The sequence below is a fragment of the Pseudomonas sp. SIMBA_067 genome (assembly GCF_046534675.1).
Taxonomy (GTDB): Bacteria; Pseudomonadota; Gammaproteobacteria; order Pseudomonadales; family Pseudomonadaceae; genus Aquipseudomonas; species Aquipseudomonas putida.
The window spans coordinates 57,672-113,355 of record NZ_JAWRYH010000013.1 but is presented as its reverse complement, the minus strand read 5'-3'; the positions used below and the strand labels follow the sequence as shown (position 1 = coordinate 113,355).

Sequence of the window (55,684 nt, the reverse complement as noted above, 5' to 3'; positions counted from 1 at the left end):
CATCGGCATCCTGCTCGGCCACTACTACCCGGAAACGGGCGTCGCCCTCAAACCCTTGGGTGACGGCTTCGTCAAACTGATCAAGATGGTCATTGCCCCGATCATCTTCTGCACCGTGGTCAGCGGCATCGCCGGCATGCAGAGCATGAAGTCGGTCGGCAAGACTGGCGGCTACGCGCTGCTGTACTTTGAAATCGTCTCCACCATCGCCCTGATCATCGGCCTCGTCGTCGTCAACGTGGTCAAGCCGGGCGCTGGCATGCACATCGACGTCAGCACCCTGAACGCCAGCAGCGTGGCCGCCTACGCCGCCGCCGGCGCACAGCAGACCACCGTCGGCTTCCTGCTCAATGTCATCCCTAACACGGTAGTGGGTGCCTTCGCCAACGGCGACATCCTGCAGGTGCTGATGTTCTCGGTGCTGTTCGGCTTTGCCCTGCACCGCCTGGGCAGCTACGGCAAGCCGTTGCTGGACATGATCGACCGCTTCGCCCATGTCATGTTCAACATCATCAACATGATCATGAAACTGGCCCCGATCGGTGCTTTCGGCGCCATGGCCTTCACCATCGGCCAGTACGGCGTGGGTTCGCTGGTGCAACTGGGCTACCTGATGGCGTGCTTCTACATCACCTGCCTGCTGTTCGTGCTGGTGGTGCTGGGCGGTATCTGCCGCGCCCACGGCTTCAGCGTGCTCAAGCTGATCCGCTATATCCGTGAAGAGCTGCTGATCGTGCTGGGCACTTCCTCCTCGGAATCGGCCCTGCCACGCATGCTGGCCAAGATGGAGCGCCTGGGCGCGAAGAAGTCGGTCGTCGGCCTGGTCATTCCGACCGGTTACTCGTTCAACCTGGACGGCACCTCGATCTACCTGACCATGGCTGCGGTGTTCATCGCCCAGGCCACCGACACCACCATGGACATCACCCACCAGATCACCCTGCTGCTGGTGCTGCTGGTGGCTTCCAAAGGTGCTGCCGGCGTCACCGGTTCGGGCTTCATCGTGCTGGCCGCCACCCTGTCGGCTGTTGGCCACCTGCCGGTAGCTGGCCTGGCGCTGATCCTCGGCATCGACCGCTTCATGTCTGAAGCCCGCGCACTGACCAACCTGGTGGGCAATGCCGTTGCCACCGTGGTCGTGGCCAAGTGGGTCAAGGAAATGGACAACGACAAGCTGGCCTCCGAGCTGGCCTCCGGTGGTGCACCGCTGGTCGATACCCGTCCAACTGATGACCTGGGCGTGGCCGAAGGCCCAGCGCGCTGATCGCGCGGCTGTAGTACGAAAAAGGCGACCTTCGGGTCGCCTTTTTCATGTGCGCTGTTCGCGTCGGTGCGCGGTCAGGCCAGCACCACCTCCAACACCCGGATCACCTCCGGCTGAGGGTAATGCCACCTCACCTGCACATCCCAGAACTTCACTCCGTACACACGCTCGGCCGGTGGTACCTGGTAGGCCGGGCGCGGGTCTTGCGCCAGGCATTGTTCTATCAGTTCTACCAGCGGTTCAGCCAGGCGCAGTGCATGCTCGCGGGCTTGGGGCAGGGCGTTTTCGCCCCACTGCACGGCAATCGCGGCGGGCGCTGCGTTGGCCATCTGGTTGCTGGCGTCTGTAATGCAGTCGGCGTATGGCACATACGGCTTGATGTCCAGTACCGGCGTGCCATCGAGCAGGTCGATCCCGGACAGCAACAGGCGCCCAGGCTCTACACCCTCCAGGCGCACGACCGACTGGCCGATGCCGTTTGGCCGGTGGGTGGCACGAGTGGCGAACACCCCCATGCTCTTGTTGCCGCCCAGACGCGGTGGCCGCACTTTCAGGCGCGGCTTGTCCTCGAGGGCCTGGTGAAACAGGAACAGTAGCCAGACATGGCTGACCTGCTCCAGGCCTTCGACCGCATCACCTTGGTCGAACGGCGGCAGTAGTTCGAGCACGCCCCGCGCCGCAGGCGCCAGTTGGGGCTGGCGCGGGATGGCGAATTTCTCCTTGAAGCAGGAGCGGACGATGCCGACGGGTGCAACCGTATGCTGCATGGCCACTCAGCCGCGCACGCGCTGGGTCAGGCCTTTGAGGAAGTTGCGCAGCAACTGGTCGCCGCACGGGCGGTAGTTTTCGTGGCCGGCCTTGCGGAACAGCGCGCTCAGTTCAGGCTTGCTGACCGGGAAGTTGACCGACTTGAGGATCACGTGCAGGTCGTCTTCCTTGAGCTCGAAGGCCACACGCAGCTTCTTGAGGATAAGGTTGTTGGTCACTGGCAGCTCAACCGGCAGTGGCGGGCGGCTATCGTCCTTGCCGCGGCGGTGGATTACCAGGCCATCGAGGAAGTGCGCCATCACCCGATCAGGGCAACGGACGAAGCCTTCCTCTTCTTCTTTCTTCAGGTAGGTGGCCAATACCAGGGGGGTCACCTCGAGGCCGGAAAGCCCGATGATCTCGGCCATCTTGGCGTCGTTCACCTTGAGCATGTAGCGCAGGCTGCGCAGGACGTCGTTGTGGTTCATTGCTGCAGAATCCTGTTCAGGTGCCACGCTTGTGCGTGGCGTATTGCTTAGAAACGTTCGGTAGTCGCCACGTAGCGCCATTGGCCGAGGGGCAGCTTGCCCATCGACACACCACCCAGGCGAATGCGTCGCATGCTTACCAGTTCCAGGCGCAGGTAGGCGCACAGCTCGGCGATCTGCCCGGGTTGGGGGTTTTTCAGCACCATGCGCAGGTGGGTCTCGTTCTGCCAACTGGCCTTGGCCTTGGGCAGCTCGCGGTCATTGCGCGTGGCACCGCGCGCCAGGCGTTCCAGCGCCTGAGGTGTGGTCTCGCCGCGCACTTCGACAATGAACTCCTGCTCCAGGCGACGCAGGTCGGCCTCGATCTTGCGGCTTACCCGCCAGTCCTGGGTGAATACCTGCAGGCCGCTGGCGCCGCGCTCGAGCGGTGCCACGCAGGCCTGGCGGTTAAAGTGCCCATGCAGGGCGCGCACGCCTTCGCGGTGCGCCTCGCTGAGGGTGGCCATGTTCATGCTGGCGCGGGCGCTTTCGCTGTCCACGCCGGCCGCCTGGTTGAGCAGCAGGGTTACCGGCTCCAGCGCTTCGACGCGGGCACCCGGGAGCAGCTCGACGCGCTGGTCCTCTACCTTGAACTGCGGCTGCTCGACCACCACGCCGTCGACCGTGACCCAGCCACCTTCGATATAGAGCTCGGCATCGCGGCGGGAGCAGCCAAGTTGCTCGATAAGGCGTTTGGACAGGCGGACGGGTTCGGACATGACGGCAATTCGCAAAGGCAGGGAAAGGCCAGCATTGTACCTGCCTGAGCGGCAGAGGGGCTGGGAATCTGTGTCATTTACGCCATTTTGCCAAGGCGCATGTGCAGAAGAGGGTAGGGCTGGCCCAGGCCGTCGGTTTCCGATCGGCCGATTACCTCGAAGCCTTCGTGCAGGTAAAAGCCCAAGGCCTGAGAGTTCTGCTCGTTGACGTCCAGGCGCTCGGCGTTCAGCTCGTCGATCGCATAGTGCAGCAGGCGCTTGCCCACCCCTTTGCCGCGGTACTCAGGGGCAACAAACAGCATGTCCACGCGCCCGTTGGCGACCCCGGCAAAGCCACAGATGCGCTGCCGGTCCTTGCAGCAGATCAGCATCACTGCGTCGAGGTAGCGGCGCAGCACCTGTTCGCGCAGTAAAACAATGTAGCCCTCTGGCAGGAAATCGTGAGTGGCACGTACCGAGTCCTCCCACACCTGCACAAGCTCGCCATAGTCGCGCAAGTGCGGGGTTTGTAGCGTCAGTAGCGATGGCATGCCGGTGGTCCTCCATGGCGATCAGGAAAACATAGCAGGCCAACCACCGGTCGGCTTGTTCGCGTTGCGCGACCCGTAAAAAAGCCCCTGCTCCGGTCATTCCAAGCGGGAATGCCAAGGCAGGGGCTTTTCAGGTTTCAGCCGTTTTAGATGGGCTCTGCCCACATGTCGTATTCGTCGGCATCCACTACACGGCAACGCACTTTGTCGCCTGGCTTGAAGCCATGGTCGCCATCGATGAACACGCTGCCGTCGATTTCCGGGGCATCGAAGAAGCTGCGGCCAACCGAACCCTGTTCCTCGACTTCGTCGATCAGCACTTCGATTTCCTTGCCGATGCGCAGTTGCAGGCGGGCGGTGCTGATGGCCTGCTGGTGGGCCATGAAGCGGTCCCAGCGCGCTTGCTTGATGTCGTCCGGCACTTCTTCCAGGCCCAGGTCGTTGGCCGGGGCGCCTTCTACAGGCGAGTACTGGAAGCAGCCCACACGGTCGAGCTGGGCTTCGGTCAGCCAGTCCAGCAGGTACTGGAAGTCTTCCTCGGTCTCGCCTGGGAAGCCGACAATGAAGGTGGAGCGGATCACCAGCTCAGGGCACTGTTCGCGCCAGTTCTTGATGCGCGCCAGGGTGCGGTCTTCGAAGGCAGGGCGCTTCATCGACTTGAGAACCTTCGGGCTGGCGTGCTGGAACGGGATGTCCAGGTACGGCAGGATCTTGCCGGCGGCCATCAGCGGGATCACGTCGTCGACGTTCGGGTACGGGTACACATAGTGCAGGCGTACCCAGGCACCCAAGCTGCTCAGGGCCTCGCACAGTTCGAGCATGCGGGTCTTGACCGGGCGGCCGTTCCAGAAGTCGGTCTTGTACTTGACGTCGACGCCGTAGGCGCTGGTGTCCTGGGAAATCACCAGGATCTCCTTGACCCCGGCCTTGACCAGGCGCTCGGCCTCGCTCAGTACTTCACCCACCGGGCGGCTGACCAGCTTGCCGCGCATCGACGGGATGATGCAGAAGCTGCAGCTGTGGTTGCAGCCTTCGGAAATCTTCAGGTACGCATAGTGGCGCGGGGTCAGCTTGATTCCCTGGGGCGGCACCAGGTCGATCAGTGGGTTGTGGTCCTGGCGTGGCGGTACCACTTCGTGTACGGCGTTGACCACCTGCTCGTACTGCTGTGGGCCGGTGACCGACAGCACGCTGGGGTGCACGTCACGGATGCTGCCTTCCTCGACACCCATGCAGCCGGTGACGATGACCTTGCCGTTTTCCTTGATCGCTTCGCCGATCACTTCCAGCGACTCGGCCTTGGCGCTGTCGATGAAGCCGCAGGTGTTGACCACCACCACGTCGGCGTCCTCGTAGGTGGGCACGACTTCATAACCTTCCATGCGCAGCTGGGTGAGGATGCGCTCGGAATCGACCAGGGCTTTTGGGCAACCCAGGCTTACGAAACCTACCTTGGGGGTGGCGGGCGTGGTGGACATGACTAACCTCGGTATTGAATGCAGGTCGCCCGGCCGGAATCGCGGGCGATCTTGACGGGCGCTTTTTGGCGCCTCTGATCAAAAAGTGCGCAATTCTAGCGAGCGCAAGGTCGCTTGACCAGCAGAAATACGACGAACGCTGCGCTATGCTTCGCGCCGTTGCGTGAAGGTGCCTTCGGGGGCCTGGCGCGCGAGTGAATACTAAAGGCCGAGATGGCCGTCTGCGGGAGTGGTCGATGGTTCAGGCAAGCAGTCACGCCGAGGGCGGGCACGCGGGGAAGCAGGGGGCGGCGCGGTCGCTGGGCCTGCTCGTGGCGGCGGTCGGGGTGGTTTATGGCGATATTGGCACCAGCCCGTTGTATACCCTCAAGGAAGTCTTCACCGGCGGCTACGGGGTGCCGGTCAACCATGATGGCGTGCTGGGGATCCTGTCGCTGATCCTGTGGTCGCTGTTATGGGTGGTGTCGTTCAAGTATGTGATGTTCATCCTGCGCGCCGACAACCAGGGCGAGGGTGGCACCATGGCGCTGACCGCGCTGGCGCGGCGGGCTACGGCCGCCTACCCGCGGTTGCGTACGCTGATGGTGATCTGCGGTTTGATCGGCGCTTCGCTGTTCTATGGCGACAGCATGATCACCCCGGCGGTATCGGTGCTCTCGGCCGTGGAGGGCATGGGCCTGGCGTTTGACGGAATCGACCACTGGGTGGTGCCGATTTCGCTGGTGGTGCTGGTGGCGCTGTTCCTGGTGCAGAAGCACGGCACCGAGAAAATCGGCAAGCTGTTCGGCCCGATCATGGTCACCTGGTTCGTGGTGCTGGGCGCATTGGGCGTGCACGGCATCTCACAGAGCCCGGAAGTGCTCAAGGCCTTCAACCCGGGCTGGGCGGTGAACTTCTTCGTGGTTCACCCAGGCATGGGCGTAGCCATCCTCGGTGCCGTGGTGCTGGCGCTGACCGGTGCCGAGGCGCTGTATGCCGACATGGGGCATTTTGGCCGCAAGCCGATTGCCCGGGCCTGGTTCATCCTGGTGCTGCCCGCGTTGGTACTCAACTATTTCGGCCAGGGTGCACTGCTGCTGCAAAACCCGGAGGCGGCCCGCAACCCCTTCTACCTGCTGGCGCCGAGCTGGGCGCTGTTGCCGTTGGTCGGGTTGGCCACAATGGCCACTGTGATCGCCTCGCAGGCGGTCATTTCCGGGGCCTTTTCCCTGACCCGCCAGGCCATCCAGCTGGGTTACATTCCGCGCATGCAGATCCAGCACACCTCCAGCGACGAGCAGGGGCAGATCTACATTGGCGCCGTGAACTGGACGCTAATGGTGGGCGTGGTGCTGCTGGTGATCGGCTTCGAGTCGTCCGGCGCCCTGGCGGCGGCCTACGGCGTGGCAGTAACCGGCACCATGCTGATGACCACCATTCTGGTGTCGGCGGTGATGCTGCTGTTGTGGAAGTGGCCGCCGGTGCTGGCAGTACCGATCCTGGTGGGCTTCCTGTTTGTGGATGGGCTGTTCTTCGCCGCCAACGTGCCGAAAATCTTCCAGGGCGGTGCCTTCCCGGTGCTGGCTGGCGGTGTGCTGTTCCTGCTGATGAGCACCTGGAAGCGCGGTAAGCAGATCCTGGTGGAGCGCATCGACGAAGGTGCGCTGCCATTGCCGCTGTTCATCAGCAGTATCCGCATTCAACCGCCGCACCGGGTCGAAGGGACGGCGGTGTTCCTCACTGCCCGGTCGGATGCAGTGCCCCACGCCTTGTTGCACAACATGCTGCATAACCAGGTGCTGCACAGCCAGGTGGTGTTGCTGACTGTGGTCAGCGAGGACCGGCCGCGGGTACCGGAGCAGGAGCGCTTCGAGGTGGAGGCTTATGGTGACGGGTTCTTCCGAGTGCTGTTGCACTTTGGCTTCATGGACGAGCCCGACGTGCCGGCGGCATTGAAGCTGTGCCATCTGGACGATCTGGACTTCACCCCGATGCGCACCACTTACTTCCTCAGCCGCGAGACGGTAATCGCTTCGCGGCTGGAGGGGATGTCGCGCTGGCGGGGCAACCTGTTCGCGTTCTTGCTGAAGAATGCCAACGGGAACCTGCGCTTCTTCAACCTGCCGCTGAACCGGGTGATCGAACTGGGGACCCAGGTCGAGATCTGAGTTGGCAAGACTCGACGCGGTCCTACATTGACCGCGTCAATCTTCCAACGGTGAGAGCTCAGTTCTGTTCAGCGACGCTGGACTTGCCTTGGCGTGTCTCGATCTCACCAATCAAGCGCTTGGCCAGCGCCGGGTAGTTCTCATCAAAGTGGTGCCCCCCAGGCAGCTTCAGGCGCTCACCCACCGCGGTCTTTTCGGTGCAACCGCTTTCGTCGGTCTCTTCCACGCCATACACGCACACCACCTTGGCGGCCGGCAGCCTGGCCATTTCCGGACCGGTTGGGGCCTCCTGGCCTTCCTTGCCCAGCCAGCCCTCGACCTCGATCTCGAAGCTGCCGCTGCGGGCAAAGGCCAGCAGCATCACCGCGTCGATGCGTTGCTGGTCCTCCACCGGCAGGCGGTTGTAGATTGCCGGCAGCACATCGGCACCGAACGAATAGCCGGTCAGTACAAAGCGCTTGGTACCCCACTTCTGCCGGTAATGTTGCATCAGCTCGGACAGGTCGGCCGCACTTTGCTCCGGGGTCTTGTGCTGCCAGTAATAGCGCAGCGTGTCGATACCCACCACCGGGTAGCCCAGCTTGGCCATTTCCCCGGCGACATCGCGGTCCAGGTCACGCCAGCCGCCGTCACCGGAGAGGAACAGGGTGACTGTGTCGGTGGTCTGCCCGGCCGGCACTTCGACCACGGGGATGGCCAGGGCGTTGCCATCCTGGCCTACCAGGGCCTGGGTCAGCTGGGCCTTGAGCACTTGTGGCAAGTGGATGTCGTAGTCACTGATGCTGGTTTCGGCATTGGCCTGGTCGCGCACGAATGCGGCACTGGCGTCATCCGGGTTGTCGTTCCAGGCGACGTTCCAGTGGCCATGGGCAGCCGCTTTGGGCAGCGGTGCCTGGCAGCCGGGTTGCTCGACGGTGAAGTCCACGGAAATTGCCCGGGCCTTGTCATCGTTCTGGCTGGCCAGCCAGCGCCAGGCCTGGGCGGCGCCAGGGCCGATACCAGCGACCAATGTCGGCTTGTCCGACAGCTCGGCCAGGGCCTGGTCCATGACCTGTTGCTGCTTGCTGCAGTCGTTAGGCGGCAAAACCACCTGCACCAGCTGGGCTTCACCGGCCTGGCTCAGGTCGAGCAGCTGCTTGTCCGTCAGCGCCTGATCCTGTGGCACACCGATGGCCACCCGGGCCTTCGGGTGCACGCCTGGGGTCACGCGGGTGATGCTGGCGCCATTGCTGCTCAATTGCTCCAGGCGCGCCTCGGGGGCCGGGCGCGTCCACAGCCAGAATGCCAGCACCCCTCCCAGGGCGGCCAGCAGCAGAGGAACCAGCAGGTACAGCCAAAAGCGTCGGGTCATCAACGTTTCACCAATCCAGTCAGGCCGCCTGCAATCAGGGCGGCAGTATCGGCCAGTGCCACAAGCGGGTCGAGCCCGGCCGGCACGGCCATGTAGCGGGGTTCCCAATCCGGTTGGAATTTGTCCTTGAAGCGTCGAAGCCCCTGGAAGTTGTAAAGCTGTTCGCCACGGCGGAACACCATCGAGCCCAGGCGCTGGGTCAGGGGCGCGCCACGCCGCGGCTGCAGGCCTGAAAGCGGCACCATGCCCAGGCTGAAGCGGGAATACTCATGGCTTTTGTAGTGCAGGATCAGGCCGATCATCATGAACTCCATGGTCAGCTTCGGTGCCTCGGGGTGCGCACGCATCAGGTCGAGGCTGGCCAGCTCGTTGCTGTGGGTCTCCAGCAGGTTGGCGAACGCCACCGGCCGGCCCTGGAAGCGGATCAGTGCGATGCGGAAGTGCTGCAGGTACTCCGGGCTAAAGCGCCCCAACGAGAAGCCTTTTTCGCGCACGTTTTTACCGTCGAGCCAGGCATCGGAAATTTCCTTCAGCTCTGCCAGCGGGGCGTGGCCAGGTTCGTGAATTTCCAGGCTCAGGCCATCGCGGCCACCGCGGTTCCACGTGTAGCGCAGGTCCTTCATCTCTTTGCCCTTGGCTTCGAGGTCGAAGCGGCGCAAGTCCACCCGGGCTTCTTCGCCCAGCTTCAGTGCGGTCAGGCCAATGTCCATATAGAACGGCAGGTTTTCGGCGCGCACCTGGTAGAACACTGGCCGGGCGTGGTGCAGGTCGCACAGGTCACGGAACTGCCAGATCATTTCGGCGCGTTCCTGGGCCGGGCCGATCGGGTCGTACAGGGCCACCAGGCTACGGCCGCGACGGGCGTACATAAGGAAGGCATTGTCGCGTGGGTGAAACAGCAACGCCTTGTCGCCGGTCAGGGCCAGGCCGCCGTCGGGCTGGTCGGAGGCCAGCAGGATACGGTTGGCGCGCTGCAGTTCTTCGTCGTCGGGCAGGTGGATCACCGGCGGCGCGGTGCGCAGCAGCCAGGTCAGCGCCAAGGCAGCCAGCAGCAAGGCGCTGCCCATGGCGGCGCGCAGGCCGCGCGGGGCATCGGCGTCGAGGGTGAACTGCCACCACAGCTGATGGCTGTAGGGCACATCCTGGTAGGCAAACAACAGCAGCCACACCGATGCGCCGACCGCACAGGCACTGGCCACCAGGAACACTGGCGAAAATGGCAGCTCCAGCAGGCGGCTGGGGCGGTAGAACGAGCGACGGAACAAGGCTAGCAGGGCTGCGGTGAAGGTCAGCAGACAAGCCTCTTCCCAGTCAAAGCCCTTGAGCAGCGACAGCAGGGCACCGACCAAGAGCAGCACGGTGGTCAGCAGCCAGGCTGCGGACAGCCGCCGGCGCAGGCCTTGGGCCAGCAACAGGCACAGCACGCCGATCAGGCTCGCGCCAAAGTGCGAAGCATCGATCAGCCGGTGCGGCACCAGGAAGCCCATGTGCTCCAGGCGCGTGTCGATCTCGGGCGTGACGCCGGAAAACAGCAGCACCACCCCAGACAGGAATACCATTATCGACAGGATGGGGGCGGCCATCCCGGAGGCGGCCTTGATGGCCTGCTGTGCGAACAGCAGGCGCCGGGCTTCATTGGCCAGTAGCAGTACGCAGGCCAGCAGCAGGGGCAGCACCACATAGATCAGCCGGTAAAGCAGCAGGGCGGCCGCCAGCGGCGCGGCACCGAGCTGGTCGGCAAAAGCCGCCAGCAGGATGGCTTCGAACACCCCGACGCCGCCCGGTACGTGGCTGAGCACGCCTGCGGCCAGGGCTAGCAGGTACACCAGCACAAACGCGCCAAAGGGTGGTGCTTCAGGCAGCAGCAGATACAGTACGGTGGCGGCCGCTGCCACATCCAGCGCGGTAATCAGCAATTGCAGGGCGGCCAGGCGCGCGCCCGGCAGCCGCAGTGTACGGCGGCCCAGTTGCACCAGCAGGTTATTGGCCAGCGGTTGTTCGGCCAAGCGCCGGCGGTACAAGCCGAACACCAGCAGGGCGGACGCCACCAGCACGGCGGCGGCGATACCTGCCAGCAGGCCAGGCGCCAACCCCAGTGCGGTCGAGGCTGCCGGCAGGTCGCTCAAGGTTGCCAAGGCGGCGAGGGGGGGCAGCGCGCAGCCTAGCGACAGGCTGGCAAACACGGTCATGCGTGCGACTTCGCCAGCGCCCAGCCCCTGGCGTGCATACAGGCGGTAGCGCACCGAGCCACCCGAAAGCATCGACAGGCCGATGGCGTTGCCAATGGCAAAGGCGCTGAAGCCGCCAAGCACCAGGCTGCGTGCCGGCAGTTTCACGCCGGCATAGCGGCTGGCCGACCACTCGTAACCCAGCAGGATCACGAAGCCGATCACGGTCGCCAGCAAGGCGCCCAGCACTGACTGGGCCGGTACGCTGAGCATGGCACCGTGCAAGGCATGGATGTCCAGCTCGCTCAGCAGGTGGCGGCAGGCAATCAACGCCATGGTGAACAGCACCAGGGTCACTGCCAGGCCGATGGGCTGGCGGTAGCGGCTCACGCGTTCGAGCAAGGGCAGACGCTGCACGGCACCGGGTAGCGCCGAGGCCAGTGGCACCGGAGGTTCGGGGTTGTGAGAAGTCATGGGGTGCCTCGGGCCTGCAGCGCGAGGTTGAGGGGAGGTACGGCCAAGTGAAAGTCCCTTAGGAAAACGTACCCAATGTTACTCCGGCCTCAGGCGCTTTCAGCGGCTTGGCAGGGTTAAAGATAGTTCATCCTGGGCACGATGCCTCAAGCCTGCGGGTTGGCTGGAGGGCGGGGAAAATCGATGCGACGAAAAGCAGGGAGGGCAGAAGCAACAAACCCCGCGCTGCTGTTAAACAGGCGGGGTTTGTTCTGACGAATATGGTTGCGGGAGCCGGATTTGAACCGACGACCTTCGGGTTATGAGCCCGACGAGCTACCAGGCTGCTCCATCCCGCGTCAGTGGGGCGGATTCTACAGCGTGTGGTTTGTATGTCAAGCGCTAAGCTTTGATTTGTCGATGTTTTTCCGATGGCACTTTTCAGCCGACAAAGAAAAAGGCCACTGCGTTAACAGTGGCCTTTTCTTGAACTTGGTTGCGGGAGCCGGATTTGAACCGACGACCTTCGGGTTATGAGCCCGACGAGCTACCAGACTGCTCCATCCCGCGTCTGTGGGGCGCATTCTACAGTTTGCTGAGGGTGTGTCAAGCGCTAAGCTTTGATTTATCAAAGGTTTTTCGGTTTTACTTTTTTTAAGGCAAAGAAAAAGGCCACTGTATGAACAGTGGCCTTTTCTTGAATCTGGTTGCGGGAGCCGGATTTGAACCGACGACCTTCGGGTTATGAGCCCGACGAGCTACCAGGCTGCTCCATCCCGCGCCTGTGAGATCGAATTCTACGGATTTACGCCACAGTGTCAAGCAGTTTCATTGAAAAACCCTTTTTTGTTCAAACCCTTAGCGCTCGTCAGCAGCAAGCGGCTCAGGCGTGACGGGGCTTTCAGGCAGATTGTCGGGTGATGCAGCGGGTGAGGTGTTTCAGGTAGGTCGCATGCGATACTATCTGTATGAATTTACAGTGCTGACGGCCATCCATGTCTCTGCGCAAGATCATCCACGTCGACTGCGATTGCTTCTACGCCGCGATCGAGATGCGTGACGACCCCCGCCTGGCCGGGCGGCCCATGGCGGTTGGGGGCTCGCCTGAACACCGTGGGGTAATCGCTACCTGCAACTATGAAGCGCGTGCCTATGGTGTGCGGTCGGCCATGTCGTCACGGCATGCACTAAAGCTGTGCCCCGACCTGTTGATCGTCAAGCCGCGCTTCGAGGCCTACCGTGAGGCCTCGCGGGAAATCCATGCGATCTTCCGCGACTACACCGAGCTGATCGAGCCTTTGTCGCTGGACGAAGCCTACCTGGATGTAAGTGACAGCCAGTGGTATTCGGGTAGTGCCACGCGCATCGCCGAGGATATCCGCCGGCGTGTCGCCCGCACCCTGCATATCACCGTGTCGGCGGGCGTGGCGCCAAACAAGTTCCTGGCCAAGATTGCCAGTGACTGGCGCAAACCCAACGGGCTGTTCGTGATTACCCCGGGCGAGGTGGAGGCCTTTGTCGCCGCTTTGCCGGTGGCCAGGCTGCATGGGGTGGGCAAGGTGACGGCAGATAAACTGACGCGGCTGGGCATCGAAACCTGCCTTGACCTGCGTGAATGGTCGCGCCTGGCACTGGTGCGTGAGTTTGGCAGCTTTGGCGAGCGTTTGTGGGGGCTGGCGCGGGGTGTAGATGAGCGTGCAGTACACAATGACAGCCGCAGGCAGTCGGTCAGCGTGGAAAACACCTACGACACCGACCTGCCGGACCTGGCCAGTTGCCTGGCGCGGTTACCCGAGCTGCTGGAGAGCCTGAACGAGCGCATCGCCCGTATGGACAGCAGTTATCGGCCGGACAAGCCGTTCGTCAAGGTCAAGTTCCATGACTTCAGCCAGACCACCATGGAGCAGGCAGGGGCCGGGCGGGACCTTGATAGTTATCGGCAGCTTCTGGGGCAGGCGTTCGCCCGGGGTGGCAAGCCGGTGCGCTTGCTGGGGGTAGGGGTGAGGTTGCGCGATTTACGCGGAGCGCATGAGCAGTTGGAGCTGTTTACGCCTGAATGAAAAGGGGCCGCATAGCGGCCCCTTCTTTTACTGCACGCCCGGATCTGCCACCAACCGGCCAGTGGCCTTGGTCAGCGATTGCAGAAATTCCTGCTGCAGCTCCGGATCGTTGCGAGTCAGCTCGATCAGGCTTTGTTCCATTTCACTGGCTTCTTCTTCAAGGCCCAGCTCCGACAGACGCTTCACCCGATGTACCCACTGGCCGACATCATCATCTTCGAGGTCGTCGAAGATCAGCTCATGGGCTTCGAGCAGCTTGTTGCGCAAGGTGGCGCTGACCAGCAGGCTGGCATCACCCCGCACCGCGTTGTCCTCGTCGAGTACCTGAAGGTGCAGGGTGCCGACGTGGTTGAGGTTCTGCTCGGAGAACGGGCTGTCGAGCAGGTTCAGGCGCAGCACGCCGTTCCTGTCGGTGGTCAGCTCGTGGGTCATCTTGCCGGCCTTGACCTCGACCAGGCGTTCGCTCCAGGGCACGCTGGTCGATTCCTCGCGCTTGCCTTTCTGCACTTCGCTGATCCCGGCCAGGTTCTGCTGGGCACGCCCGTTGGACGGCACGTTCATGAACGGGTTAAGCCCGTCCACGCCATAGCTCAGCCAGTCATGGGTGATGCTTTCCGGCAGGTTGCCCAAGGCGAAGACGTTGACCACGTTGGCGCCGACGCCCGCTACCACGGCCACTGCACCCAGCGGGATCTCGTAGACCTCCCGCCAGGGCTGGTAAGGCGTGTAGCGGTCATAGCGACGGGTGACTTCGAACTCGGTGACTTCGAAGCGCTTCTGCTCATGCACGCGCACACGTCGTTGCGGCAGCTCCATCACCTTCGGCTCGCCGACATCGATCTGCAGGGTGTGCTCGAGCAATTTGCGCTCGACGCGCTCCTCGTGGTCGCTGCGCTGGGACATCTGGTTGGCGCAGCCGCTGACGAGCAGGGCGCCGCACAGTGCGGCGCCCCCCAGGGTAAAGGTACTTCGCTTGAACATGATCACTCGTGCATTGGTTATCAGCGGCGAACGCGGGCCTGCAGGAAGCTCAGCACTTCATTGAGCGGCAACGCCTGGGCGTCCTGCTCGGTGCGGTGCTTGTACTCCAGGTTGCCTTCGGCCAGGCCGCGATCGCTGACGACGATGCGGTGTGGGATGCCGATCAGCTCCATGTCGGCAAACTTGATGCCTGGGCTGGTCTTCTTGTCGCGGTCGTCCAGCAGCACTTCGAAGCCGGCGGCGGTCAGTTCGGCGTACAGCTTGTCGGTTGCCTCGCGAACCACCTCGGTTTCGTAGCGCAGCGGTACCAGAGCGATCTGGAACGGGGCCAGGGCATCGTTCCAGATGATGCCTTTGTCGTCATAGCTCTGCTCGATGGCAGCGGCGACGACGCGGGACACACCGATACCGTAGCAGCCCATCGACAGAACCACCGGCTTGCCGTTCTCTCCCAGTACCTGGCACTTCAGCGCTTCGCTGTACTTGGTGCCCAGCTGGAAGATGTGGCCCACTTCAATGCCGCGCTTGATCACCAGGGTGCCTTGGCCATCCGGGCTTGGGTCGCCTTCGACCACGTTACGCAGGTCGGCGACCTGTGGAACCGGCAGGTCGCGCTCCCAGTTCACGCCGAAGTAGTGCTTGTCGTCGATGTTGGCGCCGATGCCGAAGTCGCTCATCAGGGCAACCGAACGGTCGATGATGCATTCCAGCGGCAGGTTCAGCGGGCCGAGCGAGCCGGCACCGGCGCCAATGGCGTCGCGCAGTTCGGCTTCGGTGGCCATGACCAGAGGATCGGCAACCTGTTCCAGCTTGGTGGCCTTGATTACGTTCAGCTCGTGGTCGCCGCGAACGATCAGGGCAATCAGCTTGCCTTCTTCAGCGCCGCGCACGATCAGGGTCTTGACGGTCTTCTCGATCGCCAGGCCGTGGTTTTCAACCAGTTGTGCGATGGTCTTGGCATCTGGCGTGTCGACCAGGCGCAGCTCCTCGGTAGGGGCAGGGCGCACGGTTTCACGCGGGATGGCCTCGGCCTTCTCGATGTTGGCGGCGTAGTCGGAGCTGTCGCTGAAGATCACGTCGTCTTCGCCGGATTCGGCCAGCACGTGGAATTCGTGCGAGTAGCTGCCACCGATCGAGCCGGTGTCGGCCTGCACTGGGCGGAAGTCCAGGCCCAGGCGGGTGAATACGTTGCTGTACGCCTGGTGCATGCGGTCGTAGGTTTCCTGCAGGGAAGCCTGGTCGGCATGGAACGAGTAGGCGTCCTTCATGATGAACTCGCGGCCGCGCATCAGGCCGAAGCGCGGGCGGATCTCGTCACGGAACTTGGTCTGGATCTGGTACATGTTGAGCGGCAGCTGTTTATAGCTGGACAGCTCGTTACGGGCCAGGTCGGTGATGACTTCTTCGTGGGTCGGGCCAACGCAGAAGTCGCGCTGGTGGCGGTCCTTCAGGCGCAGCAGCTCAGGGCCGTACTGTTCCCAGCGGCCGGACTCCTGCCACAGCTCGGCAGGCTGGATGCTTGGCATCAGCACTTCCAGGGCGCCGGCGGCGTTCATTTCCTCACGCACCACGGCCTCGACCTTGCGCATTACCCGCAGGCCCATCGGCAGCCAGGTATACAGGCCGGAGGCCAGTTTGCGGATCATGCCGGCACGCAGCATGAGCTGATGGCTGATGACCACTGCGTCGGCAGGGGTTTCTTTCTGGGTGGCGAGCAAATATTGACTGGTGCGCATGGTTAGCCGTGTCGATTGCCTAAGACGTTGAAATAGCCCCGCATTGTACGGGGGCGAAACGAAGGCGTACAGGATGCCCCAGGGCGGGCCGCTTGTCAGCCAAGAAAAAGCCCGGCGAGATCGCCGGGCTTTTTCAAGTGCGGGGCACTGCAAGCCAGGCTTACAGGATGCTCAGCGGGTACTCCACGATCAGGCGCAGTTCGTCGATCGATGGGGAACCGTAGTAGACGCCATCGCCCGAACGGTAGGTGGCCTGACGTACGCGCAAGCTCAGGTCCTTGGCAGGGCCGCTTTGCAGCACGTACTTCACGTCGATGTCGCGTTCCCATTCCTTGCCGTCGTCGGTGGTGCGGGTAGTTGCACCAGTACCGCGCACGTAACGGGTCATGAAGGTCAGGCCTGGTACGCCGAATTCGGCGAAGTTCAGGTCGTAGCGTGCCTGCCAGGACTTCTCGTCTTCGGCGTTGAAGTCGGAACGGGCCACGGAGTTGGCCAGGAAGACCGTACCGCCACCGTCGACGCCGTAGGCGTAGTCGCCGTCGCCGCTGACTTTCTGGTAGGCCAGGGTGAAGGTGTGGGCGCCAATGTTGTAGGCGGCCGAGAGGCTGGCTGCAATGTTGTCGAGTTCGTTGCTGCCGTCGGCCTTGCTGACGAATGCGCCGGTCAGGTTGTTGCCGATGGACTTGGTGTCATAGATGTTGAAGTCGAACACCAGGCCTTGCTTGTCGCTGATCGGCAGCGCCCAGTTGATGTTGCCGTACCATTTGCGGAAATGGTCTTCGATGTGCGAGTAGTAAACGCTGGTGCTGAGGTTGTCATTAATGGCGTAGGTGCCACCAAAGACGTTGGCCTCGGTCATGTTCAGGCTGTCGTGGTAAGTCTGTGCCTGGGCGTTCATGGCAGTGAAGTGACCCGCGTGCAGGGTCAGGCCATCGATCTCGTTGCTGGTGATCAGGCCGCCTTCGGCAACTTCCGGCAGCAGTCGGCTGTCGTCGGTAGCCAGCACTGGCAGGGCGGTGAACTGGTCACCCCATTTGAGCACAGTGTTGGAGATGCGCATTTTCACTGCGCCGCCGCCTTCGGAGTAGTCATCCTGCGAGCGACCGTCGGAACCTGTCGGGAACAGGCCGGTGCCGGCACGGCCCCTGCCGCTGTCCAGTTTGAGGCCCAGCATGCCGATGGCGTCGACACCGAAGCCTACGGTGCCTTGGGTGAAGCCCGATTCGAAGGTGCCGAGGAAACCAAGGCCGGTTTCTTCAACGCGGCTCTGGGTGCCAGGCGCGTTGTTACGGAAGTCACGGCTGAAGTACAGCATGCGGGTCTTGACGTTCAGCTTGCTGTCTTCGATGAAACCTTTGGACTCGTCTTGTGCCGAGGCCATTGCCAACTGCGAGGTCCCTGCCGCAACGGCCAGGGCGATCATGCTCCACTTCATCACGCGCATCGTGATTTGCTCCTTTGGTTTTTAGGAAGAGTACCGCCGCGCCCAAGTGTTTTAGTTATAGGGTGCAGCTCTTTCTTGTTATGTCGGCGAAAATGTATAGCACGCTGACTGTTGTTGGCGATATGGCTATATAGACTCTTTGCGGAACTTTTTTGCCATGTCGCTTTTAGGTATTTCCATGTCGCAAATCACGCCCCGGTTTATGGGCCGTATAACGCCAGCGCTGTTCCTGTCACCGTAACGAATCTGTAACTACGGATTCTGGTTGAGGAAACTCCCTGGTAACCAATGCCGCTGTTGTTATTTGTCGCGTACACCTGCCACTGCAGATGTCGTGCCGACTTGGCGTGAAGGGAATGCAACAAGCGTGCTCAAAATTCGCAACACTTCATGAAATTTTCACAAAATCTGCTACCGAGGGTCGGAAAGTGCCGTAAACACGGGGCGAAGGCTACCTCAGGGCATGATGGAGTCGAGAATCATTAAAATTTGAAAGGCTGTCATGAAAGTCAATGTGTTACCGCAACTTGTTCATCCAGAGTCGTTTGTGGGGTGACAAGTGTGGTGGCGGCGCGCAGACGGCCTCATTTTGGTGCGAAAAGTAGCGCTGTGTTACCGGGAATGTGCAAGGTATCCTTGCAGGCCTGTTTTCCGCTTGAAAGCGGGTTGTTTTTGCCTGAAGGAGATATGCCGTGTTCGTCCTGGATTCGCGTTTGCAGCAGGATTCCCTGGTGCTGGGGGAGTTTGCGTTATGCCAGCTGTTGCTGAGCAAGGATGCCAACTACCCATGGTTCATCCTGGTGCCCAAGCGCGCCGGCATCAGCGAGCTGTTCGAGCTGGAAGCGGCAGAGCAGCAGCAGTTGTGGCAGGAAACCACCCTGCTGGCTGAAGCACTGAAGGCCAGCTACGGCGCCGACAAGATGAACGTGGCCACCCTGGGCAATGTGGTCAGCCAGTTGCACATGCACGTGATCGTGCGCCAGCGTGACGATGCCGCCTGGCCAGCACCGGTGTGGGGCAAGTGCCCGGCCGTGGCCTACCGCGACGACCAGTTGCAAGCCATTCGCCAGCGCGTGCGTGGGCTGCAGCTTGCTGGCTATCAGGAGGCCTGACATGTCGCTGGAATTGCGAATCGTCGAACTGGAAACCCGCCAGGCGTTCCAGGATGACACCCTGCAGGCGTTGAATGATGTGGTGGTCGAGCAGGCGCAGGTGATCGAGCGGCTGAAATTACAGGTGGCCGAATTGATCAAGCGCCATGAAGAGATGGTCGGCCAGTACGGCACCGAGGGGGAAGAGGCGCCGCCGCCTCATTACTGATCACACGAATCCTTGTGGGCGCGGGCCTGCCCGCGGCCACAAGGAGCGCTATCGCAAGACAATCAGCGGCGGGTAACTGCCACCACATCTTCGGCCTGCAGGCCCTTGTCGCGGTGCATCACCGAAAACTCCACGCGCTGGCCTTCGACCAGGATGCGGTGGCCTTCGCCGCGTATGGCACGAAAGTGCACGAAGATGTCATCACCCGAATCGCGGGAGATGAAACCAAAGCCTTTCGAGGTGTTGAACCACTTCACCGTGCCGGTATCACGGTTGCCAGTATCCTGGGCGGCATGCTGGATGCTGCGTGCCTTGCGCGGGCTGCGGGCAAAACCCACCGCCAGGTGCAGGGCCACGGCCAGTACCGCACAGACCAGCGCCGCGAGGTTGCCCATTTCCGGGCGAGCCAGCAGCGTCAGGGTCTGCAGCACCACCGCCACCACCAGCAGGGCGCAGGCAAGGTGCTGCAACTGCTGCCGGGCGCCGCGGTAGTACAGCGGCACGACCGGGGCCAGGACCAGGTTGAGCAGGCCGAGCAGGGCAAGGTAAACCGCGTCGGGTTGTTGCAGGAAGGGTGTTGCATCGGTTTTCAGGCTCGGTATGAGCGATAGCAGCAAGGCTGCCACGCCCGTCACCAGATGGACGATCTTGAACATGGGGTTGGCTCACAGTTGAGAAGGCCGATCACAGGAAGAGCTGGCAGCACGGTGCGCATGAGGTGTAGGGCGCGAACACGTGACAAGCCAGCCTATGCACCCGGCAATAACAGTCCGCACGGGTGGCACGGTGCCTATTTAACAGCAAAGGCGAAGGCTACTCAAACCGCAGGCCTCAGTGGGCGATGTGTTGCGCCATGTCACAGGCGGTGTGGGTCAAGTGTTGCTACAGTGGTCGGCGTCCGCTTGAGTCTCAAGCCTTATGGAAAGGGGAACTTCAATGGCAATCGATATCGGTATCAGTGAAGAAGATCGCAAGTCCATCGTCGATGGGCTGTCCCGCCTGTTGTCGGATACCTACGTGCTGTATCTGAAAACCCATAATTTCCACTGGAACGTCACCGGTCCGTCGTTCCGCACCCTGCACCTGATGTTCGAGGAGCAGTACAACGAACTGGCACTGGCAGTCGATTCGATTGCCGAGCGCATCCGTGCCCTGGGCTTCCCTGCGCCGGGGTCTTATGCATTCTATGCACGGCATTCCTCTATCCAGGAGGAGGAAGGCGTACCCCCGGCGGACGAGATGATCCGCCAGCTGGTCCAGGGCCAGGAGGCCGTGGTGCGTACTGCGCGCAGTATTTTCCCGGTAGTGGACAAGGTCAGTGACGAGCCGACTGCCGACTTGCTGACCCAGCGCATGCAGGTGCACGAGAAAACCGCGTGGATGCTGCGGGTATTGCTCGACGGCAAGTAATCAACAGGCGGCGCGTCCCCGGCAGGTGCAGCACAAGGCTGCGCCTGTCGGTAACTGTGCGGGAAGACTTTGCCGCTGCTCTAAACCTGCTGCCCAGCGCTTCATTGGTCACCTGTTACCGGTGACGAGGAAGTAGGGCGCATGATGCAAGCGAGCAAGCGTGTGGCTGGCCAAGGGAGCTGGCCAGGAAAACAGTGCATTGATCCGTTCAAGGCAGATTTCGATATGTTGCAGACGCAGCCGGTATCACGTTCGGTGCGGCTCAACGGTTTTTCCACCTGCCTGCGTCTGGAGGCCGTCTACTGGGGCATCCTGGAACGCATCGCTGCCGCCAACCGCTGTTCGGTCAGTGCGGTGTTGTCCTACGTGGACCGCGAAGTGCACCTGCGCCAGGGTGGAGTGCGCAACTTCAGTGGGCTGATTCGGGTAATCTGCGTTGCCTGGCTGCAAGACCCGCCAAGTGTGCGCTGATCGCCTGGCGGGCTGCGCAGTGCTTGCTAACCATATATAATCCCGCTTTTTGCTGCCCTGGCAGCGAGCGTTGTGGTTGACGAGAGACACCCATGCCCCTTTATGACTATCAATGTGCATCCTGCGAGCACCGCATGGAAGCACTGCAGAAGATCAGCGCCGCGCCGCTGACCGATTGCCCGGCCTGCCAGGCGCCGGCGCTGAAGAAGCTGCTGTCGGTGCCAGGCTTCCGCCTGAGCGGTAATGGTTGGTACGAAACCGACTTCAAGACCGGGGCGAAAAAGAATCTTGCAGGCGGCGACAAGGCCGACTGAGTTGAATGCTGTGACCGGGTCTTGCAGTATTAGCCCTCCGGGCGGCCAAGGCCTCCACCGAATACACGAATCACGAGAAGCGAAACCACCATCATGATGCGCAGCCATTATTGCGGCCAACTGAACGAGAGCCTGGACGGCCAGGAAGTCACCCTTTGCGGCTGGGTCCATCGTCGCCGCGACCACGGCGGGGTGATCTTCCTCGACATCCGTGACCGCGAAGGCATGGCCCAGGTCGTGTTCGACCCGGATCGCGCCGAAACCTTCGCCGCCGCCGACCGCGTGCGCAGCGAATACGTCGTGCAAGTCACCGGCAAGGTGCGCAAGCGCCCTGACGGCGCGGTGAATGCCAACATGGCCTCCGGTGCCATCGAGATCCTTGGCTACCAGCTGACCGTGCTCAACGAAGCAGAAACCCCGCCGTTCCCGCTGAACGAATACTCCGACGTCGGCGAGGAAACCCGCCTGCGTTATCGCTTCATCGACCTGCGTCGCCCGGAAATGGCCGAGAAGCTGCGTCTGCGTTCGCGCATCACCACCAGCATCCGTCGCTTCCTCGATGAAAACGGCTTCCTCGACGTCGAAACGCCGATCCTGACCCGCGCCACCCCGGAAGGCGCGCGTGACTACCTGGTGCCAAGCCGTACCCACGCCGGTAGCTTCTTCGCCCTGCCGCAGTCGCCCCAGCTGTTCAAGCAGCTGCTGATGGTCGCTGGCTTCGACCGCTACTACCAGATCGCCAAGTGCTTCCGTGACGAAGACCTGCGTGCTGACCGCCAACCGGAATTCACCCAGATCGACATCGAGACCAGCTTCCTCGATGAAAGCGAGATCATGGGCCTGACCGAGAGCATGATCCGCAAGCTGTTCAAGGAAGTGCTGGACCTGGAATTCGGCGAATTCCCGCACATGACCTTCGAAGAAGCCATGCGCCGTTACGGCTCCGACAAGCCAGACCTGCGTAACCCGCTGGAACTGGTCGACGTTGCCGACCAGCTGAAGGATGTCGACTTCAAGGTATTCGCAGGCCCGGCCAATGATCCGAAGTGCCGCGTTACCGCCCTGCGCGTGCCTGGCGCCGCCAGCATGCCGCGCAGCAAGATCGACGAGTACACCAAGTTCGTTGGCATCTACGGTGCCAAGGGCCTGGCGTACATCAAGGTCAACGAGCGCGCCAAGGGCGTCGAAGGCCTGCAGTCGCCGATCGTCAAGAACATCCCTGAAGCCAACCTCAACGTGATCCTCGATCGCGTTGGCGCGGTCGATGGCGACATCGTTTTCTTCGGTGCCGACAAGTTCAAGATCGTCAGCGAGGCCCTGGGCGCACTGCGCATCAAGCTCGGCAACGACTTCAACCTGCACACCTGCGAGTGGGCACCGATGTGGGTCGTCGACTTCCCGATGTTCGAAGAGAACGAAGACGGCAGCTTCACCGCGCTGCACCACCCGTTCACCGCGCCGAAGTGCTCGCCGGAAGAGCTTGAGGCCAACCCGGCCACAGCGCTGTCCCGTGCCTACGACATGGTCCTGAACGGTACTGAACTGGGTGGCGGTTCGATCCGTATCCACCGCAAAGAGATGCAACAGGCTGTGTTCCGCCTGCTGGGCATCGAAGCGGCGGAACAGGAAGAGAAGTTCGGCTTCCTGCTCGACGCCCTGAAGTTCGGTGCGCCGCCGCACGGTGGCCTGGCCTTTGGTCTGGACCGCTTGGTCATGCTGATGACCGGCGCCCAGTCGATCCGTGAAGTGATCGCTTTCCCGAAAACCCAGAGCGCCGCGTGCGTCATGACTCAGGCCCCTGGCCTGGTCGACGCCAAGGCCCTGCGCGAGCTGCACATCCGACTGCGCGAACAGACCAAGGTCGAGTAAGCGGTCCCCGGGCGCATCCACATGGATGCGCCTTTGCGTTTCGGCGCAGGTATTTTCCCGTCCCGCCCCGTACAGGGGCGGGGCTGTTTGTGATTCAAAGTATTCGGAGTCGTTATGGCTGGTCATTCCAAGTGGGCGAACATCAAGCACCGCAAAGAGCGCCAGGATGCCAAGAGAGGCAAGGTCTTCACCAAGTGGATCCGCGAGCTGACGGTCGCTGCCAAGCAGGGCGGCCCTGACCCGGCATCCAACCCGCGCCTGCGTCTGGCGCTGGACAAGGCCTTGGGCGCCAACATGAGCCGCGACATCATCGATCGCGCCGTGGCCCGAGGTGCCGGCACCAACGAAAGCGACAACGTCGAAGAGCTCAGCTACGAAGGTTACGGTCCGGGTGGCGTGGCGATCATGGTCGAGACCATGACCGACAACCGCAACCGCACCGCCGCCGCCGTGCGGCATGCCTTCACCAAGTGTGGCGGCAACCTGGGTACCGACGGCTCGGTGGCCTACCTGTTCGAGCGCAAGGGGCAGATCAGTTTTGCCCCGGGCGTGGATGAAGACGCGCTGATGGAAGCGGCGATGGAAGCCGATGCTGACGACGTGGTAGCCAACGATGACGGCTCGTTCGACGTGTTTACCTCGTTCAACAGCTTCTATGCCGTGCGTAACGCCCTGGAAGAGGCTGGTTTCAAGGCCGATGACGCAGAAATCGTCATGCAGCCGACCACCAGTGCCGAGCTCGACCAGGACGGTGCTGAAAAGGTGCTCAAGCTGATCGACATGCTCGAAGACCTGGATGACGTGCAGAACGTCTACTCCAATGCCCAGATTTCCGACGAGATCATGGAAAATATCGGCTAAGGTCTCCTGACCCTTCGCGTCAAGGCTGCTATTGGGGCCGCTGCGCAGCCCATCGCCGGCAAGCCAGCTCCCACAGGTACAGTGCATTTCTTCAGGCCTGCACTGTACTCGTGGGAGCTGGCTTGCCGGCGATAGGTCGCGCAGCGGCCCTAATGGTCTTGAACCGTGAGCTTTGAACGACAGGCACTATGACTCTGATTCTTGGTATCGACCCCGGTTCGCGCATCACCGGCTACGGCGTAGTACGCCAGACCGCCCGTGGCTGTGAGTACGTGGCGTCGGGCTGTATCCGCACCGGCAGCGGCGAGCTGCACGAGCGGCTGCAGATCGTTTTTCGTGGTGTCAGTGAAATCATCGCCCAGCACGAACCGGTGACCATGGGCATCGAGCGGGTGTTCATGGCGCGCAACGCTGACTCGGCGCTGAAGCTCGGCCAGGCCCGCGGCGCGGCTATCGTCGCTGCCGCCGAAGCCGGCCTGGAAATCGCTGAATACAGCGCCACACAGGTCAAGCAAGCGGTGGCCGGCACTGGTGGGGCCAACAAGGAGCAGGTGATGATGATGGTCATGCACCTGCTGAAACTGACGCAAAAGCCGCAGATCGACGCCTCCGACGCCTTGGCCATCGCGTTGTGCCACGCCCACACCCGTTCCAGCCTGGTGCCCCATGGCCTGGCAACGGCGCGGCGGCGCGGCGGGCGCTTGCGTCTGTAGGCGCTTCATGCGCTGATACACATTTTGTTCGGGTGATGCGTTCACCCGTTGCATTTGCTGATAGGGTTGAGCGGTCTTTGACCGGCTCCCCGAGAGGAAGGATCGGAACGTGATTGGACGTTTGCGCGGCACCCTGGCGGAGAAACAGCCGCCGCACCTGATTATCGACGTCAACGGCGTGGGTTACGAACTGGAAGTTCCCATGACCACGTTGTACCGTCTGCCCAAGGTGGGCGAACCCGTCACCGTGCACACCCATCTGGTCGTGCGCGAAGACGCCCACTTGCTCTATGGGTTTGCCGAAAAGCGCGAGCGCGAGCTATTCCGCGAGCTCATCCGGCTTAACGGCGTGGGCCCGAAGCTGGCACTGGCGCTCATGTCCGGCCTGGAAGTCGATGAGCTGGTGCGCTGCGTGCAAGCCCAGGACACCTCGGCCCTGGTACGCGTGCCCGGTGTCGGCAAGAAAACCGCCGAACGCCTTCTGGTCGAGCTCAAGGACCGCTTCAAGGCCTGGGAAACCTCCCCGGCCATGTTCACCCTGGTGTCCGATGGTCCGCTGCCGGCCGCCAGCGAGTCCAGCGCCGAGGCTGATGCCGTCAGCGCTCTGGTCTCGCTGGGCTACAAGCCGCAGGAAGCCAGCAAGGCGATCGCCGCGATCAAAGACAAGGCCGGCCTGAGCAGTGAAGAGCTGATCCGCCGCAGCCTTAAAGGGATGATTACCAAGTGATCGAAGCCGACCGCCTGATCGCCGCCAGTGGCCGCGACCGCGAAGAGGTCCAGGACCGTGCGATTCGCCCGCTGAGCCTGGACGATTACATCGGCCAGCCGGTGGTGCGCGAGCAGATGGCGCTGTTCATCCAGGCCGCCCGTGGCCGCAGCGAGTCGCTCGACCACACGCTGATCTTCGGCCCGCCGGGGCTGGGCAAGACTACCCTGGCCAACATCATTGCCCATGAAATGGGTGTGTCGGTGAAGAGCACCTCGGGGCCGATCCTGGAGCGCCCGGGCGACCTGGCGGCCATGCTGACCAACCTCGAACCGCACGACGTGCTGTTCATCGACGAGATCCACCGGCTGTCGCCGGTCGTCGAAGAGGTGCTGTACCCGGCCATGGAGGACTTCCAGCTCGACATCATGATCGGCGAAGGCCCGGCGGCCCGTTCGATCAAGCTCGACCTGCCACCGTTTACCCTGGTGGGGGCTACCACCCGTGCCGGCATGCTCACCAACCCGTTGCGTGACCGCTTCGGTATTGTCCAGCGCCTGGAGTTCTACAGCGACAAGGACCTGGCCACCATCGTCAGCCGTTCGGCCAACATCCTTGGCCTGGTCATCGAAGACCAGGGCGCCTACGAGATTGCCCGGCGTGCCCGTGGCACGCCACGTATCGCCAACCGCCTGCTGCGCCGCGTGCGCGACTACGCCGAGGTGCGCGGCAAGGGCCAGATCACCAAAGCCGTGGCCGACATGGCGCTGAACCTGCTGGATGTCGACGAACGTGGCTTCGACCATTCCGACCGCCGCCTGCTGCTGACCATGATCGAGAAGTTCGATGGCGGCCCGGTAGGGGTGGACAACCTGGCTGCGGCCATCAGCGAAGAGCGTCATACCATCGAAGATGTGCTGGAGCCATACCTGATCCAGCAGGGCTACATCATGCGCACGCCGCGCGGTCGCGTGGTCACCCGGCATGCCTACCTGCACTTTGGCCTGAATATTCCCGGGCGTTTGGGGGAGGGTGGTGATTTTTCCGAGCCAGGCGATGAATGACAGATCAAAAGCGACTTTTCGTGGTCCTACCGCTGGCATGCCAAGGGTGCGCTGGCAATAAGACATTAATGAAGAAAAAACAGTTGCCACAGCGGATTGGCAAGCTGAGGAGTAAGCACTAGAGTATGCGCGCGCAAAATCAGCTCGAACCGTTCGCACACCGTTGTCGCGTCTATTACGAAGATACCGATGCGGGCGGCGTGGTGTACTACGTCAACTACCTGAAATTCATGGAGCGCGCGCGCACCGAACATCTGCGGCATCTGGGTTTTTCCCAGTCGCAGCTGGCCGAAGACAACCTGCTGTTCGTGGTCCATTCCAGCGAAGCGCGCTACCACGCGCCGGCGCGGCTGGACGACGCGTTGCGGGTGACCGCGCAAGTACTTGAACTCAATCGCGCCAGCCTGCGCTTTGTACAGCAGGTCTGGCGGGAAAAGGATGAAACGCTGCTCTGCGAAGGGCAGTTCCTGGTGGCCGCCGTGCGCGCCGACACTTTCAAACCCCGAGCCATACCCCCCCAGCTGCGCGACGCCTTGGCGGCGGACGGCTCGGGTAATCAATCGAATGCAGGAGAATAAGCGTGGAAGCTAACGTCGTCGACCATACCTCCATGTGGAGTCTGGTCAGCAATGCCAGCGTAGTGGTACAGCTGGTAATGCTGATCCTGGTGGCCGCCTCGGTCACCTCATGGATCATGATTTTCCAGCGCAGCACCATGCTGCGCGCCGGTCGTCGTGCACTGGATGCCTTCGAGGAACGCTTCTGGTCGGGCATTGACCTGTCCAAGCTGTACCGTCAGGCAGGCAGCAACCCAGACCCGGATTCCGGCGTCGAGCAGGTGTTCCGTGCCGGCTTCAAGGAGTTCTCGCGCCTGCGTCAGCAGCCGGGCGTTGACCCGGACGCCGTCATGGAAGGCGTTGGCCGTGCCATGCGCGTAGCCATTTCGCGCGAGGAAGAAAAACTCGAGCAGAGCCTGCCGTTCCTGGCCACCGTCGGTTCCACCAGCCCGTACATCGGCCTGTTCGGTACCGTATGGGGGATCATGAACTCCTTCCGCGGCCTGGCCAGCGCCCAGCAGGCCACCCTGGCAACCGTTGCCCCGGGTATCGCCGAAGCGCTGATCGCCACCGCCATCGGCCTGTTCGCAGCAATCCCGGCGGTAATCGCCTACAACCGTTTCGCCGCGCGCAGCGAAGTGCTGATCGGTCGTTACTACACCTTCGCCGACGAGTTCCAGGCGATCCTGCACCGCAAAGTGCACACCAGCGAAGAGTAATCAGGTAGAAGCCCATGGCCCGAGTTCGCCACAAACGCAAGCCCGTCGCCGAGATGAACGTGGTGCCCTACATCGACGTGATGCTGGTGCTGCTGGTCATCTTCATGGTGACGGCGCCCATGCTCAACCAGGGCGTGAAAGTCGACCTGCCCAAGGTTTCCAGTGAAGCCTTGCCGCAGGACAACAACGTCCAGATTCTCACCATCTCCATCAAGGCCGACAAGACCTACTACTGGAACCTTGGCAGCGAAGTCGATACCGACAAGCAGATGGACAAGGCCATGACCTTGCCTGACATGACCAATGCAGTGACGAAGATCATTGCTGCCGGCCGTGACCAAGGCAAGCAGACCCAGGTGTTCATTCGTGGCGACAAGGCTGTCGACTATGGCGCGGTCATGGGTGCCATGGGCGGGTTGCAGAAGGCCGGTGTCGGTAACGTTGGCCTGATTACCGAGGCGCCCTGATGCAACAGCGAGAGCCATCCGCCTCGGAAAGCTACTTCTGGCCCAGTGTCTGGGCCATTGGCCTGCATGTGCTGGTGTTTGCCATGCTGTTCGTCAGTTTCGCCATGACGCCTGAGCTGCCGCCTTCCAAGCCGATCGTTCAGGCTACCCTGTACCAGCTCAAGTCCAAGAGCCAGGCGACCACCCAGACCAATCAGAAGATTGCCGGGGAAGCGAAGAAAACCGCTTCGCGCCAGACCGAAGTCGAGCAGCTGGAGCAGAAGAAGGTCGAGCAGGAGGCCGTGAAGGCCGCGGAACAAAAGAAGGCCGACGCCGCTCAAAAGGCCGAGGAGGCTCGCGAAGCCGCCGAGGCGAAAAAAGCCGAGGACGCTGCCAAGGCTGCCGAAGCCGCCAAGGCTAGCGAGGCCAAGAAAGCCGCAGAAGCCAAGAAGGCCGATGAGGCGAAGAAGGCCGCCGAGAAGCAGCAGGCCGACATCGCCAAGAAGAAGGCCGAGGAAGAAGCCAAGAAAAAAGCCGAAGAAGAGGCCAAGAAAGAGGCCGCTGAAGAGGCGAAGAAACAAGCCGCCGAGGACGCCAAGAAAAAGGCAGCCGAAGAGGCCAAGAAAAAAGCAGCCGAGGACGCCAAGAAGAAAGCGGCGGCCGAGGACGCGAAGAAGAAGGCAGCTGAAGAGGCCAAGAAAAAGGCCGCTGCAGACGCCCAGAAGAAAAAGGCACAGGAAGCGGCCCGCAAGGCGGCAGAAGACAAGAAAGCCCAGGCCCTGGCCGAGCTGTTGTCCGACACCACCGAGCGGCAGCAGGCGCTGGCCGACGAGCAGGGTGACCAGGTGGCCGGCGACTTCGACGACCTGATCCGTATGCGCGCGGCCGAGGGCTGGGCGCGTCCGCCTTCCGCGCGCAAGGGCATGACGGTGGTCCTGCAGATCAACATGTTGCCGGACGGTACCATCACCAGTGTCAGCGTGGCCCGTTCCAGTGGTGACGGCCCGTATGACAGTTCGGCGGTGGCTGCGGTGAAGAACATTGGTCGTTTGACCGAGATGCAGGGTATGAAGCCGAGCGATTTCAACCAATATCGTTCGTTCAAGATGACATTTACACCTGAGGATCTAGCGTTGTGATTAAACGTCTGAGAGGACTGCTGGTCATGCTGTGCTGCGTGGCAGGCATGGCCGTGGCAGAGGAAAAGAACATCCTGGTCACCAGCGGCAGCGACCGGGCAACGCCCATCGCGGTAGTGCCGTTCGGTCTGCAAGGTGGTAGCGTGCTGCCCGAGGACATTGCCGACATCATCGGCAACGACCTGCGCAACTCCGGCTACTACTCGCCGATTCCACGGCAGAACATGATCAGCCAGCCATCGCAGGCCAGCGAAGTCATCTTCCGTGACTGGAAAGCGCTGGGTGCCCAATACGTGATGGTCGGCAGCATCGTGCCATCGGGCGGTCGCCTGCAGGTGCAGTACGCACTGTTCAACGTCGCCACCGAGCAGCAAGTGCTGACCGGCAGCGTCGCGGGCAGCACCGACCAGTTGCGTGACATGGCGCACTACATCGCCGACCAGTCGTTCGAGAAGCTCACCGGCATCAAGGGTGCGTTCTCTACCCGCATGCTGTACGTGACGGCCGAGCGTTTCTCCACCAACAACACCCGCTACACCCTGCAGCGTTCGGACTACGACGGTGCGCGTGCGGTCACCCTGCTGCAATCGCGTGAGCCGATCCTGTCGCCTCGCTTTGCGCCAGATGGCAAGCGTATCGCCTATGTGTCGTTCGAGCAGAGACGCCCGCGCATCTTCATTCAGAACATCGATACCGGCCGCCGTGAGCAGGTGACCAACTTCGAAGGCCTGAACGGCGCGCCAGCCTGGTCGCCGGACGGTTCGCGCCTGGCGTTCGTGCTGTCGAAAGACGGCAACCCGGACATCTATGTGATGAACGTGGCGTCGCGCCAGATCAGCCGGGTTACCGCAGGCCCAGGTATCAACACCGAGCCGTTCTGGGGTAAGGATGGCAATACCCTTTACTTCACCTCCGACCGTGGCGGCAAACCGCAGATCTACAAACAGTCGGTCAGCGGTGGTGGTGCCGAGCGCGTAACCTTCGTGGGCAACTACAACGCCAACCCGAAACTGTCCGCTGACGAAAAGACCCTGGTGATGATCCATCGCCAACAGGGCTTTACCAACTTCAAAGTGGCGGCACAGGACTTGCAGCGCGGAAGTGTAAAGATTCTCTCGGAAACAAGTCTTGATGAGTCTCCCACTGTTGCGCCAAACGGCACCATGCTAATCTACGCCACCCGCCAGCAGGGCCGGGGAGTCTTGATGCTCGTGTCGCTTAATGGCCGCGTGAGGCTCCCACTTCCTACCGCTCAAGGCGAAGTCAGAGAACCGTCCTGGTCCCCTTACCTGAACTGATTGCGGCGTAATACGTTTTGCTTAACACACTGGGGTTTCATTAGGAGTTTCACGATGGAAATGCTGAAGTTTGGTAAATTCGCTGCGCTGGCTCTGGCCATGGCCGTAGCTGTAGGTTGCTCCTCGAAGGGCGGTGACAACGCAGGCGAAGGCGCTGCTGTAGATCCGAACGCTGGCTACGGTGCCAACACTGGCGCTGTTGACGGTTCCCTGAGCGAAGAAGCCGCCCTGCGCGCAATCACCACCTTCTACTTCGAATACGACAGCTCGGACCTGAAGCCAGAAGCCATGCGCGCTCTGGACGTTCACGCCAAGGACCTGAAGTCCAACGGCAACCGCGTTGTCCTGGAAGGCAACACCGACGAGCGCGGCACCCGCGAGTACAACATGGCTCTGGGTGAGCGTCGTGCCAAGGCCGTTCAGCGCTACCTGGTTCTGCAGGGCGTTTCCCCTGCTCAGCTGGAACTGGTCTCCTACGGTGAAGAGCGTCCTGTTGCCACTGGCAACGACGAGCAATCCTGGGCTCAGAACCGTCGCGTAGAACTGCGTAAGTAAGTTCTTATGCGTATGTGCCGCCGTGTAGTAACCGTCCTCGCACTCAGCCTGCCGCTCGCGGCCTGGGCTGAGGTCCCTGTAGTAGATGACAACGCAGGCAGCTATCCGCCTGTGGGTTATGGCACGAGCGGCGCCTATGCCGGGTCAGGGGCTTCGGCCCCTGCCTCTGCACAAGGCCAGCTGTTCATGCAGCTGCAACAGATGCAGGACCAGCTTTCCCGCCAGCAAGGCATCATCGAAGAGCTGCAGAACGATGTGTCGCGCATGAAGCAGGAAAACCTGGAGCGATACCAGGACCTGGACCGTCGCATCAACAGTGGCGCTGCACCTGCCGCGACCCCTGACAATTCCTCCGGTGGTGGTGCTTCAAATGCCGCCCCCGATGCAGCAGCCGGTGCTGCTGCGCAACAACCGGCCGCCAGTAGCGAGCCCGGCGATCCAGCGAAAGAGAAGCTCTACTACGATGCTGCTTTCGACCTGATCAAACAGAAAGACTTTGACAAGGCCAGCCAGGCGTTCAATGCCTTCCTGCGCAAGTACCCCAACAGCCAGTACGCCGGCAACGCGCAGTACTGGCTGGGTGAAGTGAACCTGGCCAAAGGCGATCTGCCAGGTGCCAGTCAGGCCTTCGCCCAGGTCAGCCAGAAGTATCCCAAGCACAGCAAAGTGCCGGATTCACTCTACAAACTGGCCGACGTCGAGCGCCGCATGGGCCATACCGACAAGGTCAAGGGCATCCTGCAGCAGGTCATCACCCAGTACCCCGGCACCTCCGCCGCGCAACTGGCCCAGCGTGACCTGCAGAAGCTCTGAGCCCTGTAGCTGTACCGCTCGAAAGAAACCCGCGCCAGTCGCGGGTTTTTTCGTTAGAATCACTGCCCTTTTTTCGTAAACACGCTGCTGCGGATAACGCCATGTCGAGTCCGCGACAGTGCCTGACGGAGGCGGACAGCCTGTTTAGCTGTCACGCCCGTGGCGAGCATGCAAGACACATTACGCATCACAGAAGTCTTTTACTCTTTGCAGGGTGAAACGCGAACGGCTGGCTTGCCCACCGTATTCGTGCGCCTTACCGGCTGCCCCCTGCGCTGCCAGTACTGCGACAGTGCCTATGCCTTCACTGGCGGCACTATTCGTACCCTGGATTCGATCCTTGAGCAGGTTGCCGGCTTCAAGCCCCGCTACGTCTGTGTCACCGGTGGCGAGCCACTGGCTCAGCCCAACGCCTTGCCGTTACTGCAGCGCCTGTGTGATGCCGGTTACGAGGTGTCGCTGGAAACCAGTGGTGCGCTGGATATCGCGGGCACCGACACCCGCGTCAGCCGCGTTGTCGACCTGAAGACCCCGGGTTCCGAAGAGTCGCACCGTAACCGCTACGAGAACATCGAGCAGCTGACCCGCAACGACCAGGTCAAGTTTGTCATCTGTTCCCGTGAGGACTATGACTGGGCGGTTTCCAAGCTGATCCAGTACAACCTGGCTGAGCGTGCCGGTGAGGTGTTGTTCTCGCCGAGCCACCACCAGGTGAGTGCCAGCGACCTGGCCGACTGGATCGTTGCCGACAACCTGCCTGTACGTTTCCAGCTGCAGTTGCACAAGCTGCTGTGGAACGACGAACCCGGACGTTGATTGAGAGTAAAAAGCACATGACTGAGAAACGCGCGGTAATCCTGCTGTCTGGCGGCCTCGACTCGGCCACCGTCGTAGCCATGGCCAAGGCCGAAGGCTACAGCTGCTACACCATGAGCTTCGACTATGGCCAGCGCCACCGGGCCGAGCTGAATGCGGCTGCCCGTGTCGCCCGGGACCTGGGCGTGGTCGAGCACAAGGTCATCGGCCTGAACCTGGACGGTATCGGTGGTTCGGCGTTGACCGACAGCAGCATCGATGTGCCGGAAGCCCCGAGCGAAGGCATCCCGGTCACCTACGTGCCGGCGCGTAATACCGTGTTCCTGTCGCTGGCCCTGGGCTGGGCAGAAGTGCTGGAGGCGCGTGACATCTTCATTGGCGTCAATGCCGTGGATTACTCCGGTTACCCCGATTGCCGCCCCGAGTTCGTCGAAGCCTTCGAGCGCATGGCCAACCTGGCAACCAAGGCCGGTGTAGAAGGGCAGGGCTTCCGTATTCAGGCGCCGCTGCAGAACCTGAGCAAGGCGCAGATCGTGCAGGCCGGCATGGCCCGTGGCGTGGATTACAGCCTGACCGTTTCCTGCTACCAGGCCGACGATGACGGGCGCGCCTGTGGCAAATGCGACAGCTGCCGCCTGCGCGCCGACGGCTTCAAGGCGGCCGGTGTAGCAGACCCGACGCGGTATTTTTGAAGATTTTTTGATGGAGTATTGATTTCTCGTTAGAAATCAGTATTATACGCGCCATCAATCGGGTCGTTAGCTCAGTTGGTAGAGCAGTTGGCTTTTAACCAATTGGTCGTAGGTTCGAATCCTACACGACCCACCATACGCAGTACGTAAAGCCCGCTACCAGAAATGGTCGCGGGCTTTTTCGTTTTCGGGATCCTTGGGGGCGCAAAGCGCCCCCAGCTTACTCAGCCCATTCCGGGTCGCCGGTGAACACCACCGTCAGCCAGCGGTCCGGCCCTTCGCCGCCTACCGCATCACCAATCTCGTTGCGCCACGTATCCCATTCATCGATGGTCTTCGCGGCCATTGTCTTTGGCACGATGAAATACAGCTCGATCTCCCGTGAGCGCCCGACCTTGGCGACATAGGCGCGGTACGACTGCAGCCCGTGGCGGGCGACGAAGGCCTTGGCCACTTTATCGACGTGCAGCTTGAGGTCGCCGGGGGTAACCAGAAAGATTTCAGATAGCGCCTGACGGACCACCGACAGCGGCAGCGGAATGATCACCAGGCACACCAGCGCCAGTACCGCCGGGTCGATGTACGGCGACACCCACTCCAGCGACGTGCCTTGCACCGCGTAACCAAAGCAGAAGGCGATCAACAGCGCGGCAGTGATGCTGGCCGACATCACCCAGCCCTTGACGTCCATGCGCACGAAGTCTGACTTCAGCTTGCGATTGGCGCGGGCTTCGACGACGGCGATGGTGACGCAGGTGATCACGGTCAGTACCGCATAGACCATGGCAATGCCGAACTCCAGGTGGCGGCCGCCTTCCAGCAGGCTGCTGACGGCGTTGATCAGCGCGTAGATGGCCACACCGCTTAGCAGGATGCCATTGAGTGCCAGCACCATCGGTTCCAGGTGCCAGAAGCCCATGGTGAAGCGCTCGCGCAGCTTGCGCGACATTTGCACGCTGGTGGTGTGCGAGGTGATCAGCTTGACCACGACCAGGGACAGGCCGCTCATGCTGGCGTCGACCAGCGAGTACACGCCGTCGAAGACGATGGAGAACGACCCGGAAGCCAGGCCGAAGGCGATACCGATGGTGGCGATGAACAGGGTGACGGCAATCGAGGTGCGTAACAGGCCCTGTTCGCTGGTGATGTCGAAGAAGGTGGATCTGGTTGCGGTTTGCATGACGTGTGCTCAGTAAAAACGATAATGCTGTGGTGTCTGTACGGGCTTCCTCGCGGGCACGCCCGCTCCCACCGGGACTGCGTTGGCCTGGAAGGCGACCACGCACCTGTGGGAGCGGGCGTGCCCGCGAAAGGGCCCTTGCAGGTTAGACGCGGAATTGCTCCATCAGCGCCTGTTGCTGGTTGGCCAGCCGGTTCAGTGCCTGGCTGATGCGCGCCGATTCGTCAGCCTGGCCAGCCAGCGATTCTGTCACATCTCGAATGCCGGCCACGTTGCGGTTCACTTCCTCGGCCACCGCGCTCTGCTCTTCGGCCGCTGAAGCGATCTGCAGGTTCATGTCGCTGATCACGGTCACCGCCTCGCCGATGCGCTGCAGCGCTGGCAGCGCCTGTTCCATGCGTGCCGCGCTGGCCTGGGCCTGACGCTGGCCTTCGTGCATGGCGCCCACGACATCCTGGGTACCTTGTTGCAGGCCTTCGATGACCTGGCGAATTTCCTCCACCGACACCTGCGTGCGCTGGGCCAGGCCGCGCACCTCATCGGCGACCACGGCAAAACCACGCCCGGCTTCGCCAGCGCGCGCAGCTTCGATGGCAGCATTGAGTGCCAGCAGGTTGGTCTGCTCGGCGATGGTGCGAATCACCTCCAGCACCGAGCCGATCTGGCCGCTGCGGCCTTCCAGTGCTCGCGCCTCGTCCATGGCCGTGTTCATGCCGGCAGCCAGGCGATCGATGCCCTCGCGGGTGCTGTCGATCAGTTGCAGGCCTTCGCGGCTGGCCTGGTCGGCGGCACGTGCGGCCTGGGCTGCTTGCGATGCGTTGTGGGCGACATCCAGGGCAGTGGCGCTCATCTCGTTGGCTGCCGTGGCTACTTGTTCGATTTCACGGTGCTGCTGCTGCATGCCATTGCTGGTCTGGCTGGCGATGGCGGCCGACTGGTCGGCGGTGCCGCGGGCCTCCTGCAGCGAGCCTTTGACCTGGGCAATGACCGGCTGCAGCTTGTCGAGGAAGCGGTTGAACCAGTGGGTGAGCCGGCCCAGTTCGTCCTGGCGGGCGTAGTCCAGGCGGCGGGTGAGGTCGCCTTCACCGCTGGCGATGTCTTGCAGGCGTGCGGCCACGGCCAGGATTGGCCGGGTAACGCCGCGTGCGGTCAGCCACACCAGCAGCAAACCTGCGATGGCGGCGCCAAGGCCGATCAGCAGGCTGGTGAGGTTGGCATTCTGGTTGTGCGCATCCAGGCGCTGGTTGAGGGCCACGGCGGGAGCCTGCAGCACGCTTTCTGGCAGCTCCAGCAACACCTGCCAAGGCGCGGCGTCAGGGATGGGGGCGAAGGGGTGGGCTACGCGCAGCAGGCCGTCGGCCACCTTAGTGTCCATGGGTTTGCCGAGCGCGCTGACATCGCGGCTGTTGCCTGCCAGCAGGCCGGCTGCGCTGGCGATGCTGACATGGCCCTGGCCATCAAACAGCTCGCGGCGGCCGTCCAGGCTCAGTTGCTGCAGGTTGGCCAGACCGATGTCCAGGCCGACCACGCCGACCACCTTGCCATGCTCCAGCAGCGGCAGGGCAATGCTGGTCATCAGCACTTGGCGGCCATTGACCTCGTCGAGGTAGGGTTCCAGCATGCAAGTACTGGCGGTGTCTTGCGGGCAGGTCAGCCAGCGGTTCTTCGCCGCGCCGTTGCTGCCGACGCTGGCATCGCCGAGCATCGCTTCCGGCATGGCCTCAAGCTCCAGGGTGCCGGGGCGCGGCTGCGACCAGTACAACGAGAAACGCCCGCTTTCATTGCTGCCCACGGCGTCCTGGCCGAGGTACTGGCTGTCCTGCTGGTCCAGCGCGTTGGGCTGGAACACCAGGTACAGGCCGATCACATCCGGGTTGCCGGCCAGGCTGGCACGGGCCTGGCGTGTCAGCTCGGCGCGCAGGTCACTGCCGCCTCGGGCTTTGAGCACCTGCACCATGCGGGCAAAGCCATTGCCGTACTGGTAGGCGTCCATGAAGTAGCGCTGCACCCGCAGGGCCTGGGTTTCGGCATGGGCCTGCAGGCGCTGGCGCGCGCTGCTGTCGAGCATGGCGGTGTTGGCCTGGTTGACCAGCGCAGCGCTACGCCGAGCCTGGGTCAGTGACGTGGCCACCAGCAGGGCGACGATGGCCAGCAGGCACAGGCCGGCGAGCAGGGTTATCTTCCACTGGATGGAGAGGCGACGCAGCGGCATGAGGGCTTTCCTTTTCGATCAAGTACAACGCCCGCGGTCTGGCGCGGGCGTTGTTGGCAGCGTGGTTCATTCGGCGATGTAGTTGGGCGGTGCCGACCGGAAGGCTTTGGTCAGCCAACCCAGGTAGATCAATCCGACCGCCGCCCAGATGCCGCCGAACATCAGCGAATGCGCGTTCAGGTCCAGCCACAGCGAGACGATGATGCAGAAGCCTATGGTCGGCAGCACCAGGTACTTCAGCTGGTTGGCCAGGCCCCGGCGGTTGCCTTCGCGCAGGTAGCAGTGGTTGATCACGGACAGGTTGACGAAGCTGAACGCAACCAGCGCACCGAAGTTGATGATGGAGGTGGCGGTGACCAGGTCGAAGAAGATCGCCGACAGCGCAACCAGCCCCACCACCGCAATGTTCAGCACCGGCGTCTTGTAGCGCGAGTGCAGGCGAGCAAAGAGGCTGGCCGGGATCACGTTGTCGCGGCCCATCACGTACAGCAGGCGCGACACGCTGGTCTGCGAGGCCAGGCCCGACGCAATGGTGTTGATCACGGTGCAGGCGATGAAAATCGACTGGAACAGCTTGCCGCCAACGTACAGGGCTATTTCAGGCAGGGCCGCTTCCTGGTCGTGGAAGCGCGCCATGGTCGGGAAGTAGGCCTGGATGAAATACGACACGGTAATGAACACCACGCCACCGATCAGCGCGGTGAGGAAGATCGCCCGCGGGATGGTCTTGGCCGGGTCGCGGGTTTCTTCGGACAGGCAGGTGACCGCGTCGAAGCCCAGGAACGAGAAGCACAGGATGGTCGCACCGGCAGCCAGTGCACTCAGGTGCGTCTGGTTGTCGGCGAACGGCAGCAGGCTCCAGGTGGTACCCAGCCCTTCACCCTGGCCCAGGCCGCGCACGCACAGGTAGATGAACACGGCGATGATCGCCACCTGCACGCCCACGAACAGCAGGTTGAAGTGCGCCACCAGGTTTACGCTGCGCATGTTGATCAGGCTAATCAGGCTGACGAAGCCGACCACCCATATCCACTCCGGTACTTCGGGGAACATGGCCGAGAGGTACAACTTGGCCAGCAGCGCGTTGACCATTGGCAGCAGCAGGTAATCCAGCAGCGACGACCAGCCGACCAGGAAGCCCACATGCGGGTTGATCGCGCGTTGGGTGTAGGTGTACGCCGAGCCCGACTGCGGAAAGCGCTTTACCAGGGTGCCGTAGCTCACGGCGGTGAACAGGATGCCCGCCAGCGCCAGGATGTAGGCGCTGGGCACATGGCCGGCGGTGATCCCGCTGACGATGCCGAAGGTGTCGAACACGGTCATCGGGGTCAGGTAGGCCAGGCCGATGATGATCACGTGCCAGAGGCGCAGGGTTTTGCGGAGTTGGCCGTTGCCGGAAGCGCTGTGATCAGGCTGCATGCTGGCATGGCTCCTGGGCGTAACCGGCGGGCACGGTGTATTGCGCATGCGGCAAGGGCGAGCGGGTGGGCTCCATGTTGTTCACCTTTTTTGTAGGAGCGGCGGAAGGCGCGGGGGGAGACGCGCTAAGTGGTGAAAATAAAAAACGATGGGTAGGTTGGTGTCAAGTTAAACATGACAAGATGTTACCAAATTGAAATATTTATCGATTTAAAGGGGGGGTTGTTCGGTTTTTGCGCGGTTTTTTGCGGTTTTGATCAATTCGGATGTTCGTAAAAATTAACGAGTGATGCTCTCTTTGAGGGGTGTCAGTCGCCTCTGAAAAAATGTGTTTTCTCTTTTCCGATCGGCCATCGTGTTCTGTCGCAGTGGTACTCTTCGCCTCCTGCGTGGCCTTTGTCGCCCAAGAAGCCCTTACGGACAATCGGTTCTATTCATGAAGAAATCAGTTGGCATCCTTTCCGGCCTGGCGATTGCCATTGCCGTCGCATCCACCGCTGGTGCCTGGTACACCGGCAAGCAGTTGCCTGCCGAGCTGGACAATGCCCTTGTTCGCAGCAACGCCGAGCTCAAGAAGGCCCTGGTGACCACCGGCGGCAGCATGAGCATCGAGCGGGTGTCGCTGGAGCAGCATTTCTTCAGCAGTACCGCCCAGTACCGGCTCAAGGCCCGCGATATCAACGTGGGTGAAGGGGAGGTAGTGAGTTTCGACGTGGGCGTGACGGACCAGATCGAGCACGGGCCGTTTCCCTGGTCGCGGGTCAAGGCGTTGAAGCTGATGCCGGTGATGGCGGTCAGCAACAGCACCTTGCAGAAGGACGATGCCACCGCAGCGTGGTTCGCCGCTGCAGGTGAGCAGGCCCCGGTCAGCGCACAGACCAGCCTGGGTTACGGCGGCAGTGTGGTCAGCCAGGTCCGGCTCGCGCCGGTCAAGCTCGACGAGGCTGACGGCAATAGCCTCGACTTCTCGGGCATGCAGCTGGAAGTCAGTGGCGACAAGGAAGGCAAGGCGTCGAAGTTCCACGGCCAGGCCGACCGTTTCGTGATGAAGCTTGTGCGCGATGACCAGCCGCCTGCCACGTTCGAACTCAAAGGCCTGAAGGTGGGCGGCAACCTTCAGGCCACCGCGCACGACGCCATCTATGTGGGCAATGTCGACCTGGCGCTGGCCGAAACCAAGGTCACCCTGGGGCCGAAGCAGCAAGTGCTGCTGATCAACGGCCTGGAGCAGAATGTCCTGCAAACCCTGGACGGCCCGGATGCCGTGGGCGGTCGCGTGGAGTACAAGGTCGGCGACATCACCTGGGATGGCCGCGCGGTGGGCAAGGCGCACATGCTGGTGAGTGTGAATTCGGTCAACGCACCGGCATTGCAGGCGTTGTCGAAGTGGTACCAGGCGCACCTGCCGGAGTTCGAGGCGGCCGCTGCAGCCGGTCAGCCTGTGCCGCAGATCCAGATGGACGACGCAGAGAAGGCCCGGTTCCAGGGTGACCTGCGGCAGCTGCTGGCCGCCAAGCCCAAGGTGGCGATAGAAAACCTGTCGTTCAAGACCGCCAATGGCGAGAGCCGTTTCAACCTGTCGATGGACTTCGCCGCCCCGGCCAGCTTCGACTTGCCGCCGGACCAGTTGAGCAAGCAACTGATCACCGAGGTGAAGGGCAAGCTGTCCCTGTCCAAGCCGATGATGGGTGACCTGGCGACCTTGCAGGCGCTGCTGGACGGCCAGACCGACGCCCAGGCGATTGCCATGCAGTCGAGCCAGGCGGGGGAGATGGTCGGCATGATGGCGCTGCAGAGTGGCCTGGCCACCGTTGAAGGGAATGATGTGGTGAGCAGCCTGCACTATGCCGATGGCATGGTTGATTTCAACGGCAAGAAGATGACCGTGGAAGAGTTCGCCATGCTAATGGCAGCGCACCTGGCAGCACTGTCGCCGCAGGGTTGATTGATTGAACCTGTACCGGCCTTTTCGCGGGCACGCCCACGAAGAGGCCAGCACAGGCAACACAAAAACCACTTTAGTAATCGCTGGATTGTCTGTAGCCTTCGGCCTCCGATAATAATCCGCGCCCGCAGAGGGCCGTGGCGGCCTGCGTACCGTCCGGCACCCTTAGCCGATCTGCCAGGGCCGGGTGATACACTCGATTTGACGCGCACGCGCGCCTGCAGGTCCAGCGATCATGACCCAGATTTCCGAACGCCTGTTGGTTCAGGCTCACCTCGACGCCAAGCAGCCCAACCCGCTGACAGCCGAGCAGGAGGCCGAATACCGTGCGGCCATCGCTGCCGAGCTCAAGGCTCAGAATGCCGTGCTGGTTGCCCACTATTACTGCGACCCGGTCATCCAGGCCCTGGCTGAGGAAACCGGCGGCTGCGTGTCCGACTCGCTGGAAATGGCCCGCTTCGGCAAGAATCACCCGGCCGAAACGGTGATCGTGGCCGGTGTGCGCTTCATGGGCGAGACCGCGAAAATCCTCACCCCGGAAAAGCGCGTGCTGATGCCAACCCTGGAGGCCACCTGCTCGCTTGACCTAGGCTGCCCGGTAGAAGAGTTCTCAGCCTTCTGCGACCAGCACCCTGAGCGCACCGTGGTGGTGTACGCCAACACTTCCGCTGCCGTGAAGGCCCGTGCCGACTGGGTGGTGACTTCAAGCTGCGCGCTGGAAATCGTCGAAAGCTTGATGGACAACGGCGAAACCATCATCTGGGGCCCGGACCAGCACCTGGGCCGTTACATCCAGAAGCAAACCGGTGCCGACATGCTGCTGTGGGACGGTGCCTGCATCGTCCACGAAGAGTTCAAGTCGCGCCAGCTGGCCGATATGAAGGCGCTGTACCCGGACGCAGCGATCCTGGTGCACCCTGAATCGCCAGAAGCGGTGATCGAGTTGGCCGATGCAGTGGGCTCCACCAGCCAGCTGATCAAGGCGGCGCAGACCCTACCGAACAAGACCTTCATCGTCGCCACCGACCGCGGCATCTTCTACAAGATGCAGCAGTTGTGCCCGGATAAAGAGTTTGTCGAAGCCCCTACCGCCGGCAACGGCGCGGCATGCCGCAGCTGTGCACATTGCCCGTGGATGGCGATGAACACCCTGGAGCGGGTGCTGGATTGCCTGCGTAATGGCAGTAACGAGATTTTTGTCGACCCGGCGCTGGTGCCCAAGGCGATCAAGCCGCTGAACCGCATGCTGGACTTTACCCAGGCGGCGCGCCTGAAGCTTTCCGGTAACGCCTGAAAATGCTGGGGCCGCTCTGCGGCCCATTCGCAGCACAAGGCTGTTCCTACAGGGGAATGCGATCTCTGTAGGAGCAGCCTTGTGCTGCGAATGGGGCGCAAAGCGCCCCCAGATTCTCAGCGCCCCATCATTTCCCGAACCATACGCTGCTGCTCCAGGATCTCGCGCTGGCGCTGGTCGATCTGCGACGCCAGCGGGAAGTTGCCACCCGCCCGGCGCTTGGCGTAATCCAGCTGCTGGATCGCCTGGTCAAAATCCCCTACCAACGTGAAGAACTCGGCACGTGCCCGGTGCAGGCCGATGGTATTGCCCGACAAACCCCGCACTTCTGCCATGTCGTACCAGACGTCCGGGTCATCCGGCCGGCTCTTGATCAACTCGTTCAATATCTTCTCCGCCTCGGCCGGCTTGCTCTGCTTCACCAGCAGATCGGCACGCACCTGTTTAAGCGGGTAGTTGCCCGGGTACAGCCCCTGCATCCGCTCGGCCCGCTGCTGTGCGTCGGCCAGGCGGTTGTTGGTGATGTCCAGGTCGATCTGCGCCAGGTTATAGGTGATGTCGTTGGGGGCCTTGGCCAGCAACGGCTTCAGGTTTTCGCGTGCTTCGTTCAGCTGGCCGCCCTTGATTTGCGCCAGGGCCAGGCCATAGCGTGCAGCGTCAAGTTTCGGGTCTTCGTCGAGCTGGGAGCGGAAGCGCTTGGCTGCCAGACCGGGTGTTTCTTCATAGGTCAGGGCCACGCGCGCGCGAATCAGCTGATAGCGCTGGCTGTCCTCGACACCGCCCTTGGGCGCCTGTTCGGCACGGTTGCGGGTGTCGGCGATACGCGATTCGGTCACCGGGTGAGTCAGCAGAAATTCCGGCGGCTTGGCGCCGTAGCGGTACTGCTGCGCCAGGCGTTCGAACATGGTGGGCATGTTGCGCGGGTCGTAACCGGCCTTTTCAAGGTTCTGGATGCCGATGCGGTCGGCTTCCTGTTCGTTCTGCCGCGAGAAGCGCCTCTGTTCCTGGATTGCCGCCGCCTGGGTGCCGGCAATCATGCCGATACCCGCATCGCCAGCGCCACCGGCAGCCAGCACGATACCCGCGAGCAAAGCCGCCATCATCGGCAGTTGCATGCGTTGCTGGGCTTCGACGCCACGGGCGAAGTGGCGTTGCGACAAGTGCGCCAGTTCGTGCGCCAGCACCGAGGCGTACTCGCCTTCGGTGCGGGCATTGAGGAACAGGCCGCCGTTGACCCCGACGATGCCGCCGGGGGCCGCGAAGGCGTTGAGTTCACGGCTGTCGATCAGGATGAATTCCAGGCGCCGGTCCTGCAGCTGGCTGGTTTCGGCCAGGCGGTACACGGTAGTCTCTACGTAGTCCTTGAGCTGAGGGTCGTTCAACTGGTTGACCTGGCCACGCAGCAGGCTCAGCCAGGCACGGCCCAGTTGGTGTTCCTGTTGCGGCGAGACGATCGCAGAGCTGGCGTCACCCAGTGATGGCAGGTCGTCAGCATGGCCGGGAAGGGCCATCAGGCAGGCCAGCGTCAGCAGGGTAGGGCGCAGTAGATTCATGCACGAAGCTCGCGTCGGTCAAAGATACCTACTGTAGCGGGCTCACACGTTGGCGACCAGTGGCGCTATCCTAGCCGACCCTGTGAAGCAGCAACCCGGCAATGCCTTAGGAGAGCCCCGCGATGAGTGACACCCTGACCTGCGACGCCGAACTGGACGCCAGCGGGCTGAATTGCCCTTTGCCGCTGCTCAAGGCCAAGATGGAGCTCAATCGCCTGGCCAGCGGCGCGGTGCTGAAGGTGATCGCCACCGACGCCGGTTCCCAGCGCGACTTCCGCACTTTCGCCAAGCTGGCCGGTCATACCCTGCTGCAGGAAACGGCTGAGGCCGGCACCTATACCTACTGGCTGCGCAAGGCCTGAGTCTTTTCCAAGGATCGTCAATGTTCAAAGTGCTTCGCGACTGGATGCACCGCTACTTCTCCGATGAAGAAGCGGTGGTGCTGGCGGTGCTGCTGTTCCTGGCTTTTACCGCTGTGCTTACCCTGGGCGGCATGCTCGCGCCGGTGCTGGCGGGCATGGTGCTGGCGTTCCTGATGCAGGGGCTGGTCAATGCCCTGGAGCGGCTGCGGGTACCGACCCGGCTGGCAGTGATGCTGGTCTTTGCCCTGTTCATGGGGGCGCTGGCGGTGTTCATGCTGGTGCTGGTGCCGCTGCTGTGGCACCAGCTGATTACCCTGTTCAACGAGCTGCCGGGCATGCTCGGCAAGTGGCAGTCGTTGCTGTTGCTGTTGCCCGAGCGCTACCCGCACCTGGTGTCGGACGAGCAGGTGCTGCACGCCATCGAGTCGGTGCGCGGGGAAATCGGCAAGTTCGGGCAGTGGGCGTTGACCTTTTCGCTGTCGAGCCTGCCGTTGCTGGTCAACGCCATGATCTACCTGGTGCTGGTGCCGATTCTGGTGTTCTTCTTCCTCAAGGACCGCGAACTGATCGGCCGTTGGGTCAGTGGCTACCTGCCCACCCAACGCACCTTGCTGAACCGGGTGGGCAGCGAGATGAACCGGCAGATTGCCAACTACATTCGCGGCAAGGGCATTGAAATCCTGATCTGCGGCATTGCCACCTACATCGCCTTCATCAGCCTGGGGCTCAACTATGCCGCGCTGCTGGCGCTACTGGTGGGGCTGTCGGTGGTGGTGCCGTATGTGGGCGCGGTGGTGGTGACGGTACCGGTGACACTGATTGCGCTGTTCCAGTGGGGCTGGGGCGACCAGTTCATCTACCTGATGACGGTGTACGCGATCATCCAGGCGCTGGACGGCAACGTGCTGGTACCGCTGCTGTTCTCCGAGGCCGTGAGCCTGCACCCGGTGGCGATCATTTGCGCGGTATTGCTGTTTGGCGGGTTGTGGGGGTTCTGGGGGATCTTCTTCGCCATCCCGCTGGCGACGCTGATCAAGGCCGTGCTGGATGCCTGGCCGCGGCAGGAGCCTAGCGTTTCGCCGTTGCTTTGATGCAACTGGGGCCGCTTTGCGGCCCATTCGCAGCACAAGGCTGCTCTTACAAAGTCATGCGCAGCCCGTAGGAGCAGCCTTGTGCTGCGAATGGGCTGCAAAGCAGCCCCCGTCAATCTCAAGCCTTGTTCAAGGCCTGGGCAGCAGCCAGCACGGCATCCACATGCCCCGGCACCTTCACCCCACGCCATTCCTGGCGCAGCACACCGTCCTTGTCGATCAGGAAGGTGCTGCGGTCAACGCCCATGTATTCCTTGCCGTACAGCTTCTTCAGCTTGATCACGTCAAACAGCTGGCACAGGGCCTCGTCCTTGTCGCTGATCAGCTCGAACGGGAAGCCTTGCTTGGTCTTGAAGTTCTCGTGCGACTTGATGCCATCGCGCGATACCCCGAACACCACGGTGTTGGCTGCGGCAAAGGCGTCGTGCTGGTCACGGAACCCCTGGCCTTCGGTGGTGCAGCCCGGCGTGCTGTCCTTCGGGTAGAAGTACATCACCACTTGCTGGCCTTTGAGCTCGGCCAGGCTGACGGTTTGCCCGCTGGTGGCCTGGGCCTGGAAGTCGGCAACGGGTTGGTCGAGTGCTACAGCCATGGTCGGTTTCCTTACATTGGGTTCTGTGGACGCCAAGGCTCGATCAGCGCATCGAGGTTCAGGGCGTCGGCAAAGTCCAGGAACTGGTCACGTAGCCAGCTGATCTGGGTGCCGGCCGGCAAGATCACCGTGAATTGGGCGTTGAGCATGCTGCTGCCGGTCTGCGGCGCCAGGTAGGTGTCGCAGGTCATGGCTTCAAGCTCGACGCGGTGGTCGAGGAAGAACTGGCACAGCTCGTTGATGATGTCCGGGCGGTAGGCGGCGCTGACATAAGCCACGTACGGCAGGGCCTGCGGGCGCACTTCCTGGTCGGCGCTGCGCACTACGTCCAGGGTCAGGCCGTGCTTCTTGCCCAGGCCCGGCAGGGTGGATTCGAGGCGCGCCAGGGCGTCCCAGCTGCCGCCCACTTGCAGCACCAGGGCGCTGGTCTCGCCATGGCGGCTCAGGCGCGAGGTGACCACCGCGCAGCGGTTTTCGAAGGCGGCGCGGCTGAGGACGTTGGCCAGCTCCATGGGATTCGGTCCCAGGGCACTGATGACAAGGAATTGTTCGCGAACAGTGGTGGGGGTGGACATGCAGCATTCCTAAAGCGATGAGCGGTCGGTGCAGGACGGTCAAAAGCCTCCTGTCGGCAGGGCCCGGGGCTCGCATGCGAGGTCTTGGACGCTGGCGGGGAGCAAGGTCGACGGCCCGGCGGGCCGCGCTGCACCGATCAAAGGGTCAAGGGTAGCGAAATAAGGCGCCGAGGGGAATGCTCCGCCCGCCTGCTTCGCTTGTGCAAGGTCGATGCCCCCAGTACCATTACCGCTCTCTTTTTCCGGCAGGAGCAGTTACATGATTGCGGGCAGTATGGTGGCATTGGTCACACCCATGGATGCACAAGGGCGTGTTGACTGGGGCAGCCTCGACAAACTTGTAGACTTCCACCTGGAAAACGGCACCCATGCGATCGTCGCTGTCGGCACCACCGGTGAGTCCGCCACGCTGGATGTCGAAGAGCACATCCTGGTCATCAAGCACGTGGTCGAGCGCGTCAAGCGCAGCAGCCGCAGCGTACCGGTCATCGCTGGCACCGGTGCCAACTCCACTGCCGAAGCCGTGCACCTGACCCAAAACGCCAAGAGCGCCGGTGCCGACGCCTGCCTGCTGGTCGTGCCTTATTACAACAAGCCGACGCAAGAAGGCCTGTACCAGCACTTCAAGCACATTGCCGAAGCCGTCGACATCCCGCAGATCCTCTACAACGTACCCGGCCGCACCTCCTGCGACATGCAGGCCGAGACCGTGATCCGCCTGTCGACCGTGCCGAACATCATCGGCATCAAGGAAGCCACCGGCGACCTGGTCCGCGCCAAGGCAATCCTCGATGGCGTCAGCAAAGATTTCCTCGTCCTGTCCGGCGATGACCCGACTGCCGTCGAGCTGATCCTGATGGGCGGCAAGGGCAATATCTCCGTTACTGCCAATGTCGCCCCCCGCGAAATGGCCGACCTGTGCGAGGCCGCCCTTGAGGGCAATGCCGAGAAGGCCCGCGCAATCAACGAAAAACTCATGCCCCTGCACAAAGACCTGTTCTGCGAAGCCAACCCGATCCCTGTGAAATGGGCGCTGGTCGAAATGGGCCTGATGCACAAAGGCATTCGCCTGCCACTGACCTGGCTGAGCGAAAGCTGCCACGAAAAAGTCCGTACTGCCTTGCGCCAGTCCGGCGTACTGGTTTAAGAGGAAGTACACCGCATGAAGCGACTGGCTGGTCTTTCCGCCCTTGCCCTGATTATCTCCAGCACCAGTGGGTGTGGCTGGCTGTGGGGCGAGGATGGCTATTTCCGCGACCGCGGCAGCGATTACCTGCAGGCGCACCCGACCGCGCCGATGCAACTGCCGCCGGACGCTAGCAACGTCAAACGCCTTGACCCGCTGCTGCCGATCCCGCGTAACGTCGCTGACGACAACGTCGCTGGCGAGTTCGAAGTGCCGCGCCCGCAGCCGTTGACCGGTGGCGCCGCTCAGGTAACCGACTACAGCCTGCAGCGCAGCGGCAGCAGCCGTTGGGTACTGGCCCAGCATTCGCCTGCCGAGGTGTGGCCAGTGGCCCGCCAGTTCTTCGAGGACAACGGCTTCCGTATTGCTGAAGAGCGCCCGCAGACCGGTGAGTTCAACACCACCTGGCAGCGTTTCGACGAACTGTCGGCATCGCTTGGCCAGCGCCTGGCCAGCACCGCCAGCAGCGGTGACAGCGAAGTGCGCGTCCGTGTGCGCATGGAGCCTGGCGTGCAGCGCAACACCTCCGAGGTGTACGTGGTCAGCGTCGAGCGCCCGGCCGGCAGCACTGCCGAGCCAGGGTTCCCGTCCACGTCCAGCAACACCGGCGCCGATGCCCTGCTGGTCGACGAAATGCTTGCCAGCATGAACCGCAGCGCCGAGAAAGGCGGTTCGGTGTCGCTGTTGGCCGCGCGCGATTTCGACGCGCCAAGCCGCGTCAGCCTGAGCGAAGACGGCAGCGGTAACCCGGTGCTGTACCTGGGCTCCGACCTGGATCGCGCCTGGTCTGGCGTGGGCCGTGCCCTGGAGCAGGGTGGCGAGTGGCGTGTCGAAGACATCAACCGCAGCCTGGGCCTGTACTACATCAACCTGTCGGAAAAGCCTGATGACAAGCAGAACCAGCCTGGCTTCTTCGGCCGCATGTTCGGCAGCGAGCCGACCAAGGAAGAGCGTGAAGCCCGTGCCGAGCGCTATCAGGTTCGCCTGAGCAAGGTGGGTGAGAGCGTGCAGGTCACGGTCGAGAAAAACATCAACACCGTGGCTCCGGCCGATGTCGCCCGCCGCGTGCTGAGCGCCATTCAGGACCACCTGGGCTAAGTGCGCTTCGCGGTACTCGGAAGCGGCAGCCAAGGGAACGGCACGCTGATCGCCAGTGGTGACACGTTCATCCTGGTTGATTGCGGCTTTTCCCTGCGTGAAACCGAGCGGCGCCTGGCGCTGCTCGGCGTTTCGGCGGCCCAGCTCAGCGCGGTACTGGTCACCCACGAACATGCCGACCACGTGCATGGGGTCGGCTTGCTGTCACGGCGCTACAATGTACCGGTCTACCTCAGCCAAGGGACGTTGCGCGGCATGCGCAAGCCGGTGGAGGTGGCCGGTTTTCTCGCGTGTGGCCAAAGCCTGCGTATCGGCAGCCTGGAAGTGACCGCAGCGCGGGTCGAGCACGACGCCTACGAGCCGCTGCAATACGTGATCAGCGACGGCCAGCGGCGCTTCGGCATGCTGACCGACCTGGGCTCGTACGACGCGCTGTTGCTGGAGCGTTATCAGGGCCTGGATGCACTGCTGATCGAGGCCAACCACTGCCGCGACCTGCTGGCACGCGGTCACTACCCGGTCTTCCTGAAGCAGCGGGTAGGTGGCATGCAAGGGCATTTGAACAATCACCAGGCCGCGCGCCTGGTGCAGGAGTTGGGCTGGAGCAACCTGCAACACCTGGTGCTGGCCCACCTCAGCAGCAAGAACAACCTGCCACACTTGGCCCGCCAGTGCTTCGTCGACACCTTAGGGTGCGACCCGGACTGGCTCCAGGTGGCGAATCAGGAACACGGGCTCGACTGGCGCGAAATCGCCTAGCCCAACACCTCAAGCAAGCGGAGCCCAATCATGGAAAAACGCGACGAACTCTACCGCGGCAAGGCCAAATCGGTTTACAAGACCGACGACGCCGACCGCTTGATCCTGCTGTTCCGTAACGACACTTCGGCGTTCGACGGCAAGCGCATCGAACAACTCGACCGCAAAGGCACGGTGAACAACAAGTTCAACGCCTTCATCATGCAGAAACTGGAAGAAGCCGGCGTGCCGACCCAGTTCGACAAGCTGCTGGGCGACAACGAGTGCCTGGTGAAGAAGCTGGACATGATCCCGGTCGAATGCGTAGTGCGCAACTACGCCGCCGGTAGCCTGGTCAAGCGCCTGGGCGTGGAGGAGGGCATCAAGCTGGAGCCGTCCACCTTCGAACTGTTCCTGAAGAACGACGAGAAGGGCGACCCCTTCATCAACGAATCCCACGTTGTCGCGTTCGGCTGGGGCACCGCCGAGCAGCTGGTCGAAATGAAAAAGCTGTCGCTGAAGGTCAACGAGGTGCTGACCAAGTTGTTCGATGACGCTGGCCTGCTGCTGGTCGACTTCAAGCTGGAGTTCGGCGTATTCCACGGCCAGATCGTGCTGGGCGACGAGTTCAGCCCGGACGGCTGCCGCCTGTGGGACAAAGAAACCCGCAAGAAGATGGACAAGGACCGCTTCCGTCAGGGCCTGGGCGACGTGATCGAAGCCTACGAAGAAGTTGCCAAGCGCCTGGGCGTGCCTCTGTAAGCGGCGCGTTCACGCAAGCGCCTGATACCACGCGATTTTTTTTAAAAAAAGGTTTGCGTTTTAAAAGAACGCTGGTATGATGCGCGGCATTGGAGAGATGCCGGAGTGGTCGAACGGGACGGATTCGAAATCCGTTGTACTGGCAACAGTACCTAGGGTTCAAATCCCTATCTCTCCGCCATACAAGATAAAGCCCCTGGAAGCGAAAGCTTTCAGGGGCTTTTTCGTTGTGCCTTACTTTTTCATCATTCCCAATTCAGCATCATCCAGCAGCGCCTTGGCCATCGCGCTGAGGTAGTGCGAGGCCCAGATCAGTTTCTGGTCGCCGTCCATCAGGCCGGTGATGATCAGGTCGCGCACGTACCCCATCAGTTCGGAAGCCTGTTCGCGGGCTTCCTGGCAGGGGATGCCGGGTTCGATGCGGAACAGCGGGTGGGTGTTGTTTTCGCCTTGGTAGAAGCAGGTCTTGCCGACTGTGGTGGGTTCTTTTGTGTTGTCGGTGGACATTATTTTTACTCCCTGAAATCTTGATTGCCTGTAGTGGCCTCTTCGCGGGCACGCCCGCTCCCACAGGTACTGGATGACCCTGTGGGAGCGGGCGTGCCCGCGAAGAGGCCTGGCCTGCTAGTGCAAGGTGTACGGCTCAGTGGGTAAATGCGGCCGCATCTGCAATTGCATCAATGCCGACTCGACCAGGCTCTGTACCTCCTCCATTTCATGGATGACGGCCTGCATCACAATCGAACTGTGGGCAGTAGGCTTGAGTTGCACGGACTGGCGGGCGACGGACAGGGCACAGAGTACGTACTCTGAGGACTGGACCAGGGTGTCTTGCAGGACCTGCGTGGAATCGAGGGAGTAGGGTGGATCAGGGACCATCTTGCGCATACACATCTCCAGGATCATTGGAGCTGCCGCAAGCTTGCTGTCAAACAAGAGGGTGGCAGCTGTACATGGGTTGACAGACCGAGGATCCCGGAGTAACTCGGCGCACACGACGGTGCCCCACGTACAGCCGCCATAAATAGTGCACGTGTGCGGGAAATCGTCGGCCTGTCAAAGCCGGCCGTTGATTTTGCAACGACAAGCCGAGACTAGAGCGCGACCGGATCCGTCGCAACAGTTTGAGCGGGTTGCCAGTATGTTTGGGAAACGCCCTACAAGGAAGGGAATAATTCTGAGTTCAAGCTGTAGGACGGGGGCTGATTTGCAGCGCAGAAGGGCAAACGCTACGGAAATCTACTCATAGATAGCGAAAATCGCTAGACTTCGCTATCTATTGCTATAACCGTTCTCTGGAGGCAGCCCATGGACCCGTACCGCAACCCTTTCGCACCCGGCGCCGGCAGCAGACCGCCTGAGCTGGCAGGCCGCGATGTGGTGCTTGAGCACGCGCGCGTTTCGTGTGGGCGGGCTATCAACGGGCGCAGCGCGCGCTCCATGATGCTGCTTGGCTTGAGAGGGACTGGCAAAACGGTGCTCTTGAACGAAGTCGGGAAAATTGCAGAGCAAGCGGGCTTGCTGGTCTCCAAGGTCGAGTCGCCGGAAGAGGAAAGCCTTGCGCGCCTTCTTTACCCGGAAATGCGCAAGGTCATGCGCTCTCTGTCCACCGTGGAAGCCGCCAAGCAAATTGCAAATCGGGGGCTGAAGGGCCTGCGTGGCTTTGCCTCCATCTTCAAGATCGATATCGCCGGTGTGGAAGTGGGTGTAGAGCCAGAGCCCGGCCTTGCGGACAGTGGCAATCTTCAATACGACCTGCCAGACCTGTTCAACGTTATCGGGCGTGCGGCCCAGGCCGCAGGCAAAGGCTGGATTCTGTTGATCGACGAAGTCCAGTACCTGGGTGAAGCCGATCTCAGGGCCCTGATTGTCTCCATGCACAAAATGTCTCAGGAAGGCCTGCCGGTGCTGCTTGTGGGTGCCGGGCTGCCTCAGGTCGCGCGGTTGGCAGGTGAGGCGAAATCCTATGCAGAGCGGCTGTTCCTGTATCCGGAAATCAATGCACTTGATGCCGATGCTGCTGCCCAGGCCGTGCTCAAGCCGATCCTGGACGAGGAGGCATCCATTGCAGAGGCCGCCTTGCAAGAGATTGTCGTGCGTACCAAGGGCTATCCGTTCTTTTTGCAAGAGTGGGCGTCCACGGCGTGGAACTGTGCCGAGGGGCCAGAGATATCGCTGGATGATGTCGTTCAATCCTACTCGGAAACCCTGGCTTTGCTGGATGCAGGTTTCTTCAGGGTGCGTATCGACCAGTTGACACCCAGCGAAGTGCTTTTCGTCAGAGCCATGTCGGAGCTTGGCGATGGGCCTTATGCGGTAGGTGATATCGCCAAGGCCATGGGCCGAACCCAATCGTCACTTGGCCCCACAAGAGCCAAGGTCATCGCCAAAGGCATGGCGTACAGCACCGATCATGGTGTGCTGGATTTCACCGTACCGCTTTTTGCAGAGTTCATGCGTCGCCAGAGTTGACCACAAACTGTGCCGGGCCTTGCTCAGCGCATCGCCGCCAACTTGATACCAAACCCTATCAGACAAGCCCCCGCCAGCCGCTCGAACAGGTTGCTGATTCGTGGGTTGGCGCGCATGCGTTCTGCCAACTGGTGCGTCAGCACCACGGCAATCAGCCCATACGCGAAGGTCACCACCGCCACCGTCGCAGCCATGAAACCGAACGTCACCAGCCCCTGGTGCTTCACCGGGTCGACGAACAGCGGGAAAAACGCCATGTAGAACATGATCGCCTTGGGGTTGAGCAGGGTGATCATCATGGTCTGGCGCAGGTACTGGCCGTTGTCCATGCTGCAGGCGTGGGCAGCGCCACCGGGTTTGCTCAGGAGCATGCGCAGGCCCAGGTAAGCGAGGTACGCAGCACCGGCCCATTGCACCATGTGGAAGGCCGTGGGGTAGGTGGCCAGCAGGGTGGCGACACCGGCTACCGCCAGCCACAGCAGCACCTGGTCACCCACGATCACCCCAAGTGTCGCGGCCAGGCCAGCCTTGATACCGCCCTTGCCGGTGGCGGTGATCAGGGCGAAATTGCCTGGGCCGGGGATGGCCAGCAGAATGATGAAGGCGATGACGAATGCGCCGTAGTCGGTAACGCCGAGCATGGTGAGTTCCTGTTGGGCAATACGAAGGCAGTGCCCTGAACTATCGTCGGCGAAGGCGCGCTTTACAACCTGTTGTTGCACAATTGCAACGAACTTGTGCCAGGTACGACTTGGATCCAATGGGAGGAGTCTGTATCATCCCGCGGCCATCAGACGATGGTCGAAGATGATTCATTTAAAGGACTTAGTATGAAAAAGCTGTTCAAGGCCACCGTAGCCGTTGCCGTTGTTTCGGGTGTTGCCCTGCTGTCGGGTTGCACTGGCCAAGTTTACAACCAACCGAAAAACTGCACTTACGACTACCTGTTCCACCCTTCGGTTTCCATCTCCAAGATCATCGGTGGCTGCGGCCCGATCGATAAACTGCCTCAGCAGCAGTAATCTTGGCGGTACCCTGATCGCGACGCTTGCGACGGGATCCAGGGCCCCCGGTCATGTAAATGGCCGGGGGCTTTTGTTTATGGCAACTTACCAGCGCAGCGACACGGTTCCCAGCAGCGTGCGCTCTTCACCCCAGTAGCAACGGCCGGCGTTGTTGCAGCCTGCCACATACTCTTTGTCGAACAGGTTGCGGGCGTTGACTTCGACCGACCAGTTTTCGTCGATTTCATAGCCCACCTTGGCATCCACCAGCGTCACGTCACCGGTATCCAGCTTGCCGTACAGGCTTGCCGGGGTATAGGCGAAGGTACTGTCGAAGTGGCGTACGCCGCCCCCGATCTGCAAGCCTTTGAGCAGGCCGTCACGGAAGCGATACGTGCTCCACACCGACGCCTGGTTGCGTGGCACGCCGGTCATCTGGTGGTCTTCATACAGCGACCCGGCCACGTCCTTGGTAATGCGCGAATCGGTGTAGGTGTAGGCAGCGGTGAGGTTGAGGTTTTCGCTCAGGTCGCTGTTAAGTTCCAGCTCCACGCCCTTGGCCCGGCTGGCACCGATCTGGCGGTAGTCACCCACGGCGGAATCGAACAGCACATCGTCCTTCTTGCGCAGGTCGTACACCGATGCGGTGAAGGCGGTGTTCCAGCCTTTGGGCTCGTACTTGATACCCACTTCGTACTGCTCGCTGGTGGTCGGGTCCAGCGGGCCGCTCTTGCTTTCGGTCTGTTGGGTAGGGGCAAAGGCGGTGGAGTAGCTGAAGTACGGCGACAGGCCGTTCTCAAACTGGTACATCACCCCGGTCTGCCAGGTGAACTTGCTGTCCCAACTGTTCATGTCGGCTTGTGCGTTAAGGGTGCCGGCTTTGTTGCGGAACTGGCTGTTGACCCGGTCCAGTCGCCCGCCCAACAGCAGTACCCAGTTGTCGACCTTGGTTTGCAGCTGGCTGTAGAGGCCGTACATGGTCTGATCGAGCAAGGCGTTCTGCACATGCAGGGGCGTGCTTGGCTTGCCGTTCCAGACCGGGTCGAACACATTGATGGTGCCGCCATTGCCCGCGTCCCAATCCTGGTTGAACGACGTGCGGTCCAGGCTCGCACCGATCAGGAAGGTGTGGTCGAACGCGCCGCTGCTGAAGTGGCCTTCGAACTGGTTGTCCAGCGAGTAGGCGATGGACTTGTTGTAGCGGTCGTACGCGGTGTTGCTCAGGGTGGTGCCGAAGCCGCCGTTGTTCAGGCTGCCTGGCCACATTTCCTGGCGGTCGATGCGCGACTGCAGGTAGCGCGAGTTCTGGCGGAACTGCCAGGTGTCGTTGAAACGATGGCCGAACTCGTAGCCCAGGCTCCAGGTTTCCCGTTCGAAGTTGTCCCAGTCCGGGTTGCCGGACAGCTGGTCCTTGTCGATCTTGCCGTTGGGGTTGTGCAGCAGGGTGCCGGCGGCCGGGTAACCGAGCTCCATCAAGGTGCGGTCGCGCTGGTAGGTGGCCAGCACGGTCAGGCTGTTGAAGTCGTCGAAGTTCAACGTCAGCGATGGCGCGATGTACATGCGGTCGTCGGGCTGATGGTCGACCTGAGTGTCAGACTTGCGCCCCAACATCACCAGGCGGCCGAGAACATTGCCCTCATCGGTTAGCGGGCCGGAAACGTCGACACCCAACTGGCGGCGGTTGTGCGAGCCATAGCTCATTTGCACTTCGCCGCGCGCGTCGGCAGTAGGCCGTTTGCTGACCAGGTTGACCACGCCACCCGGGGCGTTTTCGCCATACAGGATCGAAGTCGGGCCGCGGAACACTTCCACCCGCTCCAGGCCGTAGGGCTCGCTACTGGTGTCATACCGGTTGCCCTGCACCCGCAGGCCATCGCGCAGCAGGCCATAGCCATAGTCGGTGGCGTTGAAGCCACGGATGAAGAACAGGTCACCCGCTTGGCCGTCACCGCCGGCAAACGGCGGGGAGAAAATGCCTGGGACATAGCCCAGCACCTCGGTAAGGGTTTGCGATTGCTGGTCATCCATGCGCTGGCGGGTTACCACCGAAACCGAGCGCGGGGTGTCAGCCAGGGCGCTGCTGGTTTTGCTGGCGGTGGCACTGGCGACGGCGCGGTAGCCGCTATCGCCCTGGCCGTTGCTGGCGACCAGGGTAGCGGCGCTGATCGACGTGGCATCCAGTTGCAGGGCGGTGCCATCGGCAAGCGGTTGCAGCACATAACCCGTGCTGCCTTGGGGCACGGCTTGCAGGCCGCTGCCCTGTAGCAGCCGGGCCAGGCCTTGGGCGACGCTGAAGCGGCCTTGCAGCCCCAGGCTGGTCTTGCCGGCGGCCAGTTCGTTGCTGCCGGCCAGGTAGATACCGGCCTGGCTGCTGAACTGGTTGAGGGCGCTGGTGAGCGAGCCGGGTGCGATGTTGAAGCGGGTTTCGGCGCTGGCCGACTGTTCGGCGTGGGCCTGGCTGGCGGGTAACAGCAGTGGGGCGGCGGCACACAGCGAGAGCGGCGCGGCAAGTGCCAGGCGAAGCGCGGGGTGGAAGGGCGTCGGCATGCTGGTCTCTGGGATCGAAAGGGTGAGTTGGGAGGGCTATGCCGGGTTAACCGAACGAGCTTGGAAAAAGGGAACTGGTTTGGCAGATTTTTTTATGCGTTGGCGCGGATGTACGTGGGTAGCACCATCACTCAGGCTTCCGCGTCCCTGTGTAGGAGCAGCCTTGTGCTGCGAAGAGGCCACTGCAGCCAAAGATAATCTTTAGCCTTACCGGCCTCTTCGCAGCGCAAGGCTGCTCCTACAGGGCTCGTGTTTGCCTTGAAACAGGTGCCAATCAGGCAGGCTC

At 62.1% G+C, this 55,684-nt stretch carries 54 protein-coding genes and 5 tRNA genes (2 of these 59 only partly in view); 34 read left to right on the top strand and 25 right to left on the bottom strand.

Annotation, left to right across the window (positions count from 1 at the left end; all coding sequences use genetic code 11):
* Nucleotides 1-1,264, top strand: partial view of a dicarboxylate/amino acid:cation symporter gene (locus SB765_RS24030; protein WP_016488678.1) — the 3' portion only. 59 nt of this gene lie to the left of the window's left edge; 1,264 of the gene's 1,323 nt are visible here — the last part of the coding sequence; the start codon falls outside the window, past its left edge; its stop codon occupies nt 1,262-1,264.
* A 74-nt stretch (nt 1,265-1,338) separates the two neighbouring features.
* On the opposite strand, the gene tsaA is transcribed toward SB765_RS24030, so the two are convergent.
* The 5 genes from tsaA to rimO all read right to left on the bottom strand — a co-directional run bounded on the left by tsaA (nt 1,339) and on the right by rimO (nt 5,265).
* A complete protein-coding gene (gene tsaA / locus SB765_RS24025; protein WP_059394717.1) occupies nt 1,339-2,031 on the bottom strand; it encodes a tRNA (N6-threonylcarbamoyladenosine(37)-N6)-methyltransferase TrmO in 693 nt (230 codons plus the stop codon).
* 6 nt (nt 2,032-2,037) lie between these two features.
* Complete coding sequence (locus SB765_RS24020; RefSeq protein WP_341796559.1) at nt 2,038-2,499, bottom strand: DUF1456 family protein; 462 nt, start codon at nt 2,497-2,499, stop codon at nt 2,038-2,040.
* A 47-nt stretch (nt 2,500-2,546) separates the two neighbouring features.
* On the bottom strand, nt 2,547-3,257 hold the full coding sequence (locus SB765_RS24015) for an rRNA pseudouridine synthase (RefSeq protein ID WP_049277699.1): 711 nt from the start codon (nt 3,255-3,257) through the stop codon (nt 2,547-2,549).
* A 77-nt stretch (nt 3,258-3,334) separates the two neighbouring features.
* Nucleotides 3,335-3,787, bottom strand: coding sequence for a GNAT family N-acetyltransferase (locus SB765_RS24010; RefSeq protein ID WP_138737788.1), 453 nt, complete (start codon nt 3,785-3,787; stop codon nt 3,335-3,337).
* Between the two features lie 146 nt (nt 3,788-3,933).
* Nucleotides 3,934-5,265: a 30S ribosomal protein S12 methylthiotransferase RimO gene (gene rimO / locus SB765_RS24005; protein WP_059394723.1), complete on the bottom strand. Its 1,332-nt coding sequence runs from the start codon at nt 5,263-5,265 to the stop codon at nt 3,934-3,936.
* A 236-nt stretch (nt 5,266-5,501) separates the two neighbouring features.
* Between rimO and SB765_RS24000 the strand changes: the two genes are divergently transcribed.
* Nucleotides 5,502-7,412: a potassium transporter Kup gene (locus tag SB765_RS24000; RefSeq protein ID WP_063427441.1), complete on the top strand. Its 1,911-nt coding sequence runs from the start codon at nt 5,502-5,504 to the stop codon at nt 7,410-7,412.
* Between the two features lie 58 nt (nt 7,413-7,470).
* On the opposite strand, the gene SB765_RS23995 is transcribed toward SB765_RS24000, so the two are convergent.
* The 5 genes from SB765_RS23995 to SB765_RS23975 form a co-directional block, all read right to left on the bottom strand.
* Nucleotides 7,471-8,763, bottom strand: a complete 1,293-nt coding sequence (locus SB765_RS23995; protein ID WP_410932045.1) for a virulence factor family protein — start codon at nt 8,761-8,763, stop codon at nt 7,471-7,473.
* Nucleotides 8,763-11,405 carry a bifunctional lysylphosphatidylglycerol flippase/synthetase MprF gene (mprF, locus tag SB765_RS23990; RefSeq protein WP_341796558.1) on the bottom strand — a complete coding sequence of 881 codons (2,643 nt, stop codon included), beginning with the start codon at nt 11,403-11,405 and terminating at the stop codon, nt 8,763-8,765. The genes SB765_RS23995 and mprF overlap by 1 nt, the downstream gene beginning before the upstream one ends.
* A gap of 261 nt (nt 11,406-11,666) precedes the next feature.
* Nucleotides 11,667-11,743, bottom strand: a tRNA-Met gene (locus tag SB765_RS23985).
* A gap of 134 nt (nt 11,744-11,877) precedes the next feature.
* A tRNA-Met gene (locus SB765_RS23980) sits at nt 11,878-11,954 on the bottom strand.
* Between the two features lie 134 nt (nt 11,955-12,088).
* A tRNA-Met gene (locus SB765_RS23975) sits at nt 12,089-12,165 on the bottom strand.
* A 220-nt stretch (nt 12,166-12,385) separates the two neighbouring features.
* Here SB765_RS23975 and dinB point away from each other — a divergent pair.
* Nucleotides 12,386-13,444, top strand: a complete 1,059-nt coding sequence (dinB, locus tag SB765_RS23970) for a DNA polymerase IV (RefSeq protein WP_410932055.1) — start codon at nt 12,386-12,388, stop codon at nt 13,442-13,444.
* Between the two features lie 27 nt (nt 13,445-13,471).
* On the opposite strand, the gene SB765_RS23965 is transcribed toward dinB, so the two are convergent.
* The 3 genes from SB765_RS23965 to SB765_RS23955 form a co-directional block, all read right to left on the bottom strand.
* Nucleotides 13,472-14,425, bottom strand: a complete 954-nt coding sequence (locus tag SB765_RS23965; RefSeq protein ID WP_016498315.1) for a hypothetical protein — start codon at nt 14,423-14,425, stop codon at nt 13,472-13,474.
* 20 nt (nt 14,426-14,445) lie between these two features.
* Nucleotides 14,446-16,161, bottom strand: coding sequence for a proline--tRNA ligase (locus SB765_RS23960; RefSeq protein ID WP_410932044.1), 1,716 nt, complete (start codon nt 16,159-16,161; stop codon nt 14,446-14,448).
* Nucleotides 16,162-16,321: 160 nt separating this feature from the next.
* Nucleotides 16,322-17,605, bottom strand: coding sequence for an OprD family porin (locus SB765_RS23955; protein WP_338744939.1), 1,284 nt, complete (start codon nt 17,603-17,605; stop codon nt 16,322-16,324).
* Nucleotides 17,606-18,297: 692 nt separating this feature from the next.
* On the opposite strand from SB765_RS23955, the gene SB765_RS23950 reads away from it, so the two are divergent.
* Both SB765_RS23950 and SB765_RS23945 read left to right on the top strand, forming a co-directional pair.
* Nucleotides 18,298-18,717, top strand: a complete 420-nt coding sequence (locus SB765_RS23950; protein ID WP_016498317.1) for an HIT family protein — start codon at nt 18,298-18,300, stop codon at nt 18,715-18,717.
* 1 nt (nt 18,718) lies between these two features.
* The gene (locus SB765_RS23945; RefSeq protein WP_016498318.1) at nt 18,719-18,925 is read left to right on the top strand and encodes a SlyX family protein; all 207 of its coding nucleotides are present in this window, start codon (nt 18,719-18,721) and stop codon (nt 18,923-18,925) included.
* Between the two features lie 62 nt (nt 18,926-18,987).
* Here the strand turns inward: SB765_RS23945 and SB765_RS23940 are convergent, their stop codons facing one another.
* A complete protein-coding gene (locus SB765_RS23940; RefSeq protein WP_341796555.1) occupies nt 18,988-19,581 on the bottom strand; it encodes a cold-shock protein in 594 nt (197 codons plus the stop codon).
* 280 nt (nt 19,582-19,861) lie between these two features.
* Here SB765_RS23940 and SB765_RS23935 point away from each other — a divergent pair, with 280 nt between their 5' ends.
* The 18 genes from SB765_RS23935 to SB765_RS23850 all read left to right on the top strand — a co-directional run bounded on the left by SB765_RS23935 (nt 19,862) and on the right by SB765_RS23850 (nt 33,504).
* Nucleotides 19,862-20,335 carry a Dps family protein gene (locus SB765_RS23935; protein WP_341796554.1) on the top strand — a complete coding sequence of 158 codons (474 nt, stop codon included), beginning with the start codon at nt 19,862-19,864 and terminating at the stop codon, nt 20,333-20,335.
* A 141-nt stretch (nt 20,336-20,476) separates the two neighbouring features.
* Complete coding sequence (locus SB765_RS23930; RefSeq protein ID WP_016488658.1) at nt 20,477-20,806, top strand: ribbon-helix-helix domain-containing protein; 330 nt, start codon at nt 20,477-20,479, stop codon at nt 20,804-20,806.
* 92 nt (nt 20,807-20,898) lie between these two features.
* The gene (locus SB765_RS23925; RefSeq protein WP_016498320.1) at nt 20,899-21,120 is read left to right on the top strand and encodes an FmdB family zinc ribbon protein; all 222 of its coding nucleotides are present in this window, start codon (nt 20,899-20,901) and stop codon (nt 21,118-21,120) included.
* A 93-nt stretch (nt 21,121-21,213) separates the two neighbouring features.
* The gene (gene aspS, locus SB765_RS23920) at nt 21,214-22,989 is read left to right on the top strand and encodes an aspartate--tRNA ligase (RefSeq protein WP_410932043.1); all 1,776 of its coding nucleotides are present in this window, start codon (nt 21,214-21,216) and stop codon (nt 22,987-22,989) included.
* A 114-nt stretch (nt 22,990-23,103) separates the two neighbouring features.
* Entirely contained in the window at nt 23,104-23,850 is a 747-nt protein-coding gene (locus SB765_RS23915; protein WP_059394726.1) for a YebC/PmpR family DNA-binding transcriptional regulator, read from the top strand.
* A gap of 188 nt (nt 23,851-24,038) precedes the next feature.
* Nucleotides 24,039-24,563 carry a crossover junction endodeoxyribonuclease RuvC gene (ruvC, locus tag SB765_RS23910; protein ID WP_016498323.1) on the top strand — a complete coding sequence of 175 codons (525 nt, stop codon included), beginning with the start codon at nt 24,039-24,041 and terminating at the stop codon, nt 24,561-24,563.
* A gap of 109 nt (nt 24,564-24,672) precedes the next feature.
* Nucleotides 24,673-25,290 carry a Holliday junction branch migration protein RuvA gene (gene ruvA, locus SB765_RS23905; protein ID WP_016498324.1) on the top strand — a complete coding sequence of 206 codons (618 nt, stop codon included), beginning with the start codon at nt 24,673-24,675 and terminating at the stop codon, nt 25,288-25,290.
* On the top strand, nt 25,287-26,333 hold the full coding sequence (gene ruvB, locus SB765_RS23900) for a Holliday junction branch migration DNA helicase RuvB (protein WP_016488653.1): 1,047 nt from the start codon (nt 25,287-25,289) through the stop codon (nt 26,331-26,333). The genes ruvA and ruvB overlap by 4 nt, the downstream gene beginning before the upstream one ends.
* A gap of 125 nt (nt 26,334-26,458) precedes the next feature.
* Nucleotides 26,459-26,911 (top strand): tol-pal system-associated acyl-CoA thioesterase, encoded by a 453-nt coding sequence (gene ybgC / locus SB765_RS23895; RefSeq protein ID WP_410932042.1) that lies wholly within the window; start codon nt 26,459-26,461, stop codon nt 26,909-26,911.
* A 2-nt stretch (nt 26,912-26,913) separates the two neighbouring features.
* Nucleotides 26,914-27,609: a protein TolQ gene (gene tolQ / locus SB765_RS23890; protein WP_008090219.1), complete on the top strand. Its 696-nt coding sequence runs from the start codon at nt 26,914-26,916 to the stop codon at nt 27,607-27,609.
* Nucleotides 27,610-27,623: 14 nt separating this feature from the next.
* Complete coding sequence (gene tolR, locus SB765_RS23885; RefSeq protein WP_012273765.1) at nt 27,624-28,076, top strand: protein TolR; 453 nt, start codon at nt 27,624-27,626, stop codon at nt 28,074-28,076.
* Entirely contained in the window at nt 28,076-29,194 is a 1,119-nt protein-coding gene (gene tolA / locus SB765_RS23880) for a cell envelope integrity protein TolA (RefSeq protein WP_016498326.1), read from the top strand. Before tolR ends, tolA begins: the two co-directional genes overlap by 1 nt.
* A gap of 26 nt (nt 29,195-29,220) precedes the next feature.
* The gene (gene tolB, locus SB765_RS23875; protein ID WP_341798919.1) at nt 29,221-30,492 is read left to right on the top strand and encodes a Tol-Pal system beta propeller repeat protein TolB; all 1,272 of its coding nucleotides are present in this window, start codon (nt 29,221-29,223) and stop codon (nt 30,490-30,492) included.
* A 54-nt stretch (nt 30,493-30,546) separates the two neighbouring features.
* Nucleotides 30,547-31,047 (top strand): peptidoglycan-associated lipoprotein Pal, encoded by a 501-nt coding sequence (pal, locus tag SB765_RS23870; protein ID WP_012273762.1) that lies wholly within the window; start codon nt 30,547-30,549, stop codon nt 31,045-31,047.
* Between the two features lie 6 nt (nt 31,048-31,053).
* Nucleotides 31,054-31,860: a tol-pal system protein YbgF gene (gene ybgF / locus SB765_RS23865; RefSeq protein WP_016498328.1), complete on the top strand. Its 807-nt coding sequence runs from the start codon at nt 31,054-31,056 to the stop codon at nt 31,858-31,860.
* 168 nt (nt 31,861-32,028) lie between these two features.
* Complete coding sequence (gene queE / locus SB765_RS23860; protein WP_041167623.1) at nt 32,029-32,676, top strand: 7-carboxy-7-deazaguanine synthase QueE; 648 nt, start codon at nt 32,029-32,031, stop codon at nt 32,674-32,676.
* Between the two features lie 17 nt (nt 32,677-32,693).
* Nucleotides 32,694-33,368: a 7-cyano-7-deazaguanine synthase QueC gene (gene queC, locus SB765_RS23855; RefSeq protein WP_049276760.1), complete on the top strand. Its 675-nt coding sequence runs from the start codon at nt 32,694-32,696 to the stop codon at nt 33,366-33,368.
* Nucleotides 33,369-33,428: 60 nt separating this feature from the next.
* Nucleotides 33,429-33,504 (top strand) — tRNA-Lys (locus SB765_RS23850).
* A gap of 84 nt (nt 33,505-33,588) precedes the next feature.
* Here the strand turns inward: SB765_RS23850 and SB765_RS23845 are convergent.
* From SB765_RS23845 to SB765_RS23835, 3 genes are all read right to left on the bottom strand, one after another.
* Complete coding sequence (locus tag SB765_RS23845; protein WP_410932041.1) at nt 33,589-34,548, bottom strand: cation diffusion facilitator family transporter; 960 nt, start codon at nt 34,546-34,548, stop codon at nt 33,589-33,591.
* 145 nt (nt 34,549-34,693) lie between these two features.
* Nucleotides 34,694-36,760 (bottom strand): methyl-accepting chemotaxis protein McpU, encoded by a 2,067-nt coding sequence (mcpU, locus tag SB765_RS23840; RefSeq protein WP_410912319.1) that lies wholly within the window; start codon nt 36,758-36,760, stop codon nt 34,694-34,696.
* Between the two features lie 66 nt (nt 36,761-36,826).
* Entirely contained in the window at nt 36,827-38,179 is a 1,353-nt protein-coding gene (locus SB765_RS23835) for an APC family permease (RefSeq protein WP_410932040.1), read from the bottom strand.
* A 436-nt stretch (nt 38,180-38,615) separates the two neighbouring features.
* On the opposite strand from SB765_RS23835, the gene SB765_RS23830 reads away from it, so the two are divergent.
* Together SB765_RS23830 and nadA are read left to right on the top strand one after the other, a co-directional pair.
* Nucleotides 38,616-40,124, top strand: a complete 1,509-nt coding sequence (locus tag SB765_RS23830) for a YdgA family protein (RefSeq protein WP_410932039.1) — start codon at nt 38,616-38,618, stop codon at nt 40,122-40,124.
* Nucleotides 40,125-40,359: 235 nt separating this feature from the next.
* Nucleotides 40,360-41,418 (top strand): quinolinate synthase NadA, encoded by a 1,059-nt coding sequence (gene nadA / locus SB765_RS23825; protein ID WP_019472564.1) that lies wholly within the window; start codon nt 40,360-40,362, stop codon nt 41,416-41,418.
* Nucleotides 41,419-41,534: 116 nt separating this feature from the next.
* Here the strand turns inward: nadA and SB765_RS23820 are convergent, their stop codons facing one another.
* The gene (locus tag SB765_RS23820; protein ID WP_049278115.1) at nt 41,535-42,971 is read right to left on the bottom strand and encodes a M48 family metalloprotease; all 1,437 of its coding nucleotides are present in this window, start codon (nt 42,969-42,971) and stop codon (nt 41,535-41,537) included.
* Nucleotides 42,972-43,093: 122 nt separating this feature from the next.
* Between SB765_RS23820 and SB765_RS23815 the strand changes: the two genes are divergently transcribed.
* The gene (locus SB765_RS23815; RefSeq protein ID WP_016498337.1) at nt 43,094-43,333 is read left to right on the top strand and encodes a sulfurtransferase TusA family protein; all 240 of its coding nucleotides are present in this window, start codon (nt 43,094-43,096) and stop codon (nt 43,331-43,333) included.
* Between the two features lie 20 nt (nt 43,334-43,353).
* Entirely contained in the window at nt 43,354-44,424 is a 1,071-nt protein-coding gene (locus SB765_RS23810; protein WP_341796550.1) for an AI-2E family transporter, read from the top strand.
* Nucleotides 44,425-44,542: 118 nt separating this feature from the next.
* On the opposite strand, the gene SB765_RS23805 is transcribed toward SB765_RS23810, so the two are convergent.
* Both SB765_RS23805 and SB765_RS23800 read right to left on the bottom strand, forming a co-directional pair.
* Nucleotides 44,543-45,016 carry a peroxiredoxin gene (locus tag SB765_RS23805; protein ID WP_410932038.1) on the bottom strand — a complete coding sequence of 158 codons (474 nt, stop codon included), beginning with the start codon at nt 45,014-45,016 and terminating at the stop codon, nt 44,543-44,545.
* Between the two features lie 11 nt (nt 45,017-45,027).
* A complete protein-coding gene (locus SB765_RS23800; protein WP_016488638.1) occupies nt 45,028-45,591 on the bottom strand; it encodes a glycine cleavage system protein R in 564 nt (187 codons plus the stop codon).
* 259 nt (nt 45,592-45,850) lie between these two features.
* Between SB765_RS23800 and dapA the strand changes: the two genes are divergently transcribed.
* From dapA to SB765_RS23775, 5 genes are all read left to right on the top strand, one after another.
* Nucleotides 45,851-46,738 (top strand): 4-hydroxy-tetrahydrodipicolinate synthase, encoded by an 888-nt coding sequence (gene dapA, locus SB765_RS23795; protein ID WP_341796549.1) that lies wholly within the window; start codon nt 45,851-45,853, stop codon nt 46,736-46,738.
* Between the two features lie 15 nt (nt 46,739-46,753).
* Entirely contained in the window at nt 46,754-47,875 is a 1,122-nt protein-coding gene (bamC, locus tag SB765_RS23790; protein WP_016498341.1) for an outer membrane protein assembly factor BamC, read from the top strand.
* A complete protein-coding gene (locus SB765_RS23785) occupies nt 47,876-48,634 on the top strand; it encodes an MBL fold metallo-hydrolase (RefSeq protein WP_410932037.1) in 759 nt (252 codons plus the stop codon).
* A 30-nt stretch (nt 48,635-48,664) separates the two neighbouring features.
* Nucleotides 48,665-49,375 carry a phosphoribosylaminoimidazolesuccinocarboxamide synthase gene (gene purC / locus SB765_RS23780; RefSeq protein ID WP_016498342.1) on the top strand — a complete coding sequence of 237 codons (711 nt, stop codon included), beginning with the start codon at nt 48,665-48,667 and terminating at the stop codon, nt 49,373-49,375.
* 91 nt (nt 49,376-49,466) lie between these two features.
* Nucleotides 49,467-49,556 (top strand) — tRNA-Ser (locus tag SB765_RS23775).
* Nucleotides 49,557-49,609: 53 nt separating this feature from the next.
* On the opposite strand, the gene SB765_RS23770 is transcribed toward SB765_RS23775, so the two are convergent.
* On the bottom strand, nt 49,610-49,882 hold the full coding sequence (locus SB765_RS23770) for a DUF3077 domain-containing protein (protein ID WP_410932036.1): 273 nt from the start codon (nt 49,880-49,882) through the stop codon (nt 49,610-49,612).
* Nucleotides 49,883-49,999: 117 nt separating this feature from the next.
* Nucleotides 50,000-50,263: a hypothetical protein gene (locus tag SB765_RS23765; RefSeq protein ID WP_410932035.1), complete on the bottom strand. Its 264-nt coding sequence runs from the start codon at nt 50,261-50,263 to the stop codon at nt 50,000-50,002.
* 420 nt (nt 50,264-50,683) lie between these two features.
* On the opposite strand from SB765_RS23765, the gene SB765_RS23760 reads away from it, so the two are divergent.
* Entirely contained in the window at nt 50,684-51,847 is a 1,164-nt protein-coding gene (locus SB765_RS23760; protein ID WP_341796548.1) for an ATP-binding protein, read from the top strand.
* A gap of 23 nt (nt 51,848-51,870) precedes the next feature.
* Here the strand turns inward: SB765_RS23760 and SB765_RS23755 are convergent, their stop codons facing one another.
* The gene (locus tag SB765_RS23755) at nt 51,871-52,488 is read right to left on the bottom strand and encodes a LysE family transporter (protein ID WP_410932034.1); all 618 of its coding nucleotides are present in this window, start codon (nt 52,486-52,488) and stop codon (nt 51,871-51,873) included.
* Nucleotides 52,489-52,677: 189 nt separating this feature from the next.
* Between SB765_RS23755 and SB765_RS23750 the strand changes: the two genes are divergently transcribed.
* On the top strand, nt 52,678-52,869 hold the full coding sequence (locus SB765_RS23750) for a YhfL family protein (protein ID WP_003254720.1): 192 nt from the start codon (nt 52,678-52,680) through the stop codon (nt 52,867-52,869).
* 87 nt (nt 52,870-52,956) lie between these two features.
* Here the strand turns inward: SB765_RS23750 and SB765_RS23745 are convergent, their stop codons facing one another.
* The gene (locus SB765_RS23745; protein WP_410932033.1) at nt 52,957-55,398 is read right to left on the bottom strand and encodes a TonB-dependent siderophore receptor; all 2,442 of its coding nucleotides are present in this window, start codon (nt 55,396-55,398) and stop codon (nt 52,957-52,959) included.
* A 274-nt stretch (nt 55,399-55,672) separates the two neighbouring features.
* Nucleotides 55,673-55,684, bottom strand: partial view of a FecR domain-containing protein gene (locus SB765_RS23740; RefSeq protein ID WP_410912304.1) — the end only. Its footprint extends 954 nt past the window's final position; the window shows 12 of its 966 coding nt (coding positions 955-966); the start codon falls outside the window, past its right edge; the stop codon is at nt 55,673-55,675.

Coding starts and splice junctions, on each gene's coding strand:
- SB765_RS23750 (WP_003254720.1), top strand. CDS start 52,678: ATGAAAAAGCTGTTCAAGGCCACCGTAGCCGTTGCCGTTGTTTCGGGT.
- SB765_RS23800 (WP_016488638.1), bottom strand. CDS start 45,591: ATGTCCACCCCCACCACTGTTCGCGAACAATTCCTTGTCATCAGTGCC.
- SB765_RS23955 (WP_338744939.1), bottom strand. CDS start 17,605: ATGCGCGTGATGAAGTGGAGCATGATCGCCCTGGCCGTTGCGGCAGGG.
- SB765_RS23960 (WP_410932044.1), bottom strand. CDS start 16,161: ATGCGCACCAGTCAATATTTGCTCGCCACCCAGAAAGAAACCCCTGCC.
- ybgC (WP_410932042.1), top strand. CDS start 26,459: ATGCGCGCGCAAAATCAGCTCGAACCGTTCGCACACCGTTGTCGCGTC.
- SB765_RS23940 (WP_341796555.1), bottom strand. CDS start 19,581: ATGTTCAAGATCGTCCATCTGGTGACGGGCGTGGCAGCCTTGCTGCTA.
- queC (WP_049276760.1), top strand. CDS start 32,694: ATGACTGAGAAACGCGCGGTAATCCTGCTGTCTGGCGGCCTCGACTCG.
- aspS (WP_410932043.1), top strand. CDS start 21,214: ATGATGCGCAGCCATTATTGCGGCCAACTGAACGAGAGCCTGGACGGC.
- tsaA (WP_059394717.1), bottom strand. CDS start 2,031: ATGCAGCATACGGTTGCACCCGTCGGCATCGTCCGCTCCTGCTTCAAG.
- SB765_RS23995 (WP_410932045.1), bottom strand. CDS start 8,763: ATGACCCGACGCTTTTGGCTGTACCTGCTGGTTCCTCTGCTGCTGGCC.
- tolA (WP_016498326.1), top strand. CDS start 28,076: ATGCAACAGCGAGAGCCATCCGCCTCGGAAAGCTACTTCTGGCCCAGT.
- SB765_RS23915 (WP_059394726.1), top strand. CDS start 23,104: ATGGCTGGTCATTCCAAGTGGGCGAACATCAAGCACCGCAAAGAGCGC.
- SB765_RS23845 (WP_410932041.1), bottom strand. CDS start 34,548: ATGCAAACCGCAACCAGATCCACCTTCTTCGACATCACCAGCGAACAG.
- SB765_RS23925 (WP_016498320.1), top strand. CDS start 20,899: ATGCCCCTTTATGACTATCAATGTGCATCCTGCGAGCACCGCATGGAA.
- mprF (WP_341796558.1), bottom strand. CDS start 11,405: ATGACTTCTCACAACCCCGAACCTCCGGTGCCACTGGCCTCGGCGCTA.
- SB765_RS23770 (WP_410932036.1), bottom strand. CDS start 49,882: ATGTCCACCGACAACACAAAAGAACCCACCACAGTCGGCAAGACCTGC.
- purC (WP_016498342.1), top strand. CDS start 48,665: ATGGAAAAACGCGACGAACTCTACCGCGGCAAGGCCAAATCGGTTTAC.
- SB765_RS23935 (WP_341796554.1), top strand. CDS start 19,862: ATGGCAATCGATATCGGTATCAGTGAAGAAGATCGCAAGTCCATCGTC.
- bamC (WP_016498341.1), top strand. CDS start 46,754: ATGAAGCGACTGGCTGGTCTTTCCGCCCTTGCCCTGATTATCTCCAGC.
- SB765_RS23830 (WP_410932039.1), top strand. CDS start 38,616: ATGAAGAAATCAGTTGGCATCCTTTCCGGCCTGGCGATTGCCATTGCC.
- SB765_RS24010 (WP_138737788.1), bottom strand. CDS start 3,787: ATGCCATCGCTACTGACGCTACAAACCCCGCACTTGCGCGACTATGGC.
- SB765_RS23810 (WP_341796550.1), top strand. CDS start 43,354: ATGTTCAAAGTGCTTCGCGACTGGATGCACCGCTACTTCTCCGATGAA.
- SB765_RS24015 (WP_049277699.1), bottom strand. CDS start 3,257: ATGTCCGAACCCGTCCGCCTGTCCAAACGCCTTATCGAGCAACTTGGC.
- dapA (WP_341796549.1), top strand. CDS start 45,851: ATGATTGCGGGCAGTATGGTGGCATTGGTCACACCCATGGATGCACAA.
- SB765_RS23805 (WP_410932038.1), bottom strand. CDS start 45,016: ATGGCTGTAGCACTCGACCAACCCGTTGCCGACTTCCAGGCCCAGGCC.
- SB765_RS24000 (WP_063427441.1), top strand. CDS start 5,502: ATGGTTCAGGCAAGCAGTCACGCCGAGGGCGGGCACGCGGGGAAGCAG.
- SB765_RS23755 (WP_410932034.1), bottom strand. CDS start 52,488: ATGCTCGGCGTTACCGACTACGGCGCATTCGTCATCGCCTTCATCATT.
- tolR (WP_012273765.1), top strand. CDS start 27,624: ATGGCCCGAGTTCGCCACAAACGCAAGCCCGTCGCCGAGATGAACGTG.
- nadA (WP_019472564.1), top strand. CDS start 40,360: ATGACCCAGATTTCCGAACGCCTGTTGGTTCAGGCTCACCTCGACGCC.
- SB765_RS23820 (WP_049278115.1), bottom strand. CDS start 42,971: ATGAATCTACTGCGCCCTACCCTGCTGACGCTGGCCTGCCTGATGGCC.
- mcpU (WP_410912319.1), bottom strand. CDS start 36,760: ATGCCGCTGCGTCGCCTCTCCATCCAGTGGAAGATAACCCTGCTCGCC.
- SB765_RS23930 (WP_016488658.1), top strand. CDS start 20,477: ATGATGCAAGCGAGCAAGCGTGTGGCTGGCCAAGGGAGCTGGCCAGGA.
- queE (WP_041167623.1), top strand. CDS start 32,029: ATGCAAGACACATTACGCATCACAGAAGTCTTTTACTCTTTGCAGGGT.
- SB765_RS23835 (WP_410932040.1), bottom strand. CDS start 38,179: ATGCAGCCTGATCACAGCGCTTCCGGCAACGGCCAACTCCGCAAAACC.
- tolB (WP_341798919.1), top strand. CDS start 29,221: ATGCTGTGCTGCGTGGCAGGCATGGCCGTGGCAGAGGAAAAGAACATC.
- SB765_RS23760 (WP_341796548.1), top strand. CDS start 50,684: ATGGACCCGTACCGCAACCCTTTCGCACCCGGCGCCGGCAGCAGACCG.
- rimO (WP_059394723.1), bottom strand. CDS start 5,265: ATGTCCACCACGCCCGCCACCCCCAAGGTAGGTTTCGTAAGCCTGGGT.
- ybgF (WP_016498328.1), top strand. CDS start 31,054: ATGCGTATGTGCCGCCGTGTAGTAACCGTCCTCGCACTCAGCCTGCCG.
- SB765_RS23815 (WP_016498337.1), top strand. CDS start 43,094: ATGAGTGACACCCTGACCTGCGACGCCGAACTGGACGCCAGCGGGCTG.
- pal (WP_012273762.1), top strand. CDS start 30,547: ATGGAAATGCTGAAGTTTGGTAAATTCGCTGCGCTGGCTCTGGCCATG.
- ruvC (WP_016498323.1), top strand. CDS start 24,039: ATGACTCTGATTCTTGGTATCGACCCCGGTTCGCGCATCACCGGCTAC.
- SB765_RS24020 (WP_341796559.1), bottom strand. CDS start 2,499: ATGAACCACAACGACGTCCTGCGCAGCCTGCGCTACATGCTCAAGGTG.
- SB765_RS23745 (WP_410932033.1), bottom strand. CDS start 55,398: ATGCCGACGCCCTTCCACCCCGCGCTTCGCCTGGCACTTGCCGCGCCG.
- SB765_RS23945 (WP_016498318.1), top strand. CDS start 18,719: ATGTCGCTGGAATTGCGAATCGTCGAACTGGAAACCCGCCAGGCGTTC.
- SB765_RS23965 (WP_016498315.1), bottom strand. CDS start 14,425: ATGTTCAAGCGAAGTACCTTTACCCTGGGGGGCGCCGCACTGTGCGGC.
- SB765_RS23765 (WP_410932035.1), bottom strand. CDS start 50,263: ATGCGCAAGATGGTCCCTGATCCACCCTACTCCCTCGATTCCACGCAG.